Genomic DNA, 57493 nt, shown 5'->3' with positions numbered 1-57493 from the left:
CGGCCAGGGCGTCGAGGCGTTGATCGAGGGCGGCGGCATCCCCGACCCGTAGATTGCCCCACACCGTCGCCATGCCCGGGATGGTGCCGGCCTCGACGCTGAAATGCCGGCCCTCATCGATCTGCGGGGGCACCCGCTCACCGTGGGGGTCCAGTCGGGCCACCCATTGATCGATGCGGTCACGCAGTTTGCGTTTCGATAACCGCATCCAACTTCCCGCGCGGGCGGCCAGGGCCTCGTCGACAGCAGCCCAGGCGGTGGGGTCGACGGTGTCGGTGCGGTTGATGATGGCCAACACCATCCGCATGTCGATCGCGCCGGAGGCGAACAGGGCCGCCACCTGGGGAAGCCGATCACGCAGGACGCGGGCGTGGCGGATCTGTTCACCGGCGCGGTGGCGGCTGATGTTCAACGCCGCGGAGATTTCGGCGGCGACCGCTTCGAACGGGTCGGTGCGCCAATACACCGTCTCGGCCAGTTCGCGTTCGCGGCGGGTGTCCAACGCACCGATGGCGGCCAACCGTGGAGCGATCGCCGCGGATTCTGCCCGCGCCGCCGCGCTCATCGCGTCGATGAGAGCGGCATCGGAATCAGTGTCGAACACATGTTCGATTATGCCACCACCGACCGACAACCGCGGGATTTCTCAAGACATCGGTGACAGTCCTGCATCACGACATCGGTGACGGTTCGCGCCAGCCTGATGGCATACCGCGTGGAGCCGCCTCGACGGCCTGAACCACAACCACAGACGTCTTGTCAGGTCGAATGCTCGTGTTCACCGCCCGGCAGGTCGATCACCCCGGCACGGACCAGGATCAGCAGGCTGACCGCCAGAACCCAGAGCGGGAACGCCAGCACGATCCACATGCTGACGTCTCCGCCGATCAAAAGCGCCACCGCAAACAGGTAGGTGGCATAGACGAGCGGCCGTGGCATCAGACCGGTCTTGAGCCAGATCGTGGCCAGCGAGATCATGAACACGGCCGCCATGCGCACCCCGTATGTCTTGCTCAACGCCATCAACACCATCTGGCCGAATGTGGCGACGTGACTGTAGACGGTCGCGTCCGTCATCCCCGCCCGGCCGGCGATCAATCCGGCGCCGATCGCTGAGGAGACGAACATCGTCGCCAAGAACAGGATGCCGCTGCCCAGGAACACCGTCGCGAAGAACCGGTCCTCATAACGTCCGAAGCCGTCGCGCACCACGCCGATGAACCAGAGGAACGCAATACCGGCGAACGGCATCAGCACCGAGGCGACCCGCAGCCGGGTGGTCGCGCCGTCGATCCATTGCGAACCAGGCTCGGCGCCCTCGGGCAACGCGGTACGGATCAGCACCAGGGCTACCCCGAACAACACGGCGAACAGCACTCCCGCAAACGCGGCCGCACGCGGCGTCGACAAACGGTGCAAAGGTCGTTGAACCCCGGCTCATCGTGACACTTACGATGACCCGATGTCACTGGGCGGGAAAACAGCATTGGTCACCGGTGCGACAAGTGGCATCGGCCACGCCACCGCAACACTTCTCGCCGAGCTCGGCGCACATGTTCTGGTCAGCGGCCGTGACGCGGACCGCGGCACCCACGTGGTGACCGAGATCCGTGACGCCGGTGGCACTGCGGACTTCCTGGGGGCCACGCTGACCGACGCCGCCAGTGCCCAGGCATTGGTGCACGACGCGCTCACGGTCGCCGGGCAGATCGACATCCTGGTCAACAATGCCGCCATCGCGGTGTTCGGGCCGACGGCAAAGATTGCCGAGCAGGATTTCGATGCCTGCTACGACCTCAACGTGAAGGTGCCGTTTTTCCTCGTCGGGGCGATCGCGCCGGGCATGGCCGCACGCGGCGAAGGGGTGATCGTCAATGTCAGCACCATGGTGTCGATGTTCGGAACCCCGGGCTCGGCGGTGTACGCGTCCTCCAAAGCCGCCCTCAACCTGCTGACCAAGTCGTGGGCCGCCGAATACGGCCCAAAAGGCGTCCGGGTCAACGCCGTTGCGCCGGGACCGACCGTCACCGAAGGCACCACCGCGCAGTACGGCACCGAAGGGTTGGTCGCGCTCGCGTCGAAAGCTCCGGCCCGGCGACCGGCGGACCCGACCGAAATCGCCCGCACCATTGCATTTTTGGTCAGCGACGACGCCAGCTTCATCCATGGCGCGGTGCTACCGGCCGACGGCGGCCGGAGTGCGATCTAAGGCTGCCCGGGCAACAATCTGATCATCAGGCCGTGCGCCTCGGCGAGCAGATTCTCGTCCGGGTCACGCAGTTCGGCATTCACAAACGCCTTGCGCCCCTCGGCTTCCCGTACCCAGCCCCGCGCGGTCAGGACGGTGTCGATCGGCGTCACCTTGCGGTAGTCGACGTGCAGGAACGCGGTGCGGCTGATCGGCCGACCGGCGGCGTGGATCACCATGCCGAACACCGAGTCGAACAGCAACGGCAGCACCCCGCCGTGCACCGCGTAGTTGCCACCGACGTGGAAGCGGCTGAACTCGACCTTCAGTTCGACGCCCTCGGGCTCGAACTTCGACATGGTCCACGGCGGCATCAGCAGGCTGCCCGCACCCGGTAGTGAGGGCACCCGGTTGGCCGGGCCCACACCCTCGGCTGCCTGATAGGGCTCGAGCAGCTTGACGAGTTCCTCGACCCGATCGGCCGCGTCATCCCAGGTATCGCTGTCCGGGTTGGCCGATACGGCCAGATCCTGAGCTCGGCGCATCGCCGTCAGGAATCGCTCGAACCCCGGCCCGGGATCGGCCGGCTCGAAAACCGGGAAACCGCCGTGCTGTTCGAAAACGGACTCGGGTCGCTCGTCACTCACGGAGCAGCCAGGATGTCGCGCCGGACGATCGTCTGCTCACGCCCCGGGCCCACGCCGATGCACGAAACCTGAGCGCCGGCAAGCTCTTCCAGCCTCAGCACATAGTCCTGTGCTTTGGCGGGCAAGTCAGAGAATTCGCGTGCGCTGGAGATGTCCTCCCACCAGCCGGGCAGCTCTTCGTAGATCGGCTCGGCCTTCGCGATATCGGCCTGCGTCATCGGCATCTCGTTGGTGCGCTTGCCGTCGACCTTGTAGCCGACGCACACCGGCACCGTCTCCAGGCTGGAGAGCACGTCGAGCTTGGTCAGGAAGTAGTCGGTGATTCCGTTGACCCGCGTCGCATACCGAGCGATCACCGCGTCGAACCAGCCGCAGCGCCGGGCCCGTCCGGTGGTCACGCCGACCTCGCCGCCAGTCTTGGCCAGGTAGGCCCCGTGCTCGTCGAACAACTCGGTCGGGAACGGGCCCGAACCGACCCGCGTGGTGTACGCCTTGAGGATTCCCAGCACCGTTGTGATCCGGGTCGGACCGATGCCGGAGCCGACGGCAGCGCCGCCGGCCGTCGGATTCGACGATGTGACAAACGGATACGTGCCGTGGTCGACGTCGAGCAGGGTGCCCTGAGAGCCCTCCAACAGCACCGTCTCGCCCTTTTCCAGCGCCTGGTTCAGCAGCAGCCGGGAATCGGCGATGCGGTGGGAGAAACCCTCGGCCTGGGTGAGCAGGTTCTCCAAGACCTCGGCGGTCTCGAGCGCTTTGCGGTTGTAGATCTTGACCAGCACCTGGTTCTTGAATTCCAGTGCCGCCTCGATCTTTTCAGACAGCAGCTGCTCGTCGAGCACGTCGGCTACCCGGATGCCGATGCGGGCGATCTTGTCCTGATAGCAGGGCCCGATGCCGCGGCCGGTGGTACCGATCTTCTTGCTGCCCGCATATCGCTCCACCACCTTGTCGATGGCGACGTGATACGGCATCAGCAGATGCGCGTCGGCCGAGATGAGCAGCCCCGAGGTGTCGACGCCGCGATCCTCCAGGCCCTGCAGCTCGGTGAGCAGCACACCCGGGTCGACCACCACGCCGTTACCGATGACGTTGGTGACACCCGGGGTGAGGATGCCCGATGGGATCAGGTGCAGCGCGAAGTTCTCCCCCGTCGGCAGCACCACGGTATGCCCCGCGTTGTTGCCACCCTGGTAGCGAACGACCCATTGCACGCGGCCACCGAGCAGGTCGGTGGCTTTACCTTTGCCCTCGTCACCCCATTGGGCGCCGATGAGGACGATTGCCGGCATGGCGTAATCTCCCGCCTAATCTTCCGCACTAGTGTGGTGCAGCCGGTAGGTCACCTTATCCCAGCACACGCTGGGAACACATTTTCTCTCACGGGCGAGGTGCAGTTTTGACCCCCTCACATGGGATCGCGGTGGTCGGCACGGCGTCGGTTCCACGCCCCCTCCGATCCTTGCCGAGGGTCGCTGCCGACGACGTGACGACACACCGGAGGATCGTCGTGACCGGCGGTGCAGCCGAGCTGGCCACCGTGCTGACGGCACTCTTGCGCGCCGACCGGCTCGACGTGGAAGTCGCCCCGGTGACCGGCAGCTGGTCGGCCCGCCGCGCCCGGCGCGGCTCGGCCCGGCGGGTCCCGCTGATCCGGGACGAAACCGGAACAGTGCTGGTCAAAGCGGCCCAATGGCACGGAGTCGACGGTGCGCGGCTGAAGGGCGAGGCCATCGTCGACGACTGTGTGCTGTTCGACGGCGAAGCCCCCGGTGTCCGCGTCGAACCCACGACGGACATGCCGGGGCTACGCGCCAGCGTGCTCTCGGACCGTGGCCGTCCGCGCGGCTGGGTCGTCGGCCGCGCCGCGCAGCTGGGTACCCCGGGCGCGCAGGTGATCCGGGACGGGGTGCCCGCCCCGAAGACCGTCCGACGCTCGACGTTCTACCGGCACACCGAGGGCTGGTTGCGCGTCGGCTGAGCAGGGGCGGCACCCGGTAGCGTCGAATCGTGAACATCCGCCCGCTGCATCAGTCGGTACGGCCGAGCCCGGTTTTCCTGGCCGTCGTCGCGCTCACCGCGGCCGGCGGGGTCATGGCCTGGCTGGGCGGCGTGGAGTGGTCCGCGTTGTCGTATGCGGGCGTGTTCGTCCTGGTGATCGCGGGCTGGCTGGTGTCGCTGTGCCTGCATGAATTCGGGCACGCGTTCACCGCGTGGCGGTTCGGCGATCATGACGTCGCGGTGCGCGGCTATCTGACGCTGAACCCGTTCAAGTACTCCCATCCCCTGCTGTCGCTGGGCTTTCCGGTGCTCGTCATCGCGCTGGGCGGGATCGGACTGCCCGGCGGGGCGGTCTACGTCCGGACGTCCTGGATGACGGCCCGGCAGAAAACCCTGGTCAGCCTGGCCGGTCCGGCCGCCAACCTGGTGTTGGCGGTGCTGCTGCTGGGCATCACCCGGCTCGGCTACGACGGCGGCCACACCGTCTTCTGGTCTGGGCTGGCCTTTCTGGGATTCCTGCAGGTCACTGCGCTCGTGCTGAACCTGCTTCCGGTTCCCGGGCTGGACGGCTACGGCGCGTTGGAACCGCACCTGAGCCCGGACACCCAACGGGCCCTGGAGCCAGCCAAGCAGTGGGGCCTGTTCATCCTGTTGATCCTGCTGTTCACCCCGGTGCTCAACCGGTGGTTCTTCTTGGTGGTGTTCTGGTTCGTCGATCTGTCCGGCGTGCCCAGCCAACTCGTGTCGATCGGTAGCCAGCTGACCCGGTTCTGGTCTGCCTGGCTCTGACACCCCTTGCCACATATGCGAACTTCCGCATATATTGCGGGCATGGGTGCCGGCCACGATCACAGCCACCACAGCGATGCCCGGGTCAGCCGGATGATCATCGCTGCGGCGATCCTCAGCGCGTTCTTCGTGCTCGAGCTGGTCACCGCGCTGCTGATCAACTCGATCGCCCTGCTGGCCGACGCCGGCCACATGCTGACCGACCTGGTCGCGATGTTCATGGGCTTGACGGCGGTACTGCTGGCCAAGCGGGGCAGCACTTCCCCGGCCCGTACCTACGGCTGGCACCGCGCCGAGGTCTTCACTGCCGTGGCCAATGCCGCCCTGCTGCTCGGCGTGGCGGGATTCATCCTCTACGAGGCCATCGAACGCCTCGGCCATGCGCCGGATGTGCCCGGCGTGCCGATGATCGTGGTGGCCCTGGCCGGTCTGGCGGCCAACGCCGTCGTCGTCCTGCTCCTGCGGTCACACTCCAAGGACAGCCTGGCCGTCAAGGGCGCCTACATGGAGGTCGTCGCCGACACTGTCGGCAGCATCGGCGTCCTGATCGCCGGCATCGTCACCGTCACCACCGGCTGGCCCTACGCCGACGTGGTGGTCGCCGTCCTCGTCGCGCTGTGGGTCCTGCCGCGCGCCATCGCCCTGGCCCGTGCCGCCCTGCGCATCCTGTCGGAGTCCTCGCCCAGCCACATCGACGTCGAGGAGTTGCGCGACGCACTCGGCGCCGTCGACGGGGTCACCGGCGTACACGACCTGCACGTGTGGACGCTGGTGCCCGGCAAGGACATGGTGACCGCGCACCTGACCAGCAGCGCCGACACCGCACGGGTGCTCGACGACGCGCGTGCGGTCCTCACCGCCCGCGGACTGGCACACGCCACCGTGCAGGTGGAGCCGCCCGACGCCGCAGAAGACTGCTCCTGCGACGCCAAGGACTGAATTCAGGAAAGGCCGAGTTCTCCGCGGGCCGACGGATCGCAGTCGTCGAGCAGATCCAGGCACCGCTGGAACTCGTCGGTCTCCCCGATGTCGTCGGCAGCCTGGGCCAGTGCCGCCACGCACCGCAGGAACCCCTGGTTCGGCTCATGAGCGAACGGAACGGGACCGAAGCCCTTCCAACCGTTGCGACGCAACTGATCCAGCCCACGGTGATAACCCGTGCGGGCATACGCGTAGGCGGTGACGGCCTTGTCCTCGGCGAGCGCCGACTCGGCCAGTACCGCCCAGGCGATCGATGCCGACGGGTGCGCGGCGGCCACCACGGCGGCCTTCTCTCCCGCGGCCAATTCGTCCTCGGCCTCCGGGTCCCCGGGAAGGAGAACCGGATCCGGCCCCAACAAATCACCCATCCGTGTCATGGGCCTATTGTGCACCGACGGATAAGCTCCACCAGTACCGACGTACGGGAGGACCGCAGCAGGGATGTCGAACCCATCGGGACCGGACGAGCATCACAGTGACACACCGACCGAGAAGGTCGAACTACCCCCGGCGTCAGAGGTGACCGACCCGGCCACCGAGATCATCGGTTCGGCCGACGAGGTCACCGAGGCGGTTGCGCTCAGCGAGGAACGACGCTTCACCGCGCCGTCCGGGTTCGACGGATCCACCCAGAAGATCGACACCCCGCCGGATCCCGAGACCGAGGTGTTCGCTCCGCCGGCCGAGGGCGACACCGTCGCCGCTGAAGTACCCAAAGGCGCTGCACCGCAAGTCATCCCGCCCCGCGACGAGTCAGCTGAGCCGGCGCAGACCACCGCCCGGCGCAGCTGGGGATGGGTGGTCGCGGTCCTGTTGGTGATCGCCGCACTGGTGGCGATCGCGGTGCTGGGCACCGTCCTGCTGACCCGCAACTCGTCGGCGTCGAGTTCCCAAGAAGACGACGTCCGCGCCACGATCCAGGACTTCGACTCGGCCATCCAACGCGGCGACCTGGCCACCCTGAGATCCATCACCTGCGGCACCACCCGCGACAACTATGTGAAGTACGACCAGAAGGCCTGGGACGAAACCCATGCCCGGGTCGAATCGGCGAAGCAGTACCCCGTGGTCGCCAGCATCGACCAGGTGGTGGTCAACGGCGATCACGCCGAGGCCAACGTCACCAGCTTCATGGCGTTCGCGCCGCAAACCCGTTCCACCCGCAGCTTCGACCTCCAGTTCCGCGACAATCAGTGGAAGATCTGCCAGGCCCCGACCGGCTAGCCTGATCGGGTGAAACTGGGGGGAACCAAACCCGAACTCCGGGCATTGGCGGATCCCAGGCGTGTACACGTTGCAGGAGTACTACCAGGCGACCGGGCGGTTCGCCGGGGTCGACGGCTACCGCCCGCAGACCGGTGATGTGGCGATGTACGCCGAAGGCAGCCCGCTCGGATTGCACACGAATTTCGTCGTGGCGGTGGACGGCGACGCGATCACCACGGTCGGCGGTAACGAGGAGGGCGGCATCCGGGTGCACACCCTCGACGACGCCGAGATCGCGGGCATCATCGGGTACGGCAAGCCCGCCCCCTGACCGCCGGTACCCTTGGGACTCGTGATCGACACCGCCCTCCCCGCCGCGACGACCAATCTGGCACTCATGCCGGATTTCATGGATCCGCTGCACCTCATCGGATCCTTCGGCACGTGGGCCCTGGTGGGCATCCTGGTCGTGGTCTTCGTCGAGTCCGGGGTGTTGTTCCCGATTCTGCCCGGCGACTCGCTGCTGTTCGTCGCGGGCATGCTGGCGGCCGGCACTGCCGCGCAGGGCACGGCGGTGAACGCCAACTTCCAACTGTGGCAACTGCTGGTGTTCATCCCGATCGCGGCGGTCCTCGGCGGCCAGGTGGGCTACATCATCGGACGGACCATCGGCACCTCGATGTTCAAACCCGAGGCGCGGGTGCTCAAGCAGAAGTACCTCGACGAAGCGCACGCGTTCTTCGAACAGCGTGGCCCGTTCGCCATCGTCATCGCCCGCTTCGTGCCGATCGTGCGGACCCTGGCGCCGATCGTCGCCGGGGCCGCCAAGATGCGCTACTCGGTGTTCACGACGTTCAACGTGCTCGGCGCGATCATCTGGGGCGTCGGCCTGGTCCTGCTCGGCTACTGGCTGGGCCAGTTCGAGATCATCCAGAAGCTGCTCGAGCCGATCTTCATCCTGATCGTGGTCGCTTCCGTGGCACCGATGTTCATCGAGTGGTTGAAGCGCCGTCGCGCCGCCAAGAACGCCGCCCAGCAACAGGCCTAGCCGTGATGGATCCGGCCGTCGGTCTGAGCCAGCGGCCGTCCGCCACCACCCCACCGCTGAGCGATGATCTCGGCTGCAATCGACACCGCCGTCTCCTCCGGGGTGCGGCCACCGAGGTCCAAACCGATCGGACTCCGCAGCCTGGACAGCTCGTCGGAGGTCATCCCGGCCTCGCGCAGCCGCGCCATCCGGTCCTCGTGGGTACGCCGCGACCCCATCGCCCCGATGTAGGCGGCGCGCGCATTCTCGGGTAGCCGCAGGGCCACCTCCAGCAGCGGCACGTCGAACTTGGGGTCATGCGTCAGCACGCAGATCACCGTGCGGGCGTCGATCGCGCCGGCCTCGACCTGCGCCGCCAGGTAGCGGTGCGGCCAGTCGACCACCACCTCGTCGGCCGTCGGAAACCGCGCGGGCGTGGCGAACACCGGACGCGCGTCGCACACCGTGACCCGGTAACCCAGGAATGTTCCCTGTTGGGCGACAGCCGCCGCGAAGTCGATCGCCCCGAACACCAGCATGCGGGGCCGCGGCGCGTGGCTCGCCACGAAAACCTCCATACCCTCGCCCCGGCGCTGCCCGTCCGGGCCGTAGGTCAACACCTCACTGCGGCCGGCGGCCAACAGGCCGCGGGCATCGTCGGACACCGCGGCGTCGGCCCGCGACGATCCGAGGGAGCCCTCGTAATCGTCGCTGCGCACCACCAGTCGTCTGCCGACCCGGGACGAATCCGGGTGCGCGATGACGGTGGCCACCGCGACCGGGCGATGGGCCTCGATGTCGTCGGCGACCGCATCCAGTTGCCGAAACGTCTCCTGGGACACCGGCTCAACGAACACGTCGAGAATGCCGCCGCAGGTGAGACCGACCTCGAACGCGTCGTCGTCGCTCACGCCGTAGCGCTGCAGCACCGGGACGCCGGTGGCCATCACGTCGGTGGCCAGTTCGTAGACCGCACCCTCGACGCAACCACCAGAGACCGATCCGGTCACCGTGCCGTCAGGCGCGACGAGCATCGCCGCGCCCGCTGGGCGCGGGGCCGACCGAAAGGTGCGCACCACGGTCCCGACGCCGGCGGTGCCGCCGGCACGCCAGACCGCTAACAGGGTGCTCAGCACGTCTCTCACGACGTTCAATCTAAGGCTTGAGGACTACCCCAGACCGAGGGCACCGGCGAGTTCGCGCAGTGCGGGTCGCGGATCTGCCGTCGGGTTGTCGCCGAGTACCTGTACCACCACGTGGTCGGCACCGGCGTCCACGTGCGCCGTCACGGCCTTCGCAGCACTTTCCACCGAACCCATCCCCACCACGCCGCGGGCCAGCCGGTCGGAACCACCGCGGACGAGGTCGGATTCGTCAAAACCCTGGCGCAGCCACGAGTTCCGGTAATTCGGCAGACCGCTGTAGACGTCGAGGTGAGCGTGGGCGCGACGGAGCTGATCCTCGTCGGTGGAGCCGATGGCCACCGCCTGCTCCGAAACGATCCATTTGTCCGGCCCGAGAATGTCGCGGGTGACCCGCGTCTGTTCCGGAGTCACGAGATACGGGTGCGCGCCGTCGGCATGGGTGCCCGACAGCTCGATCATCTTGGGGCCCAGCGCAGCCAAGAGCCGGGGCGGACGGCCGACGCCCGGTTCGATCTGTTCGGGCACCGCGGCCATCCGGTCCAGATAGTCCCGCATGGTGGCCAGCGGCTTCTGATACACACCGCGCAGGCCGTGCTCGACCAACGGCCCGTGGCTGACCCCGAGACCCAACACGAACCGCCCGGGATACAGCGCGGTGAGGGTCCGGGCGCCGGTCTCGGCCGCGCTCGGCACCCGAACATGGATGTTGGCGATACCGGTGCCGACCACCAGGCGCTGCGTCGCGGCCAGAAACGCCGCCGACTGCGTCAGGCATTCCTTGCCGGTCACCTCGGGCAGGAACAACGAACCGTAGCCGAGTGCCTCGATCTCTCGGGCCACCTCCTGCGCGTCCGGCATCGACCAGGTCTCACTGGCCCACCACACGCCGATCCGGCTCGGAAAATCGATCGTCGCCCGTTGTGAGTTCGTCAATGCCTACTCCTCTTCTGCCAGCGTGTGCGCGGCTTCCATCAACATCCAGCCCGACAACTGGACCGACAGATCACGTTCGGGCATCGCCGAGGCGTTGACCGCGCCGTCGACGAACTGGGCCTCCGCGCTCTTGTCGCCCCCGGCCGTGGGCACCTCGGCATTGCGATCCCAGAACGGCCCGAACAGCGGCAGGCCGTCGACGGTCTGGCGGTAATTCCAGGCCGACTCGGCGGATTTCAGCACGATCGACCGGGCCGTGCGGCGCGCCGCCTCGTCCGCTTCGGTGTCACCGGGCAGCGTGGTGGCCACCAACGCCAGGTAACGCGCCGTGATGCCGTTGAACAGACCGCCGTCGCCGCCACCGGCGCCCTTGATGACGCCGTCGGGTGCCATCTCCTTGTCCACCGCGGCCACCAGACGGCGCACCCGCTCGCCGTGACGGGCGTCCTGCGTGCGCACCGCGAGCTCGACCTCAAGACCGAGCACCACGCCCTGGCAGTAGGTGTACTGGGCGCGCACCATCGAGCCGGCCTTGATGCCGTCGAACACCAGATGGGTCTCCGGGTCGATCAGGGTGTCGTCGATCCAATCGGCCATCTGCTGGGCCCGCCGCAACCGGTCGTCATAACGGGCCAGAAAGATTCCGGCCGGCCCGTTGGCCGGAGCATTGAAGAACTGGTCCTGCTTGCGCCACGGGATACCGCCGCCGTCCTCGGGCACCCAGGCGTTGACGAACTGATCGCACAACTTCTCGAGCGGACGGGGCTTTTCGACCCCGGCCAGGCGTCCGGCCCGCTCGATGGCCAGTGCCAACCACGCCATGTCGTCGTAGTAGCTGTTGACCCATCCCGTGTTTCGCAGCCAGTGCGCACGAATCTGCCGTTCGATACGGGTTTTCCGCTCCGGCTGGGGGTCGCGTACCTGTGCGTCGATCAGACAGTCGAGAAGGTGGGCCTGCCACCAGTAATGCCATGTCCCGAACTGGCGGTACTTCTTGGTCGCCGGCCATGCCGTCACACCGAGCTGAGTGCCCGGCAGGTGCCAGAGTTTGGTCAGATGCCGTTGGGTGATCGCAGCTTCGGCGCTGGCCGCGCGGTTGGCCCATAGCTGATCCATGACACCGATCCTGCCTTACCAGGCCGCCGAAATGTCGGCATGTCGAGCGATCCAGGCGTGCATGACGATTCCCGCGGCAACTCCGGCGTTGATGCTTCGGGTGGACCCGAACTGAGCGATGGAAACCGTGACGGCAGCGCCGGCCTGCGCCTCTGGAGTGATACCCGGGCCCTCCTGTCCGAAGATCAGCAGACAGTCGCGGGGCAACTCAGTCTGTTCGAGCCGCACCGATCCGGGCACGTTGTCGACCGCGACGACGGTCAGCCCGGTCTCGGCGGCGAAGGACAGCAGTTCCGCGGTGGTGTCGTGATGGCGCAACCGCTGATAACGATCGGTGACCATGGCACCGCGCCGGTTCCACCGCCGTCGGCCGACGATGTGCACGGTATCGACGGCGAAGGCGTTCGCAGTGCGCACCACGGTGCCGATATTGGCGTCGCTGCCGAAGTTCTCGATCGCGATGTGCAACCGGTGCCGACGTCGGTCGATGTCGGCGATGATCGCCTCGCGGGTCCAATATCGGTAGGCGTCAACGACATTGCGGGTGTCGCCGTCGCGCAGCAGGTCGGGGTCGTAGCGCGCGGCGTTGTCGCCGGTCGGTAACGGCCCCGCCCACGGACCGACACCCGGCGACTCACCCCACTCCGTGGGGCCGACAGACTCAGCCACCGGTGGTCCACAGGGCGGCATGCGTCCCGATCACCGACACCGACGCGTACAACAGTGCGGCGTTGATCTCCCCCTGGGAGCACAGCGAGACCCGCACGTTGACCGCGTCCCGCGAGGCTTCCGGCAGGACCAGCACCGACGAGCCGTACACCGAGCAGATGTGGCTGAGCCCCGGTGGCGGCAGGGTCGGGCCCACCACCACCATCAGCGGACCGCCGCGCTCGGCCGCGTCCTGCCGGTAACGCGATGCGGCCCCGTCGATTTCGAGGCCGAGCAGCATGTAACCCTTGCCGTTGAACGCGGTGGGATCACCGATCGCGGTCGGCGCCAGCTGTCCGCCGTCGGCGCTGAACCCGTCCACACTTGTGGTCTTGACCGTGACGCCGGTGTCGTTGACGTTGGTCGGCAGCATCCCGACCGGGAAGGCGGCCGGATAGGCGATGGTGGTTCCGGCGATGCGTTCGCGCGGCGAATAGACGTAGACCCCGCGCACCTGACTCTGATCCCGCAACGGCCCCAAGCACACTGTGCCCGTGAGCTTGTCGGGTGATGGTGCCGCCAGAGGCCGCAGACCCAGATTGGCCACACCGTCACAACCGTGCAGGGCGTCGGCCTCGATCGGATGCGCCAGGGCGCCGTACAGGCCGAACCTGAGGTCCTCAGGCTTGGCCGGGGAATCGCCGGAGGCCGAGCCCTCGACGTCGATCAGCACCCGTTCGGAATCGAACCGCAGATCCGAGACTTTCAGGTGCCATCCCAGGATGTCCAACGACTCACCGAGCGCCGCAGTCGACGCCTCATAGGTTCGTGCCGGTTGATCGGGCGCGCAGCCCGCGGTGACGGCGAGAAGTACCGCCATCACCGCCGCGATCAGCGCCCGCACCGGTACGAAAGTTCTGTTCTAAGTTCTCCCACGACCTTTTCCCACTGCTTTTGTCATGGCGCGCACCAGGTTTCGCGGAGCCATCCGCCCTCCGGTGGTCAACACCTTGTACTGCAGACCCGGCACGATGACCACCTTGCCCGCGGCCACGTCGGACAGGCAGTCCCGCACCACGTCGTCGACCTGCAGCCACATGAACGACGGCGTGCCCGCCATGTCGATGCCGGCGCGGGCATGGAACTCGGTGCGGACAAATCCGGGACACAGCGCGTGCACGCCGACCCCGGTGCCACCCAGCCCGTTGGCCAGCCCCTCGCTGAACGAGACGACCCAGGCCTTGGACGCCGAATATGTCGAGCCTCGGCCGGGCACCAGACCCGCGACGCTGGCCACGTTGATCACGGTGCCGGCGCCCGCGTCGATCATCGACGGTAGCGCTGCGTGGGTCAGCTCCATCACCGCGGTGACGTTGACCGCCAACTGGTCCTGCAACTGGGCCAGATCGGCAGTCCAGAATTCACCCGACGTGCCGAACCCGGCGTTGTTCACCAACACCTGAACCCCGGCCCCGAGCCGCTCGGCGACCTTGGCGCGGTCCTGGGCACGGGACAGGTCGGCAGGAAGGAGTTCGACACCGGCACCGGCCTCGTCGCGCAGCTCGGCGGCCAGTTGTTCGAGGCGCTCACCATCGCGTGCCACCAGCACCAAGTCGTGCCCGTCGCGGGCGTAACGCCGGGCGAACCCGGCACCCAGTCCCGAGGTCGGTCCGGTGATCAGCGCGACGGGGCGAGGCATGCCGACAGCGTAGTCAACTACTCTGTCGCGCTTCAGCGCTGGTAGTGCGGGGCGTGGCGGCCGTTGCGTGCCGGCGGCGGAGGCCGACGAATCCCATCCGGACGGCCGGGCTCCTGGCGTGGCTGGGTGTAGCGGCTGACGTCACCGCGGCCCGGCGCGGCGTCGGTCCGACCAGGCGGCAGCTCGCGACGCCCGGCGGCGGCCGGAGTCGGGGCGAGCGGGCGGCCGGGAGAACCGGCACGGCGGGCCAGCGCAGCCTGGCTGCCCTGACCGGACTGCGGTGCCACACCGTTCTGCGGTACCGGAGGCAGCACGCGCAAGAGGTCGTTGAACTGGCGCACGGTGCGCAGCCCCTCGTCCCACTGGGCGCGGGTACTGGTGACGGGCATGCTGACGAGCGTCCAGTTCTGCTCGTTCCACATGATCTCGGCACAGTCGGGAGCGGTGTGGGCGAACGTGACCATCCGGCGGTCGCAGGCCCGACGCGCGGCGTCGAGGTTGGTGGAGTACACCATCCGCGGACCGATCGCACCGAGCAGCCAGATGTCGCTCTCGCGGGGCTCCTTGATGCCTTTGAGCCGCAGATCGACCACGACGTTCGTGCCGACCTTGCGGTGCAGCGCGATCACCGTCGCCACCTCTTCGATGTCAAAGATGAACACCGCCTCGCCACGAATCTGGCCGAGGACGACATTCTTGGCCGTGACGTCACCGATGGTCGACATGACCCCGCGCTTCCAGCGCTTGAGGATTTCGTGCGACTCGTGCTCGTAATCGAAGCCATGCGACTTCGCCCAAGACCTACGGCGCCGTCCCAACCCACGTCGACGGTCGATGTCGACGTACAGCAGCACCGCCGCACCCACGAAACAGAGTGCGGACAGCGTGAACCAGAGCGGGACCATCGGGCCTAGCCTACTTGTTGACCGGGGCAATGCCCCAGCCTTGTGAGGTCACAACCCGATTACTGGTGCTCAACGGGCTGTAGCCGGGACTCCTCGAGGTACGTGACGATCGCATTGGTGAGTCCGCGGCGGGCCACGTCGAGGTCGGTGTAGGTGCCGAGTTGACGCTCCGAGGTGATGCCGCGCATCGCCCCCGGAATGAAGGAGGCGACCTCATGGACCCGCTCAGGGTCGACGTCGAGGTCGGCGAAGGCCTGCTGACAGGTTTGCAACCAGCTCTGTCCCCACGACGACAGCTCGGCCGCGGTCTTCGGGTAGAGCCGTTCGAGCTCGGCATGGTCACGTGGCAGGGCGGCCCGCAGGTTCTCGATCGCCCGTGAGTCGCTGGCGGTCAATCCGTCATAGAGCAGGTCGATGATGCCGGCGACGCGCTGACGCAGCGGCGCATTGCCGTCGTGGTGGCTCAGCATGCCCGCCCGACGCTCGGCGGTGCGCTGCAGGACCGCGGCCCAGAACCCGTCGATGTCGCCGAACTGGTACTTCACCGCGCCCCACGTGGCGCCGATCTCTTTGGCGATCCGGTTGGCCGAGACCGCGGTCGGATCTCCGGTGGCCAGCGCCTTGCGGGCGGCCTCCAGCATGCTCTCCCGGGTGGCTTCACCGCGGCGGTTGGTGCGGCGCGCGCTCACCTCGGTCATCTTCGAGAGGCTACCCCGGTTTCACAGAACCCTCTTCCAAAGTTTCACAGAAGCTCCTACGATTCGCCTCATGGCCAAACCGCCGTTGTCGATGAAGCCGACAGGATGGTTCCAAGTTGCCTGGTCGGACCAGGTCGCCGCCGGGGCCGTCCATGCCATGAAGTACTTCGGCGAGGAGATGGTCGCCTGGCGTTCGGAAGCCGGGCAGGTGACCGTGATGAACGCCTACTGCGAGCATCTCGGTGCCCACCTCGGATTCGGCGGCCAGGTCGTCGGCGAGGTCATCCAATGCCCGTTCCACGGCTGGCAGTGGAACGCCGAGGGCCGCAACGTCTGCATCCCGTACCAGGACCGGCCCAACCGCGGTCGGCGCATCCGCACCTACCCCGTCGTGGAACGCAACGAGGCCATCTACATCTGGCACGACATCGAAGGGCGCGAGCCGTTCTTCGACGCGCCGGATGTGTTCGCGTCCTTCGCCGACGGCAGCAGCGCCGCCGACTACTACCCCCAGCAGCGGTTGTTCCGCGAAGCGCTCGAGCTGCATCCGCAGTACGTGCTGGAGAACGGCGTCGACTTCGCCCACTTCAAGTTCGTGCACCAGACGCCGATCGTGCCGGTGTTCACCCGCCACGACTTCGCCGCACCCATCTCCTACGTGGACTTCACCATCACCTTCGAGGGCGACGATCAACAATCGATCGACGACGTGCGCAGCGGCGTCGAAGCCATCAACGGCGGCCTGGGCATCGCGGTGACCAAGAGCTGGGGAATGATCGACAACCGGACCATTTCAGCGGTCACGCCTGTCGACGAGTCCACCTCCGACGTGCGGTTCATGGTCTACATCGGCCGGACCCCCGGGAAAGATTCTGTTCGGGCCGCTGCGAAGGCCGCCGAGTTCGGCGACGAGGTGATCCGCCAGTTCACCCAGGACATCCACATCTGGTCACACCAGCGCTATTCCGATCCCCCGGCGCTGGCCACCGCCGAATACGAAGGCTTCACCGCAATCCGCAAGTGGGCCATGCAGTTCTATCCCGACGCCAGAAAGGCAGACGCCCTATGACCGAGAAGATCCGGGTTTTCCAGGTGGCGACCGGCAACGTCGGCACCGAGATGATCAAGCGTATCGGCCAGCGGCCCGATCTCGAACTGATCGGATTACATTGCTACACAACCGAAAAGATAGGCCGTGACGCCGGTGAGATTGCCGGGATCGAGCCGATCGGCGTGACAGCCACCGGCTCGGTCGATGACATCATCGCCGCGCGTCCTGACGTGTTGACCTTTCACGGCGTGTTTCCGGACGAGGACCTGTACGTGAAAGTCCTTGAGGCCGGGATCAATATCGTCACCACAGCCGACTGGATCACCGGCTGGCACCGTGACACCAACCATCCGCACCCGTCCGGGAAGCCGGTGTCGCAGCTGCTCGCCGAGGCGTGCGAGAAGGGTGGCTCGACGTTCTACGGCACCGGGATGAACCCGGGCGTCAACCAGATTCTGGGTGTGGTGTGTTCGGCCGACGTGGCCGAGATCGAGAACGTCACCACCATCGAATCCGTCGATGTGTCATGCCATCACAGCAAGGACACCTGGATCGAGGTCGGCTACGGCCTGCCGGTCGACGACCCGTCGATCCCGGGAAAGCTCGAGAAGTACACCCGGGTGTTCGCCGACAGCGTGTTGATGATGGCCGACTGCTTCGGACTCGAACTCGACGAGGTGAAGTTCAGTGCCGAACTCGGGGCCTGCACAAAGGATGTCGACCTCGGGTGGTACAAGCTGCCCAAGGGATCGCTGGGCGGTAACTACATCAAGTATCAGGGCATGATCGACGGTGTGCCGCGCGTCGAGACGCACCTGGAATGGCAGATGACGCCGCACACCGATCCCAGCTGGGACATCAAGGGCTGCTACATCACCCAGATCAAGGGCGATCCGTGCGTCTACAACAAGCACATGATCTTCCCGAAACCCGGTGTGGACCTTTCCGATCCGGACTCATTTGCCTCGATCGGCATGACGGTGACAGGGCTACCCGCGCTCAACGCGATCGCCTCGGTGGTCAAAGCCCCGCCCGGGTTGTTGACGAGTGCCGACGTGCCACTGCGTGGGTTCGCCGGCCGGTTCAGTTTCTAGCGCGAAAAGACACAAACCCGCACTCTTCCCACGGGAATTGTGCGGGTTTGTGTCTTTTCGGCGGGCTAACTCAGCCGAGGACCAGGCCTTCGCCGTCGGCACTGACGTTGACCGGGACGACGTCACCGTCGTGCACCTCGCCGGCCAACAGCATCTTGGCCAGCTGGTCACCGATGGCCTGCTGCACCAGCCGGCGCAGCGGGCGGGCACCGTAGAGCGGGTCGAAGCCGCGCTGGGCCAGCCACTGCTTGGCGGGCAGCGACACTTCCAGGGTGAGCCGGCGTTGCGCCAGCCGCTTCTGCAGCTGTTGCAGTTGGATGTCGACGATCGACACCAGCTCGCCAGGTTCCAGGGCGTGGAAGATGATCACGTCGTCGAGCCGGTTGATGAACTCCGGCTTGAACGCCGCCCGCACCGCGGCCATCACCTGCTCCTCGGTGCCACCGGCACCCAGGTTGGAGGTCAGGATCAGGATCGTGTTGCGGAAGTCGACCGTACGGCCCTGGCCGTCGGTCAACCGGCCCTCGTCGAGCACCTGCAGCAGCACGTCGAACACGTCCGGGTGGGCCTTCTCGATCTCGTCGAACAGCACCACCGTGTACGGACGCCGCCGCACCGCCTCGGTCAGCTGACCGCCCTGGTCATAGCCGATGTATCCGGGAGGCGCACCGACCAACCGAGCCACCGAGTGCTTCTCGCCGTACTCGCTCATGTCGATGCGGACCATGGCGCGCTCGTCGTCGAAGAGGAACTCCGCCAACGCCTTTGCCAGCTCGGTCTTACCGACACCCGTCGGCCCGAGGAACATGAACGAACCCGTCGGCCGGTTGGGGTCGGCCACCCCGGCCCGGCTGCGGCGCACCGCATCCGACACCGCGGTCACCGCGGCCTTCTGGCCGATGACGCGCTTGCCCAGCTCCTCCTCCATGCGCAGCAGCTTGGCCGTCTCGCCTTCGAGCATGCGCCCGGCCGGAATGCCGGTCCACGCCTCGACCACCTCGGCGATGTCGTCGGGGCCGACCTCTTCCTTGAGCATCACGTTCTCACGAGCCTCGGCCACCGGAAGCGCGGCGTCGAGCTTCTTCTCGACCTCCGGGATCCGGCCGTACCGCAGTTCGGCGGCCTTGGCCAGGTCACCGTCGCGCTCGGCCCGGTCGGCCTCACCGCGCAGGCTGTCCAGCTGCTCCTTGAGCTCGCGGACCACGTCGATGGCGCCCTTCTCGTTCTGCCATCTGGTGGTCAGCTCCGAGAGCTTTTCCTTGTAGTCGGCCAGCTCGCCACGCAGCTTCTCCAGCCGCTCCTTGGACGCGTCGTCCTCTTCCTTTTCGAGTGCCATCTCCTCGATCTCGAGGCGACGGACCAACCGCTCGACCTCGTCGATCTCGACCGGCCGGGAGTCGATCTCCATCCGCAGCCGCGAGGCGGCCTCGTCGACCAGGTCGATGGCCTTGTCGGGCAGGAAGCGGCTGGTGATGTAGCGGTCAGACAAGCTGGCCGCAGCCACCAGCGCCGAGTCGGTGATGCGCACACCGTGGTGCACCTCGTAGCGGTCCTTGAGGCCGCGCAGGATGCCGACGGTGTCCTCTACGGACGGTTCGCCGACGAGCACCTGCTGGAACCGACGCTCCAGCGCGGCGTCCTTCTCGATGTACTTGCGGTACTCGTCGAGAGTCGTCGCGCCGACCAGGCGCAGCTCGCCGCGGGCCAGCATGGGCTTGATCATGTTGCCCGCGTCCATCGCCGACTCACCGGTGGCACCGGCGCCGACGATGGTGTGCAGCTCGTCGATGAACGTGATGACCTGCCCGGCCGAGTCCTTGATCTCGTCGAGGACGGCCTTGAGGCGTTCCTCGAACTCACCGCGGTACTTGGCACCGGCCACCATCGAGCCCAGGTCCAGGCTGATGACGGTCTTGTCCCGCAGGCTTTCCGGCACGTCGCCGGCCACGATGCGCTGGGCCAGACCCTCGACGATCGCGGTCTTGCCGACGCCGGGTTCACCGATGAGCACCGGGTTGTTCTTGGTACGCCGGCTCAGCACCTGCACGACGCGACGAATCTCGTTGTCGCGCCCGATGACCGGGTCCAGCTTGCCTTCCCGGGCGCGCGCGGTCAGATCGGTGGAGTACTTCTCCAACGCCTGATACGAGCCCTCGGGATCCGCGCTGGTGACCCGTGCGCTGCCGCGCACCTTGGTGAACGCCTCCCGCAGCGCCTCGGGCGAAGCACCGTGACCGGTCAGCAATTTGGCGACCTCGGAGTCGCCGGTGGCCAGGCCGACCATCAGATGTTCGGTGGAGACGTACTCGTCGTCCATCTCGGTGGCCAGATGCTGGGCCGTGGTGATCGCGGCGAGCGATTCACGGCTCAGTTGCGGTTGGCTGCTGGCGCCACTGGCGCTGGGCAGCCGGTCGAGCAACCGCTGCGCCTCGGTCCGGATCGTCGCGGGGTCCACGCCGACGGCCTCCAGCAGCGGTGCGGCAATGCCTTCATTCTGAGTCAGCAGTGCCATCAAAAGATGAGCGGGACGGATCTCCGGATTGCCGGCGGAACTGGCCGCCTGCAACGCTGAGGTCAGCGCCGCCTGAGTCTTGGTCGTCGGGTTGAACGAGTCCACGACACCTCCCTTTTCCGATAGAGAAAATGCTTGTCGCGATGTACAACGTAGTCAAGGTTGAGTCTGTTCCGCTCAAGTTTAAAAATTTTTGATCGGCAGACTCGATCAGGTGCACCCTGCCTCACACATTGCCGTCGTCGCTGCATCCGCTCCCAGCCACATGTACCCACATCTCGCGGTTATCCACGAACTGGTGCGCCGCGGCCATCGGGTCAGCTACCTCGTCGGTGCTCACCTGGCCGATCTGGTCCGGCCGACCGGAGCCGACGTGATCGGATGCACCTCGGTACTGCCGGGCGCCCCCGGTGCTCCGGAAGCGTTCGACGAGACCGACCCGGCCGCGGGCATGCGAATCTTCCTCGACGAGGCGATTCACGTTTTGCCACAGGTTCACAATGCCCTCGACGCTGACCGCCCCGACGTGGTGCTGTACGACATCGGCGGGATGGCCGGGCCCGTCGCCGCTGCCTACTGGGGCGTGCCCGCCGCCCAGTTGTCGCCCAGCGAGGTGGCCTGGGACGGCTACCACGAGGACATGGCCGAGATCTTGGTGCCGATCTTCAACAGCCCAGGCGGACGGGCTTATCGCGAGGCGTTCGACGGTTGGCTCGCCGATTCGGAAACGGGACTGACGTTCGACGAGGTGACCGGTGCGCCCCGGCGCTGCCTGGTGTTAATCCCCCGGATCATGCAACGGCACGCCGACCGGGTCGGTGACCGTTACCGGTTCGTCGGACCCTGCATCGACCCGCGACGTACGGACCGCGGCGGTTGGCACCCACCGGCCGGCGACGGTCCCCTGGCGCTGCTGGCCTTCGGCACCGCCTATACCGAGCGAGCCGACGTGTACCGCAACGTGATCGACGCCTTAGACGGAGAAGGCTGGCGGCTCGTATTGGCGGTCGGCCGTGCCGAGATGGGTGCGGTGCCATCGTGGGTGCAGGTGCAAGAGTCCGTCCCGCAACCGGCGGTGCTGCAGCGGGCCGACTGCTTCATCACCCACGCCGGGATGGGCTCGTGCACGGAGGGATTGTGGTTCGGGGTACCGATGGTGGCCATACCGCAGGCGGTCGATCAGCCGGCGAATGCAGCCAGACTGGAGTCCATCGGCGTCGGCAGGCATTTGTACGACCCCTTGCCCAGCGTGGCGCAGATCCGTGACGCAGTGCTCGGCATCACGGCCGATCAACAAACCCGGTTGCGGCTCGATGCCATCAGCGCCGAGATCCATGCGCACGGTGGTCCGGGACATGCCGCCGACGCGGTCGAAGACGTCGCCGCCGGTCGCTGGTAAGGGGCTGCGACCGGGATACGGCGTTGCTAGGTTTTGGCGATGACGGAGAACTGGAGCTCGGTTGTCACCGAACTCATCCCGCTGGCAATGGTGGTGGCGTTGTCGCCGCTGACCATCATTCCGGCAATCCTCGTGCTGCACACGCCGCACCCCCGCCCCACCGGCCTGGCATTCCTGGCCGGGTGGCTGGTCGGTCTGGCCGGGTTGACCGCCGTCTTCGTCGGCGTCTCCGGTTTGCTCGGCGCGCTCGATGAACCACCGACGTGGGCGTCGTGGTTTCGCATCGTGGTGGGTACTGCGCTCATCGTTCTCGGTGTCTACCGATTTCTCACCCGGGCGAAGTCAGAACACATGCCTGGCTGGCTCACCAGCCTGAGCAAGCTGACCACGCCGCGGGCCGCCCTGACCGGCGCGGTGTTGACCGTGGTGAACCCCAAAGTGCTGTTCATCTGCGCGGCTGCCGGTTTGGCCATCGGCAGCGCCGGCCTGGGACAGCCCGGTGTTTGGGCAGCCGGGCTGTGGTACGTGGCGGCGGCTGGGTCGACGGTTGCTTTGCCGATCCTGGCGTACGCGATTTCCGGTGACCGTCTCGACCCGGCATTGGCCCGACTCAAAAACTGGATGGAACGCCAACACGCCGTGCTGGTCGCCGGAATTCTGGTGGTGATCGGCCTGCTTGTGCTCTACAAGGGAATTCACGCGCTATAGGTAACGCATTCGGTGCAAATCGGGCTACGGTGTGGCCATGTCCGAATCCGGTTTCGGTGATTTCGAATTCGAGCGGAAGTTCTTTGTCCGCGAATTGCCCGCAGCGGCGGCCTCCGATCCGACGCCCGCCCTGATCGTGCAGGCATATCTGTTCGCCGCCGACGGCTATGCCGTCCGAGTGCGGGTACAAGGGCCGGCACCGGCTGAATTGGATGCGACGGCAGCAGAACTCGTCGAGGCATTGGGCGAGGAATCACTGGGAACGATGACCGCCAAAGGCCCCGCCGTCGGCGGTACGCGATACGAAGCCGAACGCGAACTCGACCCATTGGTGGCAGCGCAGATCGTCGGTCGATCCGAACATGTGGTCGCCAAGGTCCGCTACTCGATGTGGCTGGGCGAGGACGGCTGGATCATCGACCAGTTCCTGGGCCGCAACGCACCGCTGTTGCTCTCCGAAGTCGAACGCGGCGGCCCGGTGGTCGATCTCGCCATTCCATCATTCTGCGTTTCCGAAGTGTCCGAAGACGACCGGTTCCGCAATGAATACCTGGCGCACAAGCCATTTGGCACGTGGGCTGACGAGTACCTGCGTGAACTCGACCGGCGCGGGCCTTCTTTTGTTAATACGTTGGGGCAGAATCAGTTCGAGGGTGGCTGAGGCATAGTTTTAGGCGCTCCTCTGGTCACATCCATCGCTTGTTTCCAGGCGGGTATCCGATGTGCCCACTTATTAGCGACAATCGAGCGACAATCGCCACACAGGCAACGGTCGCCCCACGAGAACCATTGTCGCTCGCCGTTTTTGGCACTCAGGCACCCCTGGCCCCACGAGCATCATCTGCCCAGTGCCCGCGTGTCAGCGACTCTGTCGCTGACACTGGACGACCCGGATCCCCAATCAATGGGGGCCTTTGAGACAGAGGTGGCGGCTTGTGTAATACCGGCCACATGACCAACAGTGCGGTGCCCTGATCTCATGTGAGATTCAATTCGAAGGTATCCGAGCTCACGCACCGAAGGGCCGCGGCGGCCGGGGACCTCTACCTTGCGCGATCGCATATTCATCGCATTGTGCACGGTGCTGAGCATGTGCTGGTACGTCGCAATGTGGCTGTTGGATTGGTCGTAAGATTCTCGGGCCGCCCCGTACGCTGGCCGCACAGTCGTACCGCGTTGCCCCTGACATATCTCGATGACCCGCTCACACCTGGCGCTCTCCGCAGCCAATTCCTCATAGGGCGCGTCGAACACACGATTGTTCGGCCATCGAGCCCAGAACGCTTCAGAGTGGGTGTACAGCCAAGCGCGCTCAGCGTCCAACCGTTCGCCCGCGGATGACGGCACCATCGACAACCCAATCGCTCCGGCAGCGAAGAGAGCAGACAACACCAGACCAACCGTCAAGTAGGTGAGGAAGCTCTTTGGCTCGTGAGAACCCGCAGCAAGCACATGGTCATACATCGGCTTACCGTCCACGTGAAGCCGAGCTATTCATCGCGTTGACGATTGTGGTGATCCAGCTGCGAACGGCAGCGATTTGAGCATCAAAGTCACCGCCTCGACCTCGGTGCGCGAGATCACACCGACTTTCCAGGGCGAAGACCACTCGCCAAGAACGCTCCGCCTCCGCTTCGAGCTCCAAATACGGCGCCTGCCATAGCAGTTGCGCGGGCCAACGGGATTTGAACTGGGCTGATTCCGCTACAAATCGTGCTTCCAGCGCATCCAACTCCTTGGCTACGCTGCGGCCGGCCCAACCTGGACCAGCACATAGGTTGCGATCATCACGCCGATGGCCGCCAACAGTCCGAGCCACTCCTCTTTGGTACTCGGCAGACGCCCCCGCGCGACAAACTCCGCTGCCAATATGTCCCCTCGCACGGCGACAGCCTAAACGCGGGTCTGCTCACCCGAGGCCGATCTTGACCGAGCGGGCCAACGCGTTTGGCGGAAACCGTCTCGGACAACTGCCCATTGGGCGCCTCACCAAATCGCCCGATGAAATCCGCAGCAACAAGATTGGTGCACAGAGGTCCCCTAGTGGGCAGTTAAGCTCACCCACAGATAGAGCCTTCATCAGAACGGGGCTGCCAACACTCGCAGCTGATACACGAGGAGATCCACATGTCCGGCGAACTGCGCGTGATTACCTCACACGTGCTCGAACTTGCGCAGACGCAGGCCACCGCCGCGGAACAGCTCCTCGCGGCGGCCACGGCGGCACATGGTGTCAGCTCGTCAATGATGGTTAATCACGGCGTCGTCTGCTCAGCCGCCAACGCGGCCGTCGCAGCGGCAGAAAGCGCACGCGCTGCTGCATGCGCCGGCATGAACTCGGTCTCGACCAGCCTGTCGAGCCGGCTTGGGATCGCGGCGTCACGTTACGACCAGTCCGACGCGCAAGGGGCGGGCAAACTCAGTAAAGAGATGCATCCGCGCTGAGCCCACTACCAGCCCCAACTTCGTCAGCGGTAACGTGCGAATCAAAGCCAGTTGTCTCGGCTCGCGCGGGCCTTCGATCAGAATCGGGACTTCAGACACGTGACCACACACGATCCGGACGATGAGTTCTTCCACTCTGAAGACACAGGTTTGGACGCGCTTGACTTCGACACACCAGTCCAACCCGACGACGGGTCAGGACTTGACGCCCTGCCCGACTACTCCGTCGGTGGAATCGACCACGGGACGAGCCTCGATGGTGTCGACGACTTCACCAACGTAGAAGTCGACGAAGATGAGGACGACGGTTTCGGCGCGGTCGATGCCGACGCGGCTACGGCGGACGAAGATCAGGGGCCCATGGTCCAGGCGATCAACCCTCCTGGCACCGTTGCCGTGACGGCCTACCTCGGCGGGTCGGTCGCACAGGTCGATCTGGATCCAAAGGTGACCGCCCTGACCGAATCCCAATTGGCTGAAGAGATCCGGTTCGTGGCAGGCGTGGCGGCGAAGAAGGCTTCTGCGGTCGTGCACGTCGGGGTAGTGAACATGTTCGTCGAGCAAGGCATGAATCTCCGCGACGCGCGGGATTTCGTGGAGACCAACATGCCGTTCGCCACCCCGGAACAGGCCCACGAGGCTGACCTCGCGCTCATCGCGCGGCACTCTGAGCGGCAAGACTGACCGAGGAACCATCATCAACGAATCCGTGCCGCCGCCCCCGCAAGCGGGCTGGTTTACCGATCCGTGGAACATGCAGCAAATTCGATACTTTGACGGTCGGCAATGGACAGCCCACATAGCAACTGGTTCACCGAAGCAGCAGGAAACCGCGGCATCATTCCCTACCCCACCCGTGTCGTCAGGCGGCTACCCCTTCGGGGAGCCAACGCTGTTCCTGCAACCAATCCACGGCAGCGTCAGCAGCGACATTCGTTGCCGCATTACGAACCTAGGTGGGCAACTACTCGCTTTGATCCAACCACGGGAAGCACTCCCCCGGGGAGCTGAGGCAATAAGCGAACTCGTATTCGAGGTCGTTCGGCCGGATGGCACCCAACTGCTGCAGTTCACGCGATCCGTCGGATTCCGAGGCCGCGGCAAACATCGTCTTCTGGTTCACGACCCCTCCGGCCTAGAACTCGGCTGCCTTCGCCAGACCAGCTCGTACTGGCAATTCTTCCGAACCCCCAAAATTTCTTTCGAGCTCGAGTATCAGGACCAATCGCTGGGCACTACCGAAATACGTTCCTATATCCCGAAGTTCACCAAGTTGGAACTCGACGAACCGATTTGCGACACCAGTGCAGAGATCGGACGGGTACGTAGTCAACGGAACCAATCCAAGCTTGAACGCATGGTCATGTACGCGACCTTCGATTACCGGCTCGACTGTGCGCGTCCCACGGCCCCACCAACACCTACGCTGCTGTTGGCCACCGCATTTGCACACTTTCTGTACGACCATCTCGATTCGCTAGCGCCGTTCTCGCGGTGGGCCCGATGAGTGTGCCGTCACTCTAGACACCAGCCCGCAGCCCGTTCGGTGTTGTCTCAGAGAACGTCAAACCGCGTGTTGAACGCCCAAAATTGCTGCATAGCAACATGTTGGCGTGCTGTTAGGCTGGTCCCAGCGAAGGAAGGACCAGACCAGAATGAGCTTTTGGGATGCCGCGCAAAGGGCAAGCGATGTCCTCGGCAACAGCGAGAAGGTAACCGACCTCGGAAATGCCAACACTCTGTGGTCCACAAAGTCTCACGATGATGCCGGGGACAAGCTCGGGTTGGGATCAGACGCGATCGGCATCGTGCAGATGTTTCTCAACAAGTCCTATGCCACCCCCATCATTTCAGCTGGCCTATTGGCCATCCAGGGAATGACCATGACCTGTGGTATCGGCACTCCAGACAGTGGCGACAGGTTCGGGCAGGGCGCAGCACAATTGGGCGACGTCGACCAGACACTGGAATCGGCGAAGCCGACCTCCGGATGGCAAGGAGGCGCTTCGCAGGCCTACACCGGACAAGATGCGAAGCAACAGGAACGTGCACGCATGATCGCTGAAGCCGATAAAGAGATGGAAGCTGTCATCAGCAAACAAGCTGGCCAGATCGACCAGACACGTAGTTTTCTCGGGACCTGCGCAACGGTACTCGGATACGCCATCCTGCCTGCAATGGCGGCGAAGGCGTTTCCAGCCACGGCCCCCTACGCGATCGCGATTGAGGTCGGAGCTGTCGCCGGCTCCGTGCCTCTCGCTGCCGGCCAGACTTCCATGATGAACGCCAACTCGATGGCGAACGCAGTGGAGATCGGCCAGGCGATGGGGAAGTACGCAAAGGTGGCCGCAAGCGCCACATTCGGCAAGTAGCACCTACGCCTCAGGCCGCCCCAACTCATCTGCATCGGCAGGTGGTACGCACGCTGCCTGCCGCCTGGGGCCCGCCACGCGCCACCCTGTTGCGGTCCACCGCATACTCCGGCGGCTCCGGCGCCGACACCGCCCTCTTCATGCTCGGTTGCTGGGCGATGGCCGGGCGGACGTTGGTGGTCATCGTGGGTTTGCGGCGGCCCACGCGAACCGCGCCTATGATGCAGCTCCGTGGGACTCGATGACCGTGAAGCACTGGAGACACTGCAGCGCGCCGTCGACCCTGCGCACGGCTCGCACACCCTGATCCTCGACTTCTATACCCGGTGGTTTGCCACCGACCTCTCGGCCAGGGACCTGTTCCCTCCCGACATGACCAGCCAGCGCGAGGTCTTCGGCCGCGCCCTGACCTGGTTGTTCGGTGAGCTGATCGCCCAGCGCGCCGAGGAGCCGGTGGCATTCCTGGCCCAGCTGGGCCGAGACCACCGCAAATACGGCGTGATGCAGAGCCATTACGACTCGATGCAGGATGCGCTGTACAACGCACTGCGCGATCACCTGGAGACCGAGTGGGACGACCGGCTCGCCGAAGCCGCCCACGACGCGGTGGCCCTGTTCATCGGGGTGATGCGGGGAGCGGCCGACGCCGAGGATTCCCCCGCCTACTGCGACGGCACCGTCATCGAACATCACCGGGTGACCCGCGATGTCTCGGTGATCCGGCTCCAGCTCGACCAGGCGCTGTTCTATCACCCCGGCCAGTACGTCACCGTCCAGGTGCCGCAATGGCCACGGCGATGGCGCTATCTGAGCCCCGCCATCCCCTCGGACCGCTCGGGGGCCATCGAGTTCCACGTCCGCTCGGTCACCGGCGGCATGGTGAGCACGGCCATCGTCGCCGAAACCCGGATCGGGGACCGCTGGCGGCTGTCCAGCCCCCATGGCGGGCTACACGTGGACCGTGACGGCGAAGACGTGCTGATGGTGGCCGGCAGCACAGGCCTGGCCCCGCTGCGCAACATCATCATGGACATGACGCTGCACGGTGAGAACCCGCGCGTGCACCTGTTCTTCGGTGGCCGCTACCCGTGCGATCTGTACGACCTGAAAACCCTGTGGCACATCGCCTCGACCAACCCCTGGTTGTCGGTGACGCCGGTGTCGGAGTACAGCACCGATCCCCCATGGGCCGGGCAGTATCCCGACGTGCAGCCCCCGCGCGGCCTGCACGTGCGTCAAACCGGAACCTTGGCGGAGGTGGTGACCAGATACGGCAACTGGGGTGACCGCCAAATTCTCATCTGCGGTGGTCCCGAGATGGTCACCGCCACCAAATCCGCCCTGATCGAGCGGGGTGCGCCCGCCGACCGCATCCAGCACGACCCGCTGACGCGCTGACGCGTGCCAGACTGGCGCCATGGCCGACCTTCACCCAGTCATCCTGCAGGATCCCTCGTCATCGCTGACGGCCACCTACGTTCCGGGCGCCGGGATGGTGTGCAGCTCGCTGGCCGACGGCGATATCGAGTACCTGGGCCAGCGGCGCGGCCTTCAGGCCTACGTCTCTGACGGCAAGACCATGGGCATCCCGATCCTCTATCCGTGGGCAAACCGATTGAGCGGCAACGAATATCGCGTCGGAGACACTGAGGTTCAGCTCACTCCGGGGGCTGACGGGGTGCGTGCTGATCCGCACGGCGCACCCATCCACGGTGTGCTCGCAGCCTATCCGGACTGGCAGGTGATCGAACGGTCCGAGAACTCACTGGTGGCGTCCCTGGACTGGGCTACTGAGCCGACACTACTGGCGACGTTCCCCTTCCCGCATCGTTTGACGATGACGGCGTCATTGGCCGACCGGATCCTCACGGTGTCGACGACGGTAACGGCCACCGGGACGCAACCGGTGCCGCTCTGTTACGGCTACCACCCGTATCTGACGATTCCCGGTGTGCCCCGGAAAGATTGGGACCTGCACTCCCCCGCCATGCGGCACCGACTGGTGGACGACCGTGGGCTTCCCACCAGTGAATTCCGGGAGTGGTCGGGTGGGACAACACAATTGGGCGACACCGAACTCGACGACGGATTCGATGAGGTCGACGCGGGCGCGGTGTTCGCACTCTCGGGCGGTCAGCATCGGATCGAGGCCACCTTCGACAAGGGCTACACCGCCGCCCAGCTGTTCGCACCGGGCAACGATGCCGTGGTGGGGATCGAGCCGATGACGGCACCCACTGACGCACTGCGCCAAGGCAATTACAGGATGGCCGCCCCCGGAAAACCGGAGACGGCCATCTTTTCGATCAAGGTCGGCTAACGTGCGCCCCGTCGGGGCTGCCACAGGACCACCGCTTTCGACGCCGCCGAAACATCGCGGCGCTGATCGGTGGTGAGCCGCTCGACCTGCTGGGTCAACTCAGACACCCTGGTGCGCAACGCATCCACCTGATTAGTGAGTTCGATGATGCGTTTGATACCGGCCAGGTTGACGCCCTCGTCCTGCGACAGCCGCTGCACCTCGCGGAGCAGATCAACGTCGCGTTCTGAGTAACGTCGCCCACCTCCGGAACTGCGTTGCGGGCTGACGAGGCCGAGCCGGTCATAGGTGCGCAGGGTTTGCGCGTGCATACCGGCCAGCTCGGCGGCCACCGAGATCAGGAACGTACGGGCTTCCTCCTTACGCTGGCTCATAAATTGCCCGCCCAACCAGCCCGCGGATCGAACCCGCTGTCCCGTTCGGCTTTCGCGTAGGCCTCCAACGCCTCGGCCGCTTCACCTTCCAGGTTCGGCGGCACGGCGACCTTCACCGTGACCAGCAGGTCACCGTGTCCCCCGGAGCGTTTCGGCACACCGCGCCCGCGCACCCGCAGGATGCGGCCGTCGGAGGTGCCCTTGGGCACCCGCACGCCGACCTTGCCATCCAGCGTGGGAACGGAAAGCGTTGTACCCAGCGCCAATTCGTGGAAGCTGACCGGGACGCTGACCGTCAGGTCGTCGCCGTCACGTCCGAACACCTTGTCCGGGCGCACATGCACGGTGACGTAGAGGTCGCCCGAGGGGGCGCCCCGTAACCCGGCCTCGCCCTGGCCGGCCAGCCGAATGCGCTGGCCGTCCTCCACACCGGGAGGGATCCGCACGTTGATGGTGCGGGTCCGGGTGGTGACGCCGGTGCCCTTGCACTCCTCGCAGGGGTGCTCGATGATCGAGCCGCTGCCCCGGCATTCGGTACAGGGCTCGGAGAACCCGAATGCACCCTGGTTGCGGTTGACCACACCGGAGCCGTTGCAGTTCGGGCACACTTTGGGGCTGGTGCCCGGCCGCGCACCACTGCCGTGGCAGTTGGTGCAGGGCGCCGGGCTGGTCAGCCGCAGTGGCATGGCCACGCCCTTGGTGGCTTCCAGGAACGACAGCTCGGTCTCGGTTTCCAGGTCGTTGCCTCGGCGGGGCCGGCTCGGCCGTGGTTGGGCGCCACGGCCGAACAGCCCGCCGAAGAGGTCACCGATGTTGGCGCCGCCGCTCTGGCCGGCCGCGTCGAACAGGTCTCCCAGGTTGAATTCGGCTCCGTCGGAACCGAACCCGCCACCGAAGTTCCCACCCGGGTTGAACCGGCGCCCGCCACCGGCGAACAACCGGCGGGTCTCGTCATACTCCTTGCGCTTCGCGGGGTCCGACAGGACGCTGTTCGCCTCGGAAACCGCCTTGAACCGCTCGGCCGCTCCCGCATCGGGATTGCGGTCGGGATGCAGTTCAGAGGCCAGCTTCCGGTAGGCCTTCTTGATCTCGTCGGCGCTGGCGTCAGAGGAGACGCCAAGTTCTTTGTAGAAGTCCTTCTCGACCCACTCGCGTTGGGCCATGCGCCACCTCCTTACCTCTTCTCTCTAGTCGTTGTATCTAGTTGTCTGATTCTGCGGCCTGATCACCGGCGGCGTCAGCGTTATCCGCACCGCCGTCGGCATCGGCGACGGTGTCGACCACGCCCACCATGGCGTGGCGGACCACCTGCTCGCCGATGCGGTAACCCCGGCGCATCACGGTCCCGACCACGGGATGAGTGCCTTCACCCTCGTGCTGCACGGCCTCGTGCAACGACGGGTCGAATTCGTCGCCCTCTTCACCGAACGCGGAAAGCCCTTGTCCTTCAAGGACACTGACGAGCTTGTCGGCAACCGACTTGAGCGGACCGGATTCCAGGTCGCCGTGGGCGCGGGCCCGGTCGAGGTCGTCGAGGATGCCCAGGAGTTGGGTGATGACGCCGGCCTTCGCCCGGTCTGCGGTGACCTGCTGGTCGCGCAGTGCCCGCTTGCGGTAGTTGTCGTATTCGGCCTTGACGCGCTGCAGGGTCGACTTGAGTTCGGCCACCTCGTCGCTGTCGCTCGCCGACTCTCCGGTAGGCGATGCGGCCGACGCCGGCCCGCTGGGGGCCGGCGCCTGGTCGCGTACCTCACCGGTATCGGGATCGATGCGCCGTTTGTCGGTGATGGTCACCGGCTCCTGCGGATCGTCGCCGCCGTTTTGAGGTTGCGTCACTTGTTCTCCCGGTCATCGTCGACGACTTCGGCGTCCACCACGTTGTCATCAGCAGCTGCCCCGGCGTCGGATCCACCGGCGGCCTGCTCGGCCTGCGTGGCCTCGTAGATCGCCTGACCCAGACCCTGGGACTCGACACCGAGCTTCTCCATGGCGTCCTTGATCGCGGAGATGTCGGTGCCTTCCAGCGCCGACTTGGCCTCGGCGATCGCGCCGTCGACCTTGGACAGCGTCTCTTCGGGGACCTTCGAGCCACCCTCGGCCTCACGCTGTTCCTTGACGAACTTCTCCGTCTGGTAGACCAGCGACTCGGCCTGGTTGCGGACGTCGGCCTCTTCGCGACGCTTCTTGTCCTCCTCGGCGTGTGCCTCGGCGTCCTTGATCATCCGGTCGATCTCTTCCTTGGACAGGCCGGAGCCTTCCTGGATCTTGATCGTGTTTTCCTTGCCGGTGCCCTTGTCCTTGGCGGTGACGTGCACGATGCCGTTGGCGTCGATGTCGAAGGTGACCTCGATCTGCGGCACGCCGCGCGGGGCCGGCGGGATACCGGTCAGCTCGAAGGAGCCGAGCAGCTTGTTGTGCGAAGCGATTTCACGCTCACCCTGGAAGACCTGGATCTGCACCGACGGCTGGTTGTCGTCGGCGGTGGTGAAGGTCTCCGACCGCTTGGTCGGGATGGTGGTGTTGCGCTCGATCAGCTTGGTCATCACGCCACCCTTGGTTTCGATACCGAGGGACAGCGGGGTGACGTCAAGCAGCAGAACGTCTTTCACCTCGCCCTTGAGCACACCGGCCTGCAGCGCGGCGCCCACGGCGACGACCTCGTCGGGGTTGACGCCCTTGTTGGGCTCCTTGCCACCGGTCAGTTCCTTGACCAGGTCGGTGACGGCGGGCATACGGGTCGAGCCACCGACGAGCACCACGTGGTCGATCTCGGAAACCGAGATGCCGGCGTCCTTGATCACCGACTGGAACGGCTGACGGGTGCGGTCCAGCAGATCCTGGGTGATCCTCTGGAACTCGGCACGGGTCAGCTGCTCGTCGAGGAACAACGGGTTCTTGTCGGCGTCGACGGTGATGTAGGGCAGGTTGATCGAGGTGCTCTGCGAGGAGCTCAGTTCGATCTTGGCCTTCTCGGCGGCTTCACGCAGCCGCTGCATGGCCATCTTGTCCTTGGTCAGGTCGATGCCGCTGGTGGACTTGAACTTGTCGACCAGCCATTCGACGATCCGGTCGTCCCAGTCGTCACCACCGAGGTGGTTGTCACCGGAGGTGGCACGCACCTCGACGACGCCGTCGCCGATCTCGAGCAGCGAGACGTCGAACGTGCCGCCACCGAGGTCGAAGACCAGGATGGTCTGTTCCTTGCTGCCCTTGTCGAGACCGTAGGCCAGGGCGGCCGCGGTGGGCTCGTTGACGATGCGCAGCACGTTCATGCCGGCGATCTGGCCGGCTTCCTTCGTGGCCTGACGCTGGGCGTCGTTGAAGTAGGCGGGCACGGTGATGACCGCGTCGGTGATGTCCTCACCGAGGTAGGCCTCCGCGTCGCGCTTGAGTTTCTGCAGCACACGGGCGCTGATCTCCTGCGCCGTGTAGTTCTTGCCGTCGATCTCGACGGTCCAGTCGCTGCCCATGTGACGCTTGACCGAACGGATGGTCCGGTCGACGTTGGTCACCGCCTGGTTCTTGGCGGGCTGGCCGACCAGCACCTCGCCGTTGCGCGCGAATGCGACGACGGACGGGGTGGTCCGGGAGCCCTCAGAGTTCGCGACGACGACGGGGTCGCCGCCTTCCAGGACCGCCACGCATGAGTTGGTGGTCCCGAGGTCGATACCGACCGCACGAGCCATGGTGTTGCCTCCTGATAGACATATAGGGGTCTGAGCGGACTGCGCTCAAGCCTGCTCCTGGGAAGCCCAGATTGTCAACCCAGACTTGAGTCACTGTCACTCAACTTGCTGTCGATGTGGTCAACGCAGGCTTCCGGGGGTTTGTTCCCGCTGAGCCGACGAATATTCCTCGGCAGCTCGAATATGTACATCGAGGGAAATAATATGTATGTATGCCCGTGAAGAGGACGACCATCGAGCTCGATGAGGACTTGGTCAAGGCCGCACAGCGCATCACCGGCACCACGGTGCGATCGACCGTCGAGGAGGGGTTACGGACCCTGATCGAAGCGGCCGATCGAGAACGCGACGCCAGGCGAGCACGGGTGTCCGCACACTTCGACACCGCACGTGATGCCATCGACATGGATCTGCTTGAGTCCGACGAGGCCTGGCGATGACGCTGTGGGTACTGGACAAGAGTGCTCATATTCGCCTGCTGAACGGCGTCACACCTCCTGCGGAGATCGACCTCGCCGATCTGGCGCTGTGCGAAATCGGTGAGTTGGAGTGGCTCTACTCGGCACGGTCGGCCGCCGACTATGAGCGACAACGGACCTCCGTGCGCGGAGCTTTCGCCGTGTTACCGGCGCCGCCCGACATCTTCGACCGTGTGCGCCGGTTACAACGCGACCTCGCTCACCACCACGGGATGTGGCATCGCACCGCCATTCCGGACCTGTTCATCGCCGAAACCGCGTTGGCGCACAGCGCCGGGGTCCTCCATCACGATCGGGACTACACCCGAATTGCCGGCGTCCGCCCCGAACTGATGGTGCGTGACATCACGTCTGGGTGACGACCCGTCGACGCAGTAGCGCCGTCCCGAACGCTGGGAATATCCCGAGACTGTCTCGACTGCGCGGCTCGGCGCGTCATAACCGGCTCTGACCACGTCGGATGCGTAGCCTTGTCGCGATGAAGGCCTGGCGATTCACCGGCGCCCTGCTGGCGGCAGGCGTCCTGCTCAGCGGCTGTCAGTCGAGTATCGAGGGCACGCCGCGCACCGGCTCGCAATCGTTGACCGAACCCGATTTCCCCACTGCGCGCCCCACCCGGGTGATTCCGGTTCCCCCGTCGAGCAGCAAGGCCGGGGTGCCGCCGAGTGGCCCGTCGACGGCGCTTCCGTCGGGGGCAACCCCATTGCAGCCGCAGAACGGATATGTCTTCGTCCAGACCAAATCCGGGAAAACCCGTTGCCAACTCTCCACACAAGAGGTCGGCTGCGAGTCGGATTTCACCAACGCCCCGGTGATCGATGGGTCGGCAGCCAACGGGGTCAGGCTCACCCCGGGCGGCAATATCAACTGGGTACTGGGCAATCTCGGCGATATTCCGGCGGTGACCCTGGACTACCGCAAGTACAGCGCGCTGGGCTGGACGATCGACGCGAGCAGCGAGGGCACCCGGATCAGCAATGACAGCAGCGGCCACGGGATGGTTATCGCTGTGGAAGGGGTGCGGACCTTCTAGGGTTGGGCGCATGAGTGTTGCTCGACGCGAACGTGCCGCACTGGTGGAGAGCCTGCGAGCCGCAGGCCCGGATGCGCCCACACTCTGCGAGGGGTGGACCGCGCGTGACTTGGCGGCCCACCTGGTGGTCCGCGAGCGTCGCCTCGACGCGGCTCCCGGAATCGTGGTGCCCCAGCTCGCGGGCTACACCGAGCGCGTGCAGCGGAAGCTGACCGAGGGCACCGAGTGGGCCGCATTGGTAGACCAGATCGCCGCAGGCCCTCCGCTGTACTCCCCGTTCAAGCTGTTGGACCCGCTGGTCAACGTGGCCGAGATGTTCATCCACAACGAGGATGTGCGCCGGGCTCAACCCGATTGGGAGCCAAGGGTTCTCGATCAGGAGACAGTGACCTCGCTGACGAAGCAGGTGTCGAACATGGCCCGGATGGCCATGGGTAAGTCCCCCGCCCGGGTCGCATTGAGGACGCCAGACGGCAAGACACTGGCCACGGTCGGCTCCGGACCTGAAGTGACGGTCACCGGAGAACCCGGAGAGCTCCTGATGTTCGCCGCCGGACGAGAACCGGCGCGGGTCACGTTCTCGGGAGACGACGCCGCCGTCGCCGCGCTTCGTGCCGCCCACCGCGGATTGTAAAACGCCAGGTAGTCCCTGGCTTTACTCATTCTTGATCGTGCGTTGAATCGTCACCCCGACGATTGGCTCGTGGGTACGCTTTCATCGGTGGAACTGGGGGTTTTGGGACCTCTTCAGGTCCGAATGGACGGTGCGCCCGTCGTGATACCGGGCGCAAAGCCGCGCGCCATTCTCACGATGCTCGGACTGCACGGCGGTTCGGTGGTACCGGCCGACGTACTCATGGAATTGCTCTGGGGCGACGATCCGCCACGCACGGCGGCCAAAGCCCTGCAGACCCACATCTCCGCACTGCGTCACACCCTCGGCGACGGGTTCGTATTGACCGAAGGGACCGGCTGGCGCCTGGGTGCAGCCGCGGTCGACGCTCCGCGTTACCAGCGACTGGCCAGAGCGGGCCACGACGCCCTCGGTACCGGCGACACAAGTGGTGCGTTGGCGCGGTTCGACGAGGCAGCGACCCTGTGGCGTGGTGTCCCGGAACTCCCCAACGGTCGGCGGGGTGCGTCCGAGAAGACTCGGTGGATCGAGGCCAACGCGGCGCTGGTCGAGGACCGGGCCGATGCGCTTCTTGCGACTGGCCGTGCCGCGGAGATCATCGGTGACCTCGAGGCCGCGGTGACGGATGCACCGCTGCGCGAGCGACGTTGGGGACAACTGATGCTCGCCCTCTACCGGGCCGGCAGACAAGGTGAGGCGCTCGGCGCCTATCGCCGGGCCCGGTCCCTGCTGGCCGATGAGCTCGGGGTCGACCCCGGACCCGAACTACGGCGGCTGGAAGCCGCGATCGTCGCCCAGGATGCCGAGCTCGACCCCCCTGCGACACAACAGGTTCCGTCCGTGACGCGGGCGGTGACCTTCCTACTGACCGACATCGAAGGGTCGACAGCCGCCTGGGAGGCAGATGCCGACGCCATGGCCCTCGCGCTCGCGCGACACGACGAGCTCGTCGAACAGGTCGTCACCTCCCGCGGCGGCCGGCTGATCAAGACGCGCGGCGAGGGTGATGCCACATTCTCGGTCTTCGACCGCCCGTCGGCGGCCGCAGCCGCCGCGATCGAGTTGCAGGACGCGATCTTCCACGAGCCGTGGCCGCTGGCCGAACCGATGCGTATCCGCATTTCCCTGCACACCGGAGAGGCCGAGCTTCGGGACGGCGACTACTTCGGTCGCGCGGTCAACCGCGCCGCCCGGTTGCGATCGCAGGCCTCGGGTGGCCAGATCCTGTGTTCGGGCGCGACCGCCGAGTTGGTCATCGACTCCTTGTCCGACGACGTCGCGCTCGTCGACCTGGGCATGCGTCAGTTGAAGAACCTGGCACGGCCCGAGCACATCTTCGAGCTGCGCCTCCAGACCGACGAAAGTCCGCCGCCGACAGCTGATTCCCCCATCGAGCGGCCGATGATGCCGGCAGTGCTCGGCGGACCCGGTCCGTTCGTCGGGCGTGGCCGGGAGCTGGCTGAGCTTCTCACCGCCTGGCAGTCGGCCCTCACCGGTGGCACCCGCGCGGTCCTGATCGCGGGCGAACCGGGCGTGGGCAAGACCCGCCTGGCCGGAGAATGGTGCCGGCAAGCGTATGAACAGGGTGCGGTGGTGCTGTACGGCCGGTCCGACGAGGATCTCGGTGCGCCGTACCAACCGTTCGCCGAAGCCCTGCGCACACTCGTGCCCTGTATCGGCTCCGATCGGCTGCGCACCATGCGCGGAGTCGAGGCATTGCTGCCGCTGGTTCCCGGTTTGACAGAGGTTCTCCCCGATCTCGTTGCATCCCCGCACGGCGACCCAGACACCGAACGCTATGCACTGTTCGACGCCGTCGTGGCACTGCTCGGAGTCGCCTCGGTGGAAGCGCCCATCGTCCTGGTACTCGACGACCTGCACTGGGCGGCAAAACCCACCCTGCTGCTGCTCCGCCACCTGCTGCGTTTCGGCGAGCACGCTCGCGTGCAGATCGTCGGCACTTACCGCAGTACGGACCTCGATCGCTCCCACCCGCTGGCGGCGATGCTCGCCGACCTCCACCGTGACGGCAGCGCCAACCGCATTGCCCTGGGCGGCCTCGACGAGGACGACGTCAGTGCGTACGTCGCCGAAGCCGGATACGACGACGAAGAGTTGGCCCGCGCCTTGGCATCGGTCACCGGGGGCAACCCGTTCTTCCTCATCGAGGCGTTGCGCCATGTGGACGAAAGCGGTGGGCACTGGGACCCGAGCACCCTGCCGCAGGGTGTTCGGGAAGCGGTGAGCCGCAGACTTTCCCGGCTCCCGCTCGAAACGAACAAAGCACTGGCCGCGGCCGCGGTGGTCGGCAGCCAGTTCACCCTTGACCTGGTCGAGCAGGTGGTCGGCCAGGATCTCGTCGACGCGTTCGACGAGGCTTGCCAGGCGGGCATCCTCATTGAGGAGGCCGGTGGACGCTACCGCTTCAACCATGCCATCGTCCGGCAATCATTGCTCGCTGAACTGGCTTCCATGCGGCGCATGCGGCTGCACCAGCGGATCGCCACGACGCTGGAGACGATGCCAGGGGCCGACGACGAACTGCTGGCTGAGCTGGCCCACCATTACTTCGAATGTGCTTGGGCGGGAAACGCGCTCAAGGCCATCAAGTACTGCCGCCGCGCCGGTGACCAAGCCATGGCGCGACTGGCATACGAAGGCGCCGCCGAACTCTACGACCATGCCCTGCACGCACTGGAAGAACTGGACGACGAGTTGCCCGACCGCGACGACCAGCGAGTTGAACTCCTGGTCGCTCGGTGCGAGGCGCTGCTGGCCGCGGGTGATGTCTCCACAGCCGCGGGTGCGGTATCGCAACTGAAAGAGGGCACTCGGGATTCAGCGCGTCTTGCAGCATGGGCGACGTGTTTCGATGGTCAGCTCTCGATGCTCGTCGACCCCGAACGCTTGGACGAGATCGAAGCCGCGGTGAGTGCAGCCGCTGCAGTGTTGGCTGAATTGGGCGATGCTGCAGGGGAAGCCAAGGCTCATACGGTCCGCGCTGGGTGTCTCGCCCGCCTCGGACGTGTCGCCGACTGCGAGCTCGCTTTGGACAATGCGCTTACCGCGGCTCGACATGCGCGTGAGCATCGTTTGGTGAACGCGGTACTGGCCGGCGCCCCGCTGGCTGCGTTGTGGGGGCCCAATCCGGTTCCGCGTGCGGGTGGACGGTGCCTCGACGTGGTGCGCCTCCTGCGGATCACGACCGATTCGCCTGCGGTCGAAGCGACGTCGACGCGATGCCAGGCGGTCTTGGAGGCGTTCCGCGGCCGGGCCGCCGCGGCCCGGCGAATGATCGAGTCGGCGCGCCGCACCGTCACTGAGCTGGGTTTGCGCCACGCCCTTCTCGAGGTCGAGCACTTCGCCGGCATCGTCGAGTTGGTGCTTGACGACGCGGCTGCCGCCGAAGAGCATCTTCGTCTGGCCTACAACGGTTTCCGTCGCATGCGCCTGGATGCCGATACGGCGGAGGTGGCCGCGCTGTTGGCGCGTGCCTGCCTATTGCTGGACCGAGGCGTCGAGGCTGACGAACTGTGTCTGGAGAGTGAGCGGCTCACGGGGCATGGCTTGAAGGCGGCCATCGCCTGGCGCACGGTTCGTGCACAGCTGCTTTCCGGTAGTGGGGATCACGATGGAGCGAGACGCATCGCCGAAGAGGCCGTTGCCATTGCCGAACGGACCGACGCGCTGGTCGATCACGGTGATGCGTGCCTCGCGCTGGCGACGGTGTTGAGCTTCGCAGGCGATGGTGCTGGTGCACGGGCCGCTGCGGACCGAGCTGCCGACCTGTACGAGCGTAAAGGTGCTGGGGCACTTGTCGAAAGGGCGCGCGCCCTGTTCGGCACGGCGGCGCTCCCCAATTTGCCAGCCACTCCCGAAGCTCGTGCCATCGAACTGGACACCGCCTGCGTGCGAGCGATCCTCCAACTCGATGACGCTATCGCCCGCGAAGCTTGGGATGAAGTCGAGCAGAAGTACGCGCCGATCGGCTCCATCCAGAGCCGCCGGAAGATAGTCGGCTTCCCCCGGGTGGACTGGCGACCGGACGAATTCGCAGACGAAGCAAGACGTTTCCTTCGTGGAATGGGCGTGGTACGGCACCGTCGCACTGTTATAGCTGTGCGGGGCGAACGTCTTGCGCTTACCCGCCTGGAAGCGGGCACTACGGACATCAGCCCCGGGGCGCCGCAGGACGAGATGCTCCAGTTGCTTGGCCTCGATGAAGAGGGCCGAATCGCGCTGCAAATATGGTTCGACCTCGAAGACATCGACGCCGCGCTCACCGAACTCGACGCGCAGTACGCCCGATCGGAGGTACGTCCACGAGCATCGCTGGAATCGCCGAACGTCAAGCTGGACAGTGCGTGCGTGCGTGCGCTCTATTGGCTCAGTGCCGCACTCGATCGCGAGGCATGGGCGGAGTACGAGCAGATGTTCGCGGCGAACGTCACCGTCGAGAGTCGCCGCAAGGTCGTCGGATTCCCCCGCACCGAGTTCTCGTCGGGAGAATGGACACAGGAGGTGACACACCTCCGCGGGATTGGCGCCGAGCGGCACCACATTGCGATCATCGCCACGCGAGGGGAGAAACTGGCGCTCTTCCGGCTGACGATAGCCACCGACGATGGGAGCCCCGGCGCACCTCAGGATGAGCTCCTCGAGCTACAGGGTCTCGACGACGAAGGTCGGATCAAACTTGTCATTTTCTTCGACGGCGACGACATCGTTGCTGCGACAGCCGAACTCGCATCGCAGCATACGCGATGCGAAGTGTTGCGCTATCCCGATACCGCCTGCACACGGGTGAGCGAACGTGCTGCGGCCGCGATCGAGGCCGGGGCGTGGGACGAATTCGAGCAGATGTTCGCTCCCGAAGGCTTTATCGAGAGTCGGCGCAAACTCATCGGCTTCGACCGGACCGAATTCTCACCACGGGACGTCGTGCACCAGACAAGGTGCGACCTCGAGAACGGGATCATGCGGGCGAACCATGCCGTTGTCGCCGTACGAGGAGAACGCCTGGCTCTCGCACGGGTCGCCTTGGGCACTGTCGATGAAAGCCCCGGCGCACCGCGCGACGAACTGCTCCAGGTGTACGGCATCGATGAGGGCGGCCGAATCGCCCTGCAAATATGGTTCGACGTCGACGACATGGAAGATGCGCTTGCCGAACTTGACGCGCAGTATGCGTGTTTCGAAGTGCAACACTCGAAGGACCAAGTGCCCCGGCGCCTTCAGGCGCATTTCGATGCCACATCGGAAAGCGGGACCAGGTCAGATAGCGCCTGTGTGCGGGCAATCCGCCGGTTGGACGACAGTGCGGCCCGTGAGGCCTGGGACGAGTTGGATCAGGTGTTCGCTCCCAGAATCACGCTCGAGGGCCGGCGAAAGATAGTTGGCTTCACACGGACCGAAATTTCGCCCAGCGAGTGGGCAAGTGCGGCGCAAAATTTCCTTGGGATCGGCGTCGTGCAGATCCATCGGGTGCTTGTCGTCGTGCGCGGTGAACGCCTGGCCTTGGTCCGCTCGATACTGGGAACTGCGGATGAGAGTCCTGGCGCGCCACGCGACGAGCTGTTGCATCTGTTCGGGCTGGATGCACAAGGTGGCATCAGCCTGCAAATGTCCTTCGACATCGAAGACATCGACGCCGCGCTCGCTGAACTCGACGGTCTGTACACCAGGTTCGCGGGAACACAGCAGGCCTCGCTGGAAAACAGCGCAACGCAAATCAACGATCGGATCAATGACCTGTTCGCCGTCGGCCGCTGGGACGAAATCGGTCCGCTGTTCGCTGAGGAGGTCTGGATTGATGACAGACGGCGGGGCATCCGCGGAGAGCACAATGGTCGCTCCGAGGCGCTCGGCAATATTCGAGCCGTCGCCGACTTGGGCGTGGTGACCATCTCGACAACAACGCTAGCGGTCCGGGGTAATCGTCTCTGCCTCAGCCGTGCAAGCCTCCACGGCCGCGATGGTTTCGACGCAGAATCGCTCAACGTAACCGAAGTCGTCGGCGGATTGGTCGAGACCGTCATCGCATTCGACCCCGACGACCTCGACGCTGCCTTTGCTGAACTTGAGGCTCGATATCTCGCGGGTGAAGCAGCTCCGTATGCGCACACGTGGTCAGCGATCACGGGCGCATACGCTGCACTCAACCGACGCGAACTCCCCGCGACGACGCTGGACTGGGTGAATGTCGACCACCAGCGAGGGCGCGCTTTGACGTATGCCCCGGGTGAAATGGTCGCAAGCATCGAGGCTTCCTGGGACCAACTGACTGGCGGCACCATCCACATCGAATCTGTCCATCGGTTGTGCAAACTCGGCGCAGTCGTCACCCATACGGCGCAGGGGAACTCCCCGGAGGGCATTGAGGTGGCCTGGCGGTACATCAACCTTCTGACAATCGACGGCAGCCTGATCAACCGCTGCGAGATGTTCGATGAGACGGACCTCGATGCTGCACTTGCGCGGTTCGAGGAGCTGCACCCGCACACGCCGCGGCTGCAAAACGCGGCAAGCCAAGCGACCGATCGCTTTCTAGAGCGATTCGCCGCCCGCGACTGGGACGCGATGGGGAAGGCGGTGACTGACGACATCAGCTTCGACGACCGTCGTAGGGTGACCAGCGCCGGCTCACAAATCGGCCGGGAATCCTTCGTTGAGAACTTCCGAATAGCAGCCGATCTCGGCGCTACTCAATCTCCCACCGCAATCGCGATTCGTGGGGAACGCGTCGTCCTTGCCCGAGCTCGATTCTCACTCGGCGGCGGCGCACCCGAGGAGTTCGGCCTCGATCTCCTGCACGTGATCGAGATCGACTCCGACAATCGAATTTCAGCTACCGTCACCTTCGACCCCGACGACTTCGACGCCGCGATCGCCGAACTCGACACGCGGTACCTCGCTGGCGAATCCGTCGACCACGCGCGCTCCTGGACGGTCATCGCCCGGAATGTCGCGGCTTTCAACCACCGTGAGCCGTTGATGACGACGCAGGACTGGGTAACAACCGACCACCGGCGCGCGACGGCGTTCGAACCCGGCGACATCACCCCGTACATCCATGCGACATGGGATGTCGCACCGGACATCAACCTTTACATCGAGTGCGTACATCGACTGAGTGAGTCAGGAGCACTCTTTACCCAAGTGCTGAAAGGCACTTCGCACGAGGGCTTCGATGCCGAGTGGCGAGACGTCATCATCCTCACCGTCGATGGCGAGCAGCTCAGCAGCTTGGAAGTCTTCGACGAGAGCGACCTCGACGCCGCGTTCGCGCGGTTAAACGAACTCAGCCGCCCGGCACAGCCGAGCAACGCGGCGAGCCGCGCGTACGAGCGCTTACAGAATTGTTTTGTAGGACCGGATCTGGATGCGATGGCGACCATGCTGGCCGACGACATGCTCAGTGAGGACCGCCGCCACATCGTCAGCACCGGAATCCGTCGCGGCCGGGATGCCGCCCTCGAAGACGCCCGCGCAGTCGCTGGGCTCGGCGTCAGGAACGCAGCGGCGACCGTCGTCGCGACACGCGGCGAGCGCCTCGCCCTCAGACGCTCCCGATACGCAAACCGCGATGAGCAGGTCGACGGGTTCCATGTGGAAATTCTCGAAATCATTGCGCTCGACGACCACGGGCTCATCGCCGCGGTCGTCACCTTCGACTCCGACGACTTCGACGCCGCACTCAAAGAACTCGATGCCCGCTACCTCGCAGGTGAGGCCGCGACCCATGCGCAGACGTGGTCGACGGTCATAAGCACATACGCTGCGCTGAATCGGCATCAGCTTCCCGCGGCCACACCAAATTGGACGGATGTCGACCACCGGCGAACAGTCGCTATCGCGGCCGGTGGTCTGGGTGCGTCACTCCGCGCGATCTGGGACATCACAACACACGCCACCATCTACGTCGAGGCGGTTCATCGGCTCAGTGACGTCGGAGTGGTCGTCACTCATGTGGCGACAGCAACCTCTCAAGAGGGTTTCGATGCCGAGTGGCGGGACGTTTGCGTTTTGACCGTCGAAGGCGACCGAATCAGACTCGGCGAAGTCTTCGACGAACCAGACCTCGATACCGCGCTCGCTCGCTTCGACGAACTCACTCAGCAGCCGCTCACTTGAGATCGCCGATAGGCTGGCGTCCGTGGATTTCCGTGTATTCGTCGAACCCCAGCAAGGCGCTACCTACTCTGACCAGCTCGCGGTGGCCCGCGCCGCTGAAGCCCTCGGATACTCGGCGTTCTTCAGGTCTGACCACTACCTGGCGATGAGCGGTGACGGCCTGCCCGGACCGACGGATTCCTGGGTGACGCTGGCCGGACTCGCACGCGAGACCTCGACGATCCGACTGGGCACCATGGTCACCTCGGCCACGTTCCGTCATCCAGGCCCGCTGGCCATCTCGGTGGCACAGGTCGACGAGATGAGTGGTGGCCGTGTCGAATTGGGTCTCGGCGCGGGCTGGTTCGAGGCCGAGCACCAGGCCTACGCCATCCCGTTCCCGCCGCTGGGTGAGCGTTTCGACCGGCTCGAAGAGCAGCTGCGCATCCTCACCGGCCTGTGGGGTACGCCGGTCGGCGAAACCTTCGACTTCACCGGCAGGCACTACTCCGTCGTAGACTCCCCGGCGCTGCCCAAGCCCGCACAGTCATCTCTGCCGATCGTCATCGGCGGGATGGGCGCCAAACGCACCCCCGCGCTGGCTGCGGAGTTCGCGTCGGAGTTCAACGTGCCGTTCGTGCCGCTGGACACCCTGAAAACCCAGTTCACGCGAGTGGCCGACGCGGTGACCGCAGCGGGACGAGCCGCGGACGCCGTGACCTACTCGGCGGCCTTCGTGCTGTGTGCAGGCAGCGACGAGGCGCAGATCGCCAAGCGGGCCGCCGCGATCAACCGCGAGGTCGACGAGCTGCGCAGCAATTCGCCCCTGGTCGGCACACCCGCCGAGATAGTCGACAAGCTGGGACCGTTCCTGGAGGCCGGTGTGCAGCGGGTCTACCTGCAAATGCTCGACCAGTCCGATCTGGATCATCTCGAGTTCTTCGCCGGTGAAGTCATCCGTCAGTTGAGCTGACCGAAGCCCGCTTCAGGGCCGGGCATAGTATCGGTGCCCGTGGCCGGTGACGAGGACGATCAGGGGCAGTCTCCCGAGGCGCCCTGGCATCACTCGACGCCCGCAGTCGCGGGGGCCAGCGCTGCCGCGCTGGCCGTGATCGGCTTGGTGTTGTGGGCGGTGATCTCGTTGACCAGCTCCGGAGGGCCCGAGGACGCTCCGATTGATTTCGTCCCGCCCGCCTATACGTCGACCTCGAAGACCACGAAGTCCACCACGACCCGGACCACCACCTCCCGCCTGCCGGTGACCACCGAGTTCGGCGTGCCGTCCGATACCACGACCACCTCGCCGTCGGAGACGACCGAGACCTCGCCCACCACGTCGTCGGAGACCACCACGACGACAACGACGACGACCACCACGACAACGACCACGCCGTCGTACACGTCGCCGGGCGCCGACTATGGGGAGTACCCCACGACGCACTACCGGCCGCGTACCAACGTGACACGCACGCTGTATCCCCCGCCAGGCGGCTGACCCCGCCTACCATCGGCGCGTGTCGAACTATTACGACGACGACGAGCCCACCCAGTACGCGCCCAGCTACGGCGAGTATTCCGAGGCGCCCGCGCCGCCCGCTCCCGAGCCCGTCCCGTGGTACCGCAAGCCCGTCGCGCTGATCGGCATGGGCGCTGCGGGTGCAGTCATCGCGGCGCTGGTCATCTATGCCCTGGTGCAGCTGTTCTCGTCCGATTCCTCGTCGACGACGACTACCCCCACGTCGACTACGGCAACCACCACCACATCGGTCGCCACCTCGGCCCCGGTGGTTCCGGCGCCGACTCACACGGTCACCGAGACGGTCGTACCGACCACCACGGTCGAGGAAACCACCGCCACGACCACAACCACTGAGCCCGTCACGACGACCGAGACCACGACCACGACGACGGCCCCGACGACGACAACCACCACTGCGCCGGTGACGACGACAACGCCGCCGCCCGCGGGCAACCCCTGACTGGCTCGGCGGGGTTTATCCACAGGTCGTCGAAATGATTCTGGCCGCCGTAGCGACCGTCCACGAGTATCGGGTTGGTGGACGTCGGTGAAATTCTTCGGCAGCAGGATGGGGTCATCTCGCGTCGGCAGGCGTTGGACGCCGGCCTGCGGGAGCACGAGATCCGGCGATTGCTCCGACGCAATGAGTGGGCCCGGGTCCACACGGGCGTATACGTCGACCACACCGGGCCGCCGACGTGGCGGCAACGTGCTTGGGCCGCAGTGCTTTACGCGGCTCCGGCTGCATTGTGCTTCGAATCTGCCCTTGGACCCGACGCCCTGCCCATCCATGTCGCCGTCGCGCAACAGCGGCCGATGTTGGCTGAACCGGCGGGAGTCTGCATTCACCACCTGGTGAACCTAGAAGAGCGGGTGTTGTGGAACGTCAGCCCACCGCGGATGCGTTACGACGAAGCCGTGCTCGACGTCGCGTGCCGCGCCGCGTCCGAACTCGATGCCATCGCGGTCCTGGCCAATGCCTGCCAATCGCGGCGAACCACTGCCCATCGGTTGCTGCAAGTGCTCGATTCACGGTCACGGGTCCGCCGTCGCCGGTGGTTACGTTCGGTGTTGGTCGATATCGGCGACGGCACCTGCTCAGTGCTCGAGCACGGCTATCTCGTTCGCGTCGAGCGGCCGCACGGTCTACCCCGGGCCAAGCGCCAGAAGCGGGCAGCATCGTCCGTCGGCGTCTGCTACCGCGACACTGAGTACGGCGAACGGCTCATCGTCGAGCTCGACGGCCGGTTGCATCACGATTCAGCGACCAGTCGGGATGCCGACTTCGAGCGAGATCTCGACGCCGCAGTCGACGGCCGTTCAACCGTCCGGCTCTCGTATGGGCAAGTCTTTGACCGGCCATGCCGAACCGCGAGCAAGATCGCTCAGGTGCTGCAACAGCACGGGATCGCAGTGGCCGGCCATCCGTGTGGGCCGAGCTGTGAGTTCGCTCGGCTCGACCGCGCCGCATAGTTATCAACACCTCGGATTTCAGTCAATATCAAGCAGTAATCCGAGATTTGAGTGTGGCTCACGGCGAGGGCGCAGACGATGTGGGTGTGGGCTCGGGCGCTGAGGTGGGTTCCGGCGAGTGCGTGGGCTCCGGCGTATGCGTCGGCTGAGGTGTGGGCTCCTGTGTCGGCTCGGGCGTCGGCTCAGGCGTCGGCTCAGGCGTCGGCGACGGGCTGGGCGAAGGGGCCGGCGACGGACTGGGTGACGGTGACGGGCTCGGCGGCGTGAACGTCGGGATCGGCAACTGCGGCAGTGTGACAGGCGGAAACACCAACGGCGGCACGGGAATTTGTGGCAAAGCCACCGGCGGTGCGGGCAACGGCGCGGGCGCAGGAGCGGCCGGCAGCGGCGCCTGCGGCGCGGGAGCCACTCGCTGCGGAGCAGGTGGACTCTGCGCGCTCTGCACCATCCGTGGCGCGGCCGCCGGGCGAGGAGCAGCAGCCGGAGCGCCGGCCTTGGGCCCCGGCCACGACGGATCACGCACCACCACGGTCCGGGTCGGCGGTGCGGGCGCGGCCTGGGCCAACGGAGACTCGGCCGGAACTGTTTGCGGTCCCAGAAGTCCGGAAACCGCGGTGTCGAGGCGATCGGCGCGCGCCGACAACACCATGCCAACAGTGCCGACCACGGCCAGGAACACCGCTGCATAGGTCACCACGCCGCCACGCCGGTACCAGGCAAGACGCGCGGGGGCGGGCGCCATGGGCGGTTCGGAGAACACGAACTCCGGCCGGGCCGAATCCTCGGTCACCGATTCGGGAATGAACTCGGCGACCTCAGCCGCCGAGTCCTCGACTGACCAGGCCAGCGCGGACGCGGCCACCGTCGCCGTCTCTGTCACCGGGACCGATGCAGGACCAACCGCCACCTGCGTTGCCGTCTCGTCGGCGCCGCGACGGGCCAGCAGCGCGGCACCGACCGCCGCGATCACCTGGGCCTGCGGCACGGTGGTGACCGGAATTCGAAAAGCGGATGAAAGTCGTTGTGTGACAAGGGGTATCCTCGCCCCGCCACCAACGGTCACCAAGGCGGCGAGCCGCGATGGGTGAATACCGTTGCGGCGCAGCAAGTCGAAGAGTGCCTCGATCACGCCGCCGAAGGACTGGTCCACCACCGCGTCCAGTTCGGCGCGGGTGAGCCGGATTGCGCCGCTCGGACCGGCCAGGCTGGTGGCACTCTCATCGCTGAGCCGTTCCTTGGCGGCGCGGCACTGCTCACGCAGATGAACCAACGTAGCCACCGCGGCCGTCCCGGCCGGTTCGGCCTCAAGGTTGCGCAGAACGTGCCGCAGCACTTCCTGGTCGATCAGGTCGCCGGAGAACTCGTCAAACCGCACGGTCTGTCCGATGGTGACGAACCCGGCCGACGCGTCGGCAAGGGTCAGGCTGGTGCCGGAGGCACCGAAATCGCAGAGGGCGACGACACCGCGGGCCGGCAGACCGGGATGAGACTGGATGGCCGTCAGCGCCGCAACCGAATCAGGAACCACCCGGACCCCGGGCAGCACCCCACGCAGCGCATCGAATGCCACCGGGCTCCAATGTGCGGGCACCGCCACCACCGACACGTCGGGACGACGTGCAGGGCTGGCCTCGCGGGTCAACATTTCGATCGCCTCGGCCAACAACCGCTCGGCCCGATGCGTCGAACCATCGGCCGCGATCAGCGGCACCGGGTCACCCACCCGTCCGAGGAAGTCGGTGAACGCCAACCCGTTGGGCAGCACCGCCGGACGCACGAGCGGTGCCTGGTCGGCGACGCCCACCAATGTGGTCGTCCCGACGGACAACCCCAGGCAATCACGCATACCTGTATGTCGGCGGCGAGCGGAGATTCGTTAGTGACGGGACGAGTACGCGGCGACCAGCGCCTCCGCACTGCGCACCGCGGCGCGGCAGGCCCGCGTGGTGAACGGGTCGTTGAGGGGATGATCGGCGCGTCGCCGCCAGCGTTGCGCGGCGGCGAAGGCGGCCCGTGGCCCGTCGAATGGTGCGTCGGGCTGCAACCCGAGCCGGCTGGCCGCATCGGTGCCCGCGCCGCCGATGATGCGCCGCAACGAAGCCATCTCGTCGTCGTTCAAGGTGGTGGGCCGCGAGCGCAGCAGGCTGAGCAGCCGCAGCTCTTCGAAGGCATGCGTGTCGGCGAGCAGCGGGTCGATGTCGGCGAGGATGTAAGGCGTCGCGTAGATCGGATTGTGCTGGACGAACTGTCGCAGCGACAGCAGCGCGGTGTGCGCCTTGAGCAGCTCCGACCGTTGCGCGAACTGCTGGTCGATCACGTCGCGCAGTGCGATCAGGCCACTGCGCTCCAGCAGCTCGTCGGCCAGCGCGACGGAGTCGGACACCCCGGCATGCAACACCGCGATCGAGATCCGGATGCCGAACATGCCGAACCGGTCCAGCAGCGCCGCGCGGGTGGCCGCGTCCACCGGCAGCGCCGGGTCTTCTCGAACGAACCGATCCACCGACAGCATCGCCTTCGTCAACACAGCAGGCTCGACCGAGGCGAGCTTCTGCAACGCCACGAACTCGCTCTGACGCAGGGTGCGGGCGGTGAGGGCCAACAGCCCGGACACCGGGACGACGGCCTGGCAGATGCCGGTCTTGTCCATCTCCTCGGTGAACCGTTTGGCCACGTCCTTGGCCGACATCATGGCGTCGATGCGCCCGGCGCCGATCTCGTCGGCCCGCGAGGCCACCCCGATGACGCCGAGCGCGCCCGAAGACCCGCCGACGAGTTCGCCGATCTGTTTGAGCAGGGCGATGTCGGCGGCATTGAGGGTGCGCAGCAGGAACACCACAGCATCGACGCGGGGCACACCGTCTTCGGGAACCAGCAGCCGGTGGGTGCGCAGGGAGACGTCGCGCGACAGCGACGAGGTGCCCGGGGTGTCGATGATCGTGCTGTCGATGAGCTCGGCGGCCGGCCACTCCACATCGAGGTCCACCACGTCATCGGGGTCGAGTCCGGCGAAGCTGAACGTCAGGCCTCTGTCGTTGGGGTCCCGCGCGATCGGCACGTTCGACCGGCGGCCGCCGCGGTGGTTGGCGGTGACCTTCGGGGTGGGCCCGTGCCGGAACCAGGTGACGATGCGCGTGGCCTCGGTGGCGTCGGTGGGCGCGATGTCCTCTCCCACCAAGGCGTTGACGAGCGTGGACTTGCCGGCCTTGAGCGTGCCGGCCAGGGCGATGCGGATCGGTTGGTTGAGCCGACGCCCGATGCGGTCGAGCTCGTTGTGCACGTCGGGCCGATGGCGATAGGCCGGGTCACCCCGGTACGCCTTGATGGTGCCGCCCAGAATCGAGCGCACCTGATCGGCCGTGCTCACGCTGCGGGGTCCAACCTTTCGACGCCAGTTAACCCTTCGAGCTTAGTTGCCCGCTACGGCCAGTTTCCGGGCGTGGTCGACGACCTGGGTCAGGATGTTCTTCTGACGCTCCAGCTCGCGGACTCGGGTGGCCCGTTCGGCCTCTTCGGTCTTGGCGGCGGCGAGGGTGGCCTGCAGTGACTCGTTGAGGGAGCGGGTGGTCTGGTTGGCGATCTCGCGGTAGTGGTCGCGCAGTTGACGCTGGATGCCCTTGAGCCGGTCCCGTGATTCCTTGCCGACCACAAACGCGACGTCGTCGACGAATTTCCGCATGTTGGCCTTGGCCTCACTGCGCACCCGCAGCATGCGGTTCTCCATGTCCTCCTTGTAGGCCTTGCGGCCCAGCACCAGACCCGCGCCGAGCGACAGGGGGTTGAACATGCCGAGCCCGGCGAACGAGGTGAGCATGCCGAACATCAGCACGCCACCGTAGGACCCGCGCATACCGGTGATCACCTTGTGCCCGGCCTTGATCGGTTTGGCCTCCAACCGGGCCAGCGATTTCATCTCACCGAATCCGGCCCCCATGTCTCTGGCGTCGATCTGCGGCAATTGCACGGCCTCCAAACCGGCTTCGGTGAAGGTGCGGGCCACCTCGGCCGCCAATGCCTCGGCGCGTTGATAGGCCCAGACGAAGTTGTCGCCGACCGCGGTGGCCACGGCCTCTTCGAGTTCCGAACCGATCTCGGCCCAGTGCAAGGTCGGGTCGCCGGAGTCGATCACCTTTTCGGCGTGGGTGGTGATGTTACGGAACCGGTGGCGCAGATCGTGATCGACGTCAGCGGTCAGATCGGCGATACCGTCGTTGAGCACCTGCTGCCACAAGGCGGTCTGCTGCAACGCATCCTGGGCTTCTTGCTTACGCCGCTCCAAGTCGGCGGTGAGCCGCTCGCGTTCATTCGGGTCGGTGAACGCCGACAGCTCCGAGTTCACAGCTAGAAGAAGATGCTCTGCTGCCGAATGGATTTCGGCCACCACCTGGTCGCGGATGCGGTCGGTCTCACGGCTCAACACCCGATCGGACAGGAACTTCACGATGGCCGGGAAGTTCGACTCTTCGTTGAGCTCCTTGTCATTGAGCTGGATCGCATGGCTGCGCAGCACACTGGAGACGGGAGTGACTGGGGTCGAAATACCGGCCCGCTGCAGATGCGCGGTGTTGGCCCCGACGATCTGGCGCCAATGCGGATACAGGTCGGTCTTGGTCGCGACAATCGTTGCCAGTGGGCAGATCTCGATCGCCTGGCGGATGAAGGTCATTTCCGGTTCGGTGAATTCCTGGCTGGTGTCGCTGACCATCAACAGCGCATCGGCGTCGGGCAGCAGACCCAGGGTGGCCGAAAGATGCGGCTGGCCATGGCCGCCCACTCCGGGGGTGTCGACGAATGCCAACCCGCCCTTGAGCAGTGGGCTGGGCGCGGTCACCTCGACTCGCAGCACCTCACGACCGCCGGCCTGCGGGGCGCGACGCAGATCGTTGGTCACCTCAGACGGCGGGATCTCGACGAGTTCCGGTTCGGCACCGTCGGGCCGCGCCACCACGAGCCGGGCCGACGGCTGTTCGCCGTAGGCGACGACGGTGGCCAGCACGGTGGATTCGTCATCGCCGACGCGGGCCACCGGAATGTTGAGCAGCGAGTTGAGCAGTTGGCTCTTACCCTGCTTGAGCTGGCCGGCGATCACCACCCGGATCTGTGGGTCACTGATGCGCACCTTGGCCACGCGCAGGCGCTCCACCAGATCGCCGCGGTCGTAGGTGGCGGCGATCGTGCTGGTGTGGTCGATGAGTTCGACGATCACCTTGACCTTGCGCGGGTCTGCGGGCTGCGTCATGGAAATCCCTCCTGCCGGGCTCAACGGTAGGCGCGCCAATGGGACGGGGACCACCCGCGTAACGGATGGCCCCCGTCCCTGGGGCGAATCGGATCAGAAGGCGTCGAGCCCGGTGTCGATCGGGTTGTGCGACGCGACATCGGTGTGCGACTGGGATTCGTAGCTGTTGCCCGAGCCCAGCGCCGAGCTGGTGTCGTTGTGCGACCCGAAGGACGTGTCGTTGTGGGACAGGGTGTCGTTGTTCGACGCGAACGCGGTGTCGTTGCCGGAGCCGATGTTGGACGTGTAGCTCGACGAATTGTCCTCGACGCTGTGGGTGGTCTCGGTCTGCACCGAGGTGTTCACCGAGTTGTCCTGGGTGTTGCGGCTGCCGTAGTCACCGTCGACCGTGGTCTGGTTGCCGCCGACCGCGTGGGTCGAGGCATCGGTCAGGATGATCGAACCGGCATTGCCGCCGTCGCCACCGGACGCGCCACCGCTGCCGATACCGATCAGGCTGTCACCACCGGAGGCACCGCCACCGTGGCCGCCGCTCATGTCGACGTCACTGATCACCGGGCCATCGTTGCCGGAGATCAGGTCACCGCCGGCGTGCTGCGAGTTGTCCTCGATGGCGTTGTCCTTACCGACCGCGACATGCGAGCCGGAGCCGGCCCAGATGTCACCGTTGTTCATGGTGTTGCCGTCACCCAGCACCGCCCCGTCACCGCTGACGATGTCGCCCTTGTTCTCGCCGTCGACCACCACGCCGCCGTTGGTGGCGGTGTTGGTGCTCTTGTCGCCGAGGGTGATGTCACCGAACCCGAGGTTGAACGCGCCCTGCTGGGCGTTGGCGCCGGCGTCCTGGTTGGGGCTCATCACCGGCACGTTGTTGTGGCTGGCCCACTCGGTGTCGTTGTTGCTGGCCACCTCGGGCGCGAACTGCGTCTGCGGCGAGAACGGCGACGCGACCTGGTTGCCGAACGAGGCCGGGATGCTGTGGTGGTCGGCGACCGCGCGCTGCAGACCGAGCACCGGGTTGCCACCGCCGAGCAGGACACCGGCCGGGGCCGCGGTGGCCGCGACGGCGTGCAGCTGAGCCGCGGTCACGTTCGGCAGGCCGGCGTCGCGCAGGCTGCCGTCCGGGTCGGCGATGAACGAAGCTGCCGAAGCGGGGCTGCGGAACAGGTCCAGGATGAAGTCGATCAGAGTGGTCATTGCTCCAACCTTTCGGATGTTTCTGCCGGGCTCTCCGGCGATCTGGAGACAACGTTATGGCCGCGCAAGGCCACCGGAAACGGGGTCGATTCCCCTCCCCGTATCGCCCCCACCCGGGATGGTCGACGCCACCCCAATAGGGGATTAGGGGATGTTTAGGGGCATACGCGGGCACCAGCATTTATGCAGGTAAACGCAATGAGCGCACGACCACATGTGGTCGTGCGCTCATTGCGGGACGGGGCGAATTCAGTCGAAGATGTCGAATCCGCCGACGCTGTCGGTGTGGTGATCGTCGACCGCCGGGTGGGCCCAGTCCGGGGCCGGTGCCGGATCGGCGACGCTCGGATCGGCGGTGACGACGTCGTGGAACTGCTGCGACAGATCGTCCAACGGCTGCTCCAGCGGACCGATGTCGTCGAACGCAGAGCCCGACGACGCTGAAGTCACCAGATCATCCAGCGAATCCGGTTGGTTGATCACCGGTCCGGCCGTCGCATTCCACGTGTCATGGGCAGCATCGAGCGGCACATGATCACCGAAGGCGTCGAACGCCGCCGTGGCCGCACCGCTGGCCCACACGTTGCCACTCGGATCGGCGGTAGGGCTGTCGCCGAACCCGGCGTTGGCACCCGACATGGACAGCGATTCCGACACGACCGGGATCAGATTGTTGACGTCTGCGCTCGTCACGTCGGTCAGATGTGCGTCGGCGATGGCCTGGGCCGGGTCGGCGGCATAGCGGGCAGCGGCGTCGGGGTCACGTACCAGCGACATGACAAAGTCCAGCAGCGAGTTCGCCATGTTCCACCTCCTCAACAGTTCCGATTCGAATGCTAGCCAGCTGTGAGCCGGCTGGGATCGGTGCCGAACCCAGCCCTGGCCGCACTTGATTAGGGGGATGACCATTAGGGGATCGACGCCACTAGGGGATCAATTCCGGGCCCCAGGGATCGGAGCGGTTAGGGTGAATGTCGGCCGAGACAACGGGAGTGACGCCTGATGACCGACTCACTGGGGTTGTCGATCGGGATGACCAACCTGGTGGCAGCCCGCGAAGGCCGTCCACCGGTAATCCGCCGATCGATCCTCACCCTGCACAACGACCGCGCTCCGGAAGTAGGCGAATACACCGGCAGCGGGCTGCCGCTGGCCGGTTTCGTGGAGCGGGTCGGTGACCCGGTGCCGCTGGTCGCCGCCGACGGGTCGCAGCACCGGGGAGAGCTGGTGCTGGCCGAGGCACTTGAGGTGCTGGCCCGCGCCGCCGGCGGCGGTGCGCCGGTCACGATCGCCGTGCCGGCACATTGGGGTCCGAGCACCGTCGGCGCGCTGCGAGGCGCACTGCGGAACAAGCGCGCGCTGACACCCGACGGCGTTCCGCCGACCCTGGTTTCCGACGCCCTGACCGCACTGGCGGCGCTGCGAACCGATCCGGGGCTGCCCGCCGACGGCGTGGTGGTGTTGTGCGACTTCGGCGGCAGTGGCACCAGCGTGACATTGGCCGACGCCGCCGCGGGTCTGGCTCCGCTCGGGCAGACCGTGCGCCATGCCGATTTTTCCGGCGACCTGATCGACCAGGCGTTGCTCAACCATGTGCTCAGCGGTGTCGCGACGGCCAATGACGCCGACCCGGCGGGCACCGCGGCCGTGGGCTCGCTCGCCCGGTTGCGGGCCGAGTGCCGTCAGGCCAAGGAACGGCTGTCCGCCGAGACCGCGACGGCGATCCCCGTCGAGTTGCCCGGGTTCGACGGGGACGTCCGGGTGACCCGGCCAGAACTCGAGCAACTCATGTCCCAACCGCTGGCCGGACTCCTGGACGTCATTTCAGACACCTTGCAGCGCAACAACATTGCGCTCTCCAGCGTCAACGCGGTGGCCACCGTCGGCGGCGGTGCCGCCATCCCCCTGGTGACCCAGCGGTTGTCGGAACATCTACGAGCACCGGTGGTGACCACCCCGCAGCCACAGCTCGGGGCTGCCATCGGAGCCGCACTGGTGGCCGAGACCGTCGCCGAGGCCGGCGCGCCGACCGGCATGGCCCCCGAGGTGGCCGCCGCCGACGCACCCACCGGCATGGCACCGACGAGCCTGGGCCCGGCCGCCTGGGCGGCGGGCGCTACCGCGGCGCAGGCCGCGGCCGGTGACGACTCCGAAAATGTCGGGGCCCTGGCCTGGTCGCAGGACGATGCGCCCGGTAACGAACCGGTCCCGTACGCCGGGGGCGACTATCTGACATCCCCGGAGGCGACCGCGGCGCGGCCACCGGTGCAGTTCAGCCATGAAGAGGAGACGTACGAGACCGAACCGGCCCCGCTGCCCTGGTACAAACGCCCGCCGATCCTGTTTGGCGCCGCGGCCGCGGCCGCCTTGCTGGCCGCCGGTGGTCTGGCGGTGACTTTGACTGCCTCAGAAGGGGATTCGACACCGGTCACCGAGACCAGCACAACCTATTCGATGGGGCCATCCCCCGAAGGTCCGCCACCGGAGCCGGTCACCACCGTGACGCAAGGCCCCGACGGGATCGAGACCACCACGGTCATCGCACCCCCGCCACCACCGCCCGAGCCCACCACGTCGGCGTCGGAAACCACGACGACGACGAGTCCGACCACAACAACGACAACCACGACGACCACCACAACCACGACCCAGCCGACCACCACGACGACCCGCACCACCGCCACGACCACGCAGCCACCGACCACCACTCAGCCGCCGACAACGACGAACCCGCCGACCACCACCCAGGCGCCGGTCACCACGACCGCAGCCGAGGCTTCTGACGACGGCGCCTAGGCGGACGCTGATGACCGCCCCGGTGCCGACCGACCCGTCCGCACCCGTCAAGCTGCTGGTGTCCGGCGGGATCGGCACCGGGAAGAGCACGACACTCGCCGAGATCCGCAGCATGCTGCGAGAAGCAGGCCACACCGTGCTGACCCGCGCGCCCCGACCAGGTGACGGGCCGGAGGCGGCATTCGTCATCGACGACGCGCATCTGCTGAGCGATGACGAAATCGGTTGCCTCACAGAGAGAGTGGCAGACACAGCGGCGACCGTGGTGGTGGCCGCCGAGCCGCTGACCCATCGCCGGTCGCTGGACACGCTGACCACCGCGCTGGAGCGGGAGAACCCGGTGGTCCGGCTGGGACCGCTGCCACCCGCGGAGATGAGCCGCATGCTGGCCACGGCACTGGGCGCCCGCGCGACCCCGGAAACCGTCGAATCGGTGTCGGCTGCGACGGCGGGACTGCCGTTTCTGCTGCAGGCCGCGTCCGGGGCCGTCGACTCACCTGCGGACGCTTCCCGGTTTGCGCTGCTGCAACGGCTGCGCCGCATCGGTGAAGGCACCCGCGATGCGCTGCTGATCCTGTCGCTGAGCCAGGATCTCGGGGCCGACGACGTGGCCGCGGCTCTGGGGCTGACCGGCGAGCAGGCGTCGGCGCTGGTCGATCAGGCCCGGGCGGGCGGGTTGATCGAGCCGTCCCACGACCGGCGTTTCGTGCGACTGGTGCATGACTCCCTCGCCCAGATCGCGGGCGCCGTCCGTCACCACGAAACCGAAACTTCGCTGCTCGCTTCACAACTCGCGATGTCGACGCTGTCCCCCGACCTCGCCTTACGCCTGGCAGAACACGGGCTGCGCGACGACCGGCTGGCCGACGCGCTGACCGAGCACGCCGCCCGAACCGGAGCCCGCCCGGCGCGGGCGGCCCGGCTGTATCGCGCCGCCGTCATGGCCGGGGCGGCCACGGTCAACACCGGGCTGGCGGACGCGCTGGCCCGCGCCGGGCGGGCTCCGGTTCGGGCGGCGTGCTCGGTCAGCGCGTCGGCCAGCCGGTCGTCGCGCAGCCCGTGTTCCG

General features: G+C 66.2%; 50 protein-coding genes and 3 pseudogenes. 29 read left to right on the top strand and 24 right to left on the bottom strand.

Features of this window, described 5'->3' with window-relative positions; translation table 11 throughout:
* Together A5733_RS10410 and A5733_RS10405 are read right to left on the bottom strand one after the other, a co-directional pair.
* On the bottom strand, positions 1-604 hold a 604-nt coding region (locus A5733_RS10410), incomplete at its 3' end, for a DUF222 domain-containing protein (RefSeq protein ID WP_142253912.1).
* A gap of 155 nt (positions 605-759) precedes the next feature.
* A complete protein-coding gene (locus A5733_RS10405) occupies positions 760-1410 on the bottom strand; it encodes a hypothetical protein (protein ID WP_076240056.1) in 651 nt (216 codons plus the stop codon).
* 52 nt (positions 1411-1462) lie between these two features.
* Here A5733_RS10405 and A5733_RS10400 point away from each other — a divergent pair, with 52 nt between their 5' ends.
* Positions 1463-2209 carry an SDR family NAD(P)-dependent oxidoreductase gene (locus tag A5733_RS10400; RefSeq protein ID WP_076240055.1) on the top strand — a complete coding sequence of 249 codons (747 nt, stop codon included), beginning with the start codon at positions 1463-1465 and terminating at the stop codon, positions 2207-2209.
* Here the strand turns inward: A5733_RS10400 and A5733_RS10395 are convergent.
* Positions 2206-2835, bottom strand: coding sequence for a PaaI family thioesterase (locus tag A5733_RS10395; protein WP_067764554.1), 630 nt, complete (start codon positions 2833-2835; stop codon positions 2206-2208). The two genes, A5733_RS10400 and A5733_RS10395, sit on opposite strands and share 4 nt — an antisense overlap.
* A complete protein-coding gene (locus tag A5733_RS10390; RefSeq protein ID WP_067764557.1) occupies positions 2832-4127 on the bottom strand; it encodes an adenylosuccinate synthase in 1296 nt (431 codons plus the stop codon). Before A5733_RS10390 ends, A5733_RS10395 begins: the two co-directional genes overlap by 4 nt.
* Before the next feature lie 107 nt (positions 4128-4234).
* Between A5733_RS10390 and A5733_RS10385 the strand changes: the two genes are divergently transcribed.
* The 3 genes from A5733_RS10385 to A5733_RS10375 are packed head-to-tail and all read left to right on the top strand — an operon-like array spanning position 4235 to position 6564.
* Positions 4235-4816 (top strand): hypothetical protein, encoded by a 582-nt coding sequence (locus A5733_RS10385; RefSeq protein ID WP_076240054.1) that lies wholly within the window; start codon positions 4235-4237, stop codon positions 4814-4816.
* Positions 4817-4845: 29 nt separating this feature from the next.
* On the top strand, positions 4846-5625 hold the full coding sequence (locus A5733_RS10380) for a site-2 protease family protein (RefSeq protein ID WP_076240053.1): 780 nt from the start codon (positions 4846-4848) through the stop codon (positions 5623-5625).
* Positions 5626-5667: 42 nt separating this feature from the next.
* Entirely contained in the window at positions 5668-6564 is an 897-nt protein-coding gene (locus tag A5733_RS10375) for a cation diffusion facilitator family transporter (RefSeq protein ID WP_076240052.1), read from the top strand.
* Between the two features lie 2 nt (positions 6565-6566).
* Here A5733_RS10375 and A5733_RS10370 read toward each other — a convergent pair whose 3' ends face one another.
* The gene (locus tag A5733_RS10370; protein ID WP_067764568.1) at positions 6567-6983 is read right to left on the bottom strand and encodes a DUF3151 domain-containing protein; all 417 of its coding nucleotides are present in this window, start codon (positions 6981-6983) and stop codon (positions 6567-6569) included.
* A gap of 64 nt (positions 6984-7047) precedes the next feature.
* Between A5733_RS10370 and A5733_RS10365 the strand changes: the two genes are divergently transcribed.
* The 3 genes and pseudogenes from A5733_RS10365 to A5733_RS10355 all read left to right on the top strand — a co-directional run bounded on the left by A5733_RS10365 (position 7048) and on the right by A5733_RS10355 (position 8860).
* On the top strand, positions 7048-7830 hold the full coding sequence (locus A5733_RS10365) for a DUF4878 domain-containing protein (RefSeq protein WP_067764572.1): 783 nt from the start codon (positions 7048-7050) through the stop codon (positions 7828-7830).
* Between the two features lie 28 nt (positions 7831-7858).
* Positions 7859-8143 (top strand): annotated as a pseudogene (locus A5733_RS10360) (CHAP domain-containing protein); the annotation flags it as partial.
* Positions 8144-8209: 66 nt separating this feature from the next.
* A complete protein-coding gene (locus A5733_RS10355) occupies positions 8210-8860 on the top strand; it encodes a DedA family protein (protein ID WP_197508170.1) in 651 nt (216 codons plus the stop codon).
* On the opposite strand, the gene A5733_RS10350 is transcribed toward A5733_RS10355, so the two are convergent.
* The 8 genes from A5733_RS10350 to A5733_RS10315 are packed head-to-tail and all read right to left on the bottom strand — an operon-like array spanning position 8857 to position 15983.
* Positions 8857-9984, bottom strand: coding sequence for an XdhC/CoxI family protein (locus A5733_RS10350; protein WP_067764581.1), 1128 nt, complete (start codon positions 9982-9984; stop codon positions 8857-8859). The two genes, A5733_RS10355 and A5733_RS10350, sit on opposite strands and share 4 nt — an antisense overlap.
* A gap of 24 nt (positions 9985-10008) precedes the next feature.
* Complete coding sequence (locus tag A5733_RS10345; protein WP_067764584.1) at positions 10009-10917, bottom strand: LLM class F420-dependent oxidoreductase; 909 nt, start codon at positions 10915-10917, stop codon at positions 10009-10011.
* A gap of 3 nt (positions 10918-10920) precedes the next feature.
* On the bottom strand, positions 10921-12033 hold the full coding sequence (locus A5733_RS10340) for a glycoside hydrolase family 76 protein (protein WP_067764587.1): 1113 nt from the start codon (positions 12031-12033) through the stop codon (positions 10921-10923).
* 15 nt (positions 12034-12048) lie between these two features.
* The gene (locus tag A5733_RS10335; RefSeq protein ID WP_076240051.1) at positions 12049-12702 is read right to left on the bottom strand and encodes an RNA methyltransferase; all 654 of its coding nucleotides are present in this window, start codon (positions 12700-12702) and stop codon (positions 12049-12051) included.
* A complete protein-coding gene (locus A5733_RS10330; RefSeq protein WP_076240050.1) occupies positions 12695-13585 on the bottom strand; it encodes a hypothetical protein in 891 nt (296 codons plus the stop codon). Before A5733_RS10330 ends, A5733_RS10335 begins: the two co-directional genes overlap by 8 nt.
* Before the next feature lie 18 nt (positions 13586-13603).
* The gene (locus A5733_RS10325) at positions 13604-14380 is read right to left on the bottom strand and encodes an SDR family oxidoreductase (protein ID WP_076240049.1); all 777 of its coding nucleotides are present in this window, start codon (positions 14378-14380) and stop codon (positions 13604-13606) included.
* Between the two features lie 32 nt (positions 14381-14412).
* Positions 14413-15285: a trehalose monomycolate transport factor TtfA gene (gene ttfA / locus A5733_RS10320; RefSeq protein WP_076240048.1), complete on the bottom strand. Its 873-nt coding sequence runs from the start codon at positions 15283-15285 to the stop codon at positions 14413-14415.
* Between the two features lie 59 nt (positions 15286-15344).
* Positions 15345-15983: a TetR/AcrR family transcriptional regulator gene (locus tag A5733_RS10315; protein WP_076240047.1), complete on the bottom strand. Its 639-nt coding sequence runs from the start codon at positions 15981-15983 to the stop codon at positions 15345-15347.
* A gap of 70 nt (positions 15984-16053) precedes the next feature.
* Between A5733_RS10315 and A5733_RS10310 the strand changes: the two genes are divergently transcribed.
* A complete protein-coding gene (locus A5733_RS10310; protein ID WP_067764606.1) occupies positions 16054-17052 on the top strand; it encodes a Rieske 2Fe-2S domain-containing protein in 999 nt (332 codons plus the stop codon).
* Positions 17049-18128, top strand: coding sequence for a dihydrodipicolinate reductase (locus tag A5733_RS10305; RefSeq protein WP_067764609.1), 1080 nt, complete (start codon positions 17049-17051; stop codon positions 18126-18128). The genes A5733_RS10310 and A5733_RS10305 overlap by 4 nt, the downstream gene beginning before the upstream one ends.
* Positions 18129-18198: 70 nt before the next feature.
* Here the strand turns inward: A5733_RS10305 and clpB are convergent, their stop codons facing one another.
* Complete coding sequence (gene clpB, locus A5733_RS10300) at positions 18199-20745, bottom strand: ATP-dependent chaperone ClpB (protein WP_067764612.1); 2547 nt, start codon at positions 20743-20745, stop codon at positions 18199-18201.
* 109 nt (positions 20746-20854) lie between these two features.
* On the opposite strand from clpB, the gene A5733_RS10295 reads away from it, so the two are divergent.
* From A5733_RS10295 to A5733_RS28080, 6 genes and pseudogenes are all read left to right on the top strand, one after another.
* The gene (locus A5733_RS10295) at positions 20855-22039 is read left to right on the top strand and encodes a macrolide family glycosyltransferase (protein ID WP_076240046.1); all 1185 of its coding nucleotides are present in this window, start codon (positions 20855-20857) and stop codon (positions 22037-22039) included.
* A gap of 39 nt (positions 22040-22078) precedes the next feature.
* Entirely contained in the window at positions 22079-22747 is a 669-nt protein-coding gene (locus A5733_RS10290) for a GAP family protein (protein WP_076240045.1), read from the top strand.
* A gap of 37 nt (positions 22748-22784) precedes the next feature.
* The gene (locus A5733_RS10285; protein ID WP_067764621.1) at positions 22785-23408 is read left to right on the top strand and encodes a hypothetical protein; all 624 of its coding nucleotides are present in this window, start codon (positions 22785-22787) and stop codon (positions 23406-23408) included.
* 1466 nt (positions 23409-24874) lie between these two features.
* Positions 24875-25192, top strand: coding sequence for an ESX-1 secretion-associated protein (locus tag A5733_RS10280; protein ID WP_067764627.1), 318 nt, complete (start codon positions 24875-24877; stop codon positions 25190-25192).
* 99 nt (positions 25193-25291) lie between these two features.
* A complete protein-coding gene (locus A5733_RS27705; protein WP_197508169.1) occupies positions 25292-25876 on the top strand; it encodes a hypothetical protein in 585 nt (194 codons plus the stop codon).
* A 25-nt stretch (positions 25877-25901) separates the two neighbouring features.
* Positions 25902-26003, top strand: a pseudogene (locus tag A5733_RS28080) (DUF2510 domain-containing protein); the annotation flags it as partial.
* Between the two features lie 153 nt (positions 26004-26156).
* Here the strand turns inward: A5733_RS28080 and A5733_RS27885 are convergent.
* Complete coding sequence (locus A5733_RS27885; RefSeq protein WP_231965537.1) at positions 26157-26315, bottom strand: hypothetical protein; 159 nt, start codon at positions 26313-26315, stop codon at positions 26157-26159.
* Between the two features lie 532 nt (positions 26316-26847).
* Here A5733_RS27885 and A5733_RS10265 point away from each other — a divergent pair.
* The 3 genes from A5733_RS10265 (at position 26848) to A5733_RS10250 (ending at position 29884) form a co-directional block, all read left to right on the top strand.
* Positions 26848-27564 (top strand): EspA/EspE family type VII secretion system effector, encoded by a 717-nt coding sequence (locus A5733_RS10265; RefSeq protein WP_142253911.1) that lies wholly within the window; start codon positions 26848-26850, stop codon positions 27562-27564.
* 231 nt (positions 27565-27795) lie between these two features.
* Complete coding sequence (locus A5733_RS10255) at positions 27796-28962, top strand: FAD-binding oxidoreductase (RefSeq protein WP_067764638.1); 1167 nt, start codon at positions 27796-27798, stop codon at positions 28960-28962.
* 19 nt (positions 28963-28981) lie between these two features.
* Positions 28982-29884: an aldose 1-epimerase gene (locus A5733_RS10250; RefSeq protein WP_076240042.1), complete on the top strand. Its 903-nt coding sequence runs from the start codon at positions 28982-28984 to the stop codon at positions 29882-29884.
* Here A5733_RS10250 and A5733_RS10245 read toward each other — a convergent pair.
* Genes A5733_RS10245 through dnaK form a run of 4 tightly spaced genes read right to left on the bottom strand, consistent with a single transcriptional unit; the run spans position 29881 to position 33944 of the window.
* A complete protein-coding gene (locus A5733_RS10245) occupies positions 29881-30258 on the bottom strand; it encodes a heat shock protein transcriptional repressor HspR (RefSeq protein WP_067764643.1) in 378 nt (125 codons plus the stop codon). The two genes, A5733_RS10250 and A5733_RS10245, sit on opposite strands and share 4 nt — an antisense overlap.
* Complete coding sequence (dnaJ, locus tag A5733_RS10240) at positions 30255-31421, bottom strand: molecular chaperone DnaJ (protein WP_067764645.1); 1167 nt, start codon at positions 31419-31421, stop codon at positions 30255-30257. Before dnaJ ends, A5733_RS10245 begins: the two co-directional genes overlap by 4 nt.
* A gap of 37 nt (positions 31422-31458) precedes the next feature.
* Positions 31459-32094, bottom strand: a complete 636-nt coding sequence (grpE, locus tag A5733_RS10235; RefSeq protein WP_067764647.1) for a nucleotide exchange factor GrpE — start codon at positions 32092-32094, stop codon at positions 31459-31461.
* Positions 32091-33944, bottom strand: a complete 1854-nt coding sequence (gene dnaK, locus A5733_RS10230) for a molecular chaperone DnaK (protein ID WP_067764649.1) — start codon at positions 33942-33944, stop codon at positions 32091-32093. Before dnaK ends, grpE begins: the two co-directional genes overlap by 4 nt.
* A gap of 212 nt (positions 33945-34156) precedes the next feature.
* Between dnaK and A5733_RS10225 the strand changes: the two genes are divergently transcribed.
* The 9 genes from A5733_RS10225 to A5733_RS10185 all read left to right on the top strand — a co-directional run bounded on the left by A5733_RS10225 (position 34157) and on the right by A5733_RS10185 (position 47194).
* The gene (locus tag A5733_RS10225; RefSeq protein ID WP_142253910.1) at positions 34157-34384 is read left to right on the top strand and encodes a type II toxin-antitoxin system VapB family antitoxin; all 228 of its coding nucleotides are present in this window, start codon (positions 34157-34159) and stop codon (positions 34382-34384) included.
* Positions 34381-34782, top strand: a complete 402-nt coding sequence (locus A5733_RS10220) for a PIN domain-containing protein (protein ID WP_067764652.1) — start codon at positions 34381-34383, stop codon at positions 34780-34782. The genes A5733_RS10225 and A5733_RS10220 overlap by 4 nt, the downstream gene beginning before the upstream one ends.
* Before the next feature lie 119 nt (positions 34783-34901).
* On the top strand, positions 34902-35456 hold the full coding sequence (locus tag A5733_RS10215; RefSeq protein ID WP_067764655.1) for a hypothetical protein: 555 nt from the start codon (positions 34902-34904) through the stop codon (positions 35454-35456).
* Between the two features lie 10 nt (positions 35457-35466).
* On the top strand, positions 35467-36090 hold the full coding sequence (locus A5733_RS10210) for a TIGR03085 family metal-binding protein (protein ID WP_067764658.1): 624 nt from the start codon (positions 35467-35469) through the stop codon (positions 36088-36090).
* 123 nt (positions 36091-36213) lie between these two features.
* Positions 36214-44223 (top strand): BTAD domain-containing putative transcriptional regulator, encoded by an 8010-nt coding sequence (locus tag A5733_RS10205; protein WP_083666091.1) that lies wholly within the window; start codon positions 36214-36216, stop codon positions 44221-44223.
* Positions 44224-44245: 22 nt separating this feature from the next.
* The gene (locus A5733_RS10200; RefSeq protein ID WP_067764664.1) at positions 44246-45175 is read left to right on the top strand and encodes an LLM class F420-dependent oxidoreductase; all 930 of its coding nucleotides are present in this window, start codon (positions 44246-44248) and stop codon (positions 45173-45175) included.
* Between the two features lie 39 nt (positions 45176-45214).
* Complete coding sequence (locus tag A5733_RS27465; protein WP_157561044.1) at positions 45215-45697, top strand: hypothetical protein; 483 nt, start codon at positions 45215-45217, stop codon at positions 45695-45697.
* A 19-nt stretch (positions 45698-45716) separates the two neighbouring features.
* Positions 45717-46181, top strand: a complete 465-nt coding sequence (locus tag A5733_RS27460; RefSeq protein WP_067764669.1) for a hypothetical protein — start codon at positions 45717-45719, stop codon at positions 46179-46181.
* A gap of 77 nt (positions 46182-46258) precedes the next feature.
* A complete protein-coding gene (locus tag A5733_RS10185) occupies positions 46259-47194 on the top strand; it encodes a type IV toxin-antitoxin system AbiEi family antitoxin domain-containing protein (protein ID WP_067764672.1) in 936 nt (311 codons plus the stop codon).
* Between the two features lie 58 nt (positions 47195-47252).
* Here the strand turns inward: A5733_RS10185 and A5733_RS10180 are convergent, their stop codons facing one another.
* From A5733_RS10180 to A5733_RS10160, 5 genes are all read right to left on the bottom strand, one after another.
* Complete coding sequence (locus tag A5733_RS10180; RefSeq protein WP_076240039.1) at positions 47253-49040, bottom strand: Hsp70 family protein; 1788 nt, start codon at positions 49038-49040, stop codon at positions 47253-47255.
* Positions 49041-49070: 30 nt separating this feature from the next.
* Positions 49071-50561, bottom strand: coding sequence for a dynamin-like GTPase family protein (locus A5733_RS10175; RefSeq protein WP_067764678.1), 1491 nt, complete (start codon positions 50559-50561; stop codon positions 49071-49073).
* A gap of 42 nt (positions 50562-50603) precedes the next feature.
* Positions 50604-52433, bottom strand: coding sequence for an isoniazid-induced dynamin-like GTPase IniA (gene iniA, locus A5733_RS10170; RefSeq protein WP_067764681.1), 1830 nt, complete (start codon positions 52431-52433; stop codon positions 50604-50606).
* A 93-nt stretch (positions 52434-52526) separates the two neighbouring features.
* Positions 52527-53630, bottom strand: coding sequence for an IniB N-terminal domain-containing protein (locus A5733_RS10165; RefSeq protein WP_076240038.1), 1104 nt, complete (start codon positions 53628-53630; stop codon positions 52527-52529).
* A gap of 249 nt (positions 53631-53879) precedes the next feature.
* Complete coding sequence (locus A5733_RS10160; RefSeq protein WP_076240037.1) at positions 53880-54434, bottom strand: IniB N-terminal domain-containing protein; 555 nt, start codon at positions 54432-54434, stop codon at positions 53880-53882.
* Positions 54435-54632: 198 nt separating this feature from the next.
* Here A5733_RS10160 and A5733_RS10155 point away from each other — a divergent pair, with 198 nt between their 5' ends.
* On the top strand, positions 54633-56426 hold the full coding sequence (locus A5733_RS10155; RefSeq protein WP_067771644.1) for an Hsp70 family protein: 1794 nt from the start codon (positions 54633-54635) through the stop codon (positions 56424-56426).
* A gap of 10 nt (positions 56427-56436) precedes the next feature.
* A pseudogene (locus tag A5733_RS27455) lies at positions 56437-57493 on the top strand (LuxR family transcriptional regulator); the annotation flags it as partial.

The sequence above is a fragment of the Mycobacterium sp. NS-7484 genome (assembly GCF_001953975.1).
In the GTDB taxonomy this organism is placed as follows: Bacteria; Actinomycetota; Actinomycetes; order Mycobacteriales; family Mycobacteriaceae; genus Mycobacterium.
This window is presented reverse-complemented; position numbering and strand designations above follow the sequence as displayed.

Bases quoted from the DNA above. Each gene is read 5' to 3' on its own strand.
- A5733_RS10400 (WP_076240055.1), top strand. From the start codon at position 1,463: ATGTCACTGGGCGGGAAAACAGCATTGGTCACCGGTGCGACAAGTGGC.
- A5733_RS10390 (WP_067764557.1), bottom strand. From the start codon at position 4,127: ATGCCGGCAATCGTCCTCATCGGCGCCCAATGGGGTGACGAGGGCAAA.
- A5733_RS10375 (WP_076240052.1), top strand. From the start codon at position 5,668: ATGGGTGCCGGCCACGATCACAGCCACCACAGCGATGCCCGGGTCAGC.
- A5733_RS10370 (WP_067764568.1), bottom strand. From the start codon at position 6,983: ATGACACGGATGGGTGATTTGTTGGGGCCGGATCCGGTTCTCCTTCCC.
- A5733_RS10365 (WP_067764572.1), top strand. From the start codon at position 7,048: ATGTCGAACCCATCGGGACCGGACGAGCATCACAGTGACACACCGACC.
- A5733_RS10355 (WP_197508170.1), top strand. From the start codon at position 8,210: ATGCCGGATTTCATGGATCCGCTGCACCTCATCGGATCCTTCGGCACG.
- A5733_RS10340 (WP_067764587.1), bottom strand. From the start codon at position 12,033: ATGGATCAGCTATGGGCCAACCGCGCGGCCAGCGCCGAAGCTGCGATC.
- A5733_RS10325 (WP_076240049.1), bottom strand. From the start codon at position 14,380: ATGCCTCGCCCCGTCGCGCTGATCACCGGACCGACCTCGGGACTGGGT.
- ttfA (WP_076240048.1), bottom strand. From the start codon at position 15,285: ATGGTCCCGCTCTGGTTCACGCTGTCCGCACTCTGTTTCGTGGGTGCG.
- A5733_RS10315 (WP_076240047.1), bottom strand. From the start codon at position 15,983: ATGACCGAGGTGAGCGCGCGCCGCACCAACCGCCGCGGTGAAGCCACC.
- A5733_RS10310 (WP_067764606.1), top strand. From the start codon at position 16,054: ATGGCCAAACCGCCGTTGTCGATGAAGCCGACAGGATGGTTCCAAGTT.
- A5733_RS10305 (WP_067764609.1), top strand. From the start codon at position 17,049: ATGACCGAGAAGATCCGGGTTTTCCAGGTGGCGACCGGCAACGTCGGC.
- A5733_RS10290 (WP_076240045.1), top strand. From the start codon at position 22,079: ATGACGGAGAACTGGAGCTCGGTTGTCACCGAACTCATCCCGCTGGCA.
- A5733_RS10285 (WP_067764621.1), top strand. From the start codon at position 22,785: ATGTCCGAATCCGGTTTCGGTGATTTCGAATTCGAGCGGAAGTTCTTT.
- A5733_RS10280 (WP_067764627.1), top strand. From the start codon at position 24,875: ATGTCCGGCGAACTGCGCGTGATTACCTCACACGTGCTCGAACTTGCG.
- A5733_RS10265 (WP_142253911.1), top strand. From the start codon at position 26,848: ATGAGCTTTTGGGATGCCGCGCAAAGGGCAAGCGATGTCCTCGGCAAC.
- A5733_RS10250 (WP_076240042.1), top strand. From the start codon at position 28,982: ATGGCCGACCTTCACCCAGTCATCCTGCAGGATCCCTCGTCATCGCTG.
- A5733_RS10245 (WP_067764643.1), bottom strand. From the start codon at position 30,258: ATGAGCCAGCGTAAGGAGGAAGCCCGTACGTTCCTGATCTCGGTGGCC.
- dnaJ (WP_067764645.1), bottom strand. From the start codon at position 31,421: ATGGCCCAACGCGAGTGGGTCGAGAAGGACTTCTACAAAGAACTTGGC.
- dnaK (WP_067764649.1), bottom strand. From the start codon at position 33,944: ATGGCTCGTGCGGTCGGTATCGACCTCGGGACCACCAACTCATGCGTG.
- A5733_RS10225 (WP_142253910.1), top strand. From the start codon at position 34,157: ATGCCCGTGAAGAGGACGACCATCGAGCTCGATGAGGACTTGGTCAAG.
- A5733_RS10220 (WP_067764652.1), top strand. From the start codon at position 34,381: ATGACGCTGTGGGTACTGGACAAGAGTGCTCATATTCGCCTGCTGAAC.
- A5733_RS10215 (WP_067764655.1), top strand. From the start codon at position 34,902: ATGAAGGCCTGGCGATTCACCGGCGCCCTGCTGGCGGCAGGCGTCCTG.
- A5733_RS10210 (WP_067764658.1), top strand. From the start codon at position 35,467: ATGAGTGTTGCTCGACGCGAACGTGCCGCACTGGTGGAGAGCCTGCGA.
- A5733_RS10205 (WP_083666091.1), top strand. From the start codon at position 36,214: ATGGACGGTGCGCCCGTCGTGATACCGGGCGCAAAGCCGCGCGCCATT.
- A5733_RS10180 (WP_076240039.1), bottom strand. From the start codon at position 49,040: ATGCGTGATTGCCTGGGGTTGTCCGTCGGGACGACCACATTGGTGGGC.
- iniA (WP_067764681.1), bottom strand. From the start codon at position 52,433: ATGACGCAGCCCGCAGACCCGCGCAAGGTCAAGGTGATCGTCGAACTC.
- A5733_RS10165 (WP_076240038.1), bottom strand. From the start codon at position 53,630: ATGACCACTCTGATCGACTTCATCCTGGACCTGTTCCGCAGCCCCGCT.
- A5733_RS10160 (WP_076240037.1), bottom strand. From the start codon at position 54,434: ATGGCGAACTCGCTGCTGGACTTTGTCATGTCGCTGGTACGTGACCCC.
- A5733_RS10155 (WP_067771644.1), top strand. From the start codon at position 54,633: ATGACCGACTCACTGGGGTTGTCGATCGGGATGACCAACCTGGTGGCA.